General features: G+C 52.0%; 52 protein-coding genes and 1 tRNA gene (1 of these 53 running past the window's edge). 34 read left to right on the top strand and 19 right to left on the bottom strand.

Annotated elements, in window-relative coordinates; genetic code table 11:
* The 10 genes from ACFE8Q_RS26935 to ACFE8Q_RS26890 all read left to right on the top strand — a co-directional run.
* Positions 1-220: the 3' portion of a sialate O-acetylesterase gene (locus tag ACFE8Q_RS26935; protein WP_375448556.1), read on the top strand. It extends 635 nt beyond the left edge of the window; only the last 220 of its 855 coding nucleotides appear in the window; its start codon lies off the left edge, out of view; its stop codon occupies positions 218-220.
* A gap of 100 nt (positions 221-320) precedes the next feature.
* Complete coding sequence (locus ACFE8Q_RS26930) at positions 321-1,211, top strand: alpha/beta hydrolase (RefSeq protein ID WP_375448584.1); 891 nt, start codon at positions 321-323, stop codon at positions 1,209-1,211.
* Between the two features lie 78 nt (positions 1,212-1,289).
* A complete protein-coding gene (locus ACFE8Q_RS26925) occupies positions 1,290-1,670 on the top strand; it encodes an alpha/beta hydrolase (RefSeq protein WP_375448555.1) in 381 nt (126 codons plus the stop codon).
* A 42-nt stretch (positions 1,671-1,712) separates the two neighbouring features.
* Positions 1,713-1,982, top strand: a complete 270-nt coding sequence (locus tag ACFE8Q_RS26920) for a hypothetical protein (protein WP_375448554.1) — start codon at positions 1,713-1,715, stop codon at positions 1,980-1,982.
* Between the two features lie 31 nt (positions 1,983-2,013).
* Positions 2,014-3,129, top strand: a complete 1,116-nt coding sequence (locus tag ACFE8Q_RS26915) for an alpha/beta hydrolase-fold protein (RefSeq protein ID WP_375448553.1) — start codon at positions 2,014-2,016, stop codon at positions 3,127-3,129.
* A gap of 204 nt (positions 3,130-3,333) precedes the next feature.
* Positions 3,334-3,534: a hypothetical protein gene (locus ACFE8Q_RS26910; protein WP_375448552.1), complete on the top strand. Its 201-nt coding sequence runs from the start codon at positions 3,334-3,336 to the stop codon at positions 3,532-3,534.
* A 30-nt stretch (positions 3,535-3,564) separates the two neighbouring features.
* Positions 3,565-4,725, top strand: a complete 1,161-nt coding sequence (locus tag ACFE8Q_RS26905) for an alpha/beta hydrolase-fold protein (RefSeq protein WP_375448551.1) — start codon at positions 3,565-3,567, stop codon at positions 4,723-4,725.
* A gap of 80 nt (positions 4,726-4,805) precedes the next feature.
* Entirely contained in the window at positions 4,806-6,728 is a 1,923-nt protein-coding gene (locus ACFE8Q_RS26900) for an alpha/beta hydrolase-fold protein (RefSeq protein ID WP_375448550.1), read from the top strand.
* 28 nt (positions 6,729-6,756) lie between these two features.
* Positions 6,757-7,092, top strand: coding sequence for a hypothetical protein (locus tag ACFE8Q_RS26895; protein WP_375448549.1), 336 nt, complete (start codon positions 6,757-6,759; stop codon positions 7,090-7,092).
* 250 nt (positions 7,093-7,342) lie between these two features.
* Complete coding sequence (locus ACFE8Q_RS26890) at positions 7,343-8,443, top strand: endo-1,4-beta-xylanase (protein WP_375448548.1); 1,101 nt, start codon at positions 7,343-7,345, stop codon at positions 8,441-8,443.
* 194 nt (positions 8,444-8,637) lie between these two features.
* Here the strand turns inward: ACFE8Q_RS26890 and ACFE8Q_RS26885 are convergent, their stop codons facing one another.
* The 4 genes from ACFE8Q_RS26885 to ACFE8Q_RS26870 all read right to left on the bottom strand — a co-directional run bounded on the left by ACFE8Q_RS26885 (position 8,638) and on the right by ACFE8Q_RS26870 (position 12,338).
* On the bottom strand, positions 8,638-9,615 hold the full coding sequence (locus ACFE8Q_RS26885; protein ID WP_375448547.1) for an MvaI/BcnI family restriction endonuclease: 978 nt from the start codon (positions 9,613-9,615) through the stop codon (positions 8,638-8,640).
* Positions 9,616-10,031: 416 nt separating this feature from the next.
* Positions 10,032-10,811 carry an HNH endonuclease gene (locus ACFE8Q_RS26880; protein WP_375448546.1) on the bottom strand — a complete coding sequence of 260 codons (780 nt, stop codon included), beginning with the start codon at positions 10,809-10,811 and terminating at the stop codon, positions 10,032-10,034.
* 656 nt (positions 10,812-11,467) lie between these two features.
* Positions 11,468-11,539 (bottom strand) — tRNA-Arg (locus ACFE8Q_RS26875).
* A 130-nt stretch (positions 11,540-11,669) separates the two neighbouring features.
* Positions 11,670-12,338, bottom strand: a complete 669-nt coding sequence (locus ACFE8Q_RS26870) for an NUDIX hydrolase (RefSeq protein ID WP_375448545.1) — start codon at positions 12,336-12,338, stop codon at positions 11,670-11,672.
* 45 nt (positions 12,339-12,383) lie between these two features.
* Between ACFE8Q_RS26870 and ACFE8Q_RS26865 the strand changes: the two genes are divergently transcribed.
* From ACFE8Q_RS26865 to ACFE8Q_RS26850, 4 genes are all read left to right on the top strand, one after another.
* Positions 12,384-13,460, top strand: a complete 1,077-nt coding sequence (locus ACFE8Q_RS26865; RefSeq protein WP_375448544.1) for an MBL fold metallo-hydrolase — start codon at positions 12,384-12,386, stop codon at positions 13,458-13,460.
* An 87-nt stretch (positions 13,461-13,547) separates the two neighbouring features.
* Positions 13,548-14,435, top strand: a complete 888-nt coding sequence (locus ACFE8Q_RS26860) for an FKBP-type peptidyl-prolyl cis-trans isomerase (RefSeq protein WP_375448543.1) — start codon at positions 13,548-13,550, stop codon at positions 14,433-14,435.
* A 190-nt stretch (positions 14,436-14,625) separates the two neighbouring features.
* Positions 14,626-15,123: a DUF4126 domain-containing protein gene (locus ACFE8Q_RS26855; RefSeq protein ID WP_375448542.1), complete on the top strand. Its 498-nt coding sequence runs from the start codon at positions 14,626-14,628 to the stop codon at positions 15,121-15,123.
* Between the two features lie 44 nt (positions 15,124-15,167).
* On the top strand, positions 15,168-16,565 hold the full coding sequence (locus ACFE8Q_RS26850) for a mercuric reductase (RefSeq protein WP_375448541.1): 1,398 nt from the start codon (positions 15,168-15,170) through the stop codon (positions 16,563-16,565).
* 32 nt (positions 16,566-16,597) lie between these two features.
* Here the strand turns inward: ACFE8Q_RS26850 and accC are convergent, their stop codons facing one another.
* Together accC and ACFE8Q_RS26840 are read right to left on the bottom strand one after the other, a co-directional pair.
* The gene (accC, locus tag ACFE8Q_RS26845; protein ID WP_375448540.1) at positions 16,598-18,088 is read right to left on the bottom strand and encodes an acetyl-CoA carboxylase biotin carboxylase subunit; all 1,491 of its coding nucleotides are present in this window, start codon (positions 18,086-18,088) and stop codon (positions 16,598-16,600) included.
* Between the two features lie 315 nt (positions 18,089-18,403).
* Positions 18,404-18,904 carry a lipocalin family protein gene (locus tag ACFE8Q_RS26840; RefSeq protein ID WP_375448539.1) on the bottom strand — a complete coding sequence of 167 codons (501 nt, stop codon included), beginning with the start codon at positions 18,902-18,904 and terminating at the stop codon, positions 18,404-18,406.
* A gap of 135 nt (positions 18,905-19,039) precedes the next feature.
* Between ACFE8Q_RS26840 and ACFE8Q_RS26835 the strand changes: the two genes are divergently transcribed.
* The 4 genes from ACFE8Q_RS26835 (at position 19,040) to ACFE8Q_RS26820 (ending at position 24,911) form a co-directional block, all read left to right on the top strand.
* Positions 19,040-19,918: a tryptophan-rich sensory protein gene (locus tag ACFE8Q_RS26835; protein ID WP_375448538.1), complete on the top strand. Its 879-nt coding sequence runs from the start codon at positions 19,040-19,042 to the stop codon at positions 19,916-19,918.
* A gap of 229 nt (positions 19,919-20,147) precedes the next feature.
* A complete protein-coding gene (locus ACFE8Q_RS26830) occupies positions 20,148-20,366 on the top strand; it encodes a hypothetical protein (RefSeq protein WP_375448537.1) in 219 nt (72 codons plus the stop codon).
* A 262-nt stretch (positions 20,367-20,628) separates the two neighbouring features.
* Positions 20,629-22,905 (top strand): GH36-type glycosyl hydrolase domain-containing protein, encoded by a 2,277-nt coding sequence (locus ACFE8Q_RS26825; protein WP_375448536.1) that lies wholly within the window; start codon positions 20,629-20,631, stop codon positions 22,903-22,905.
* A gap of 254 nt (positions 22,906-23,159) precedes the next feature.
* Positions 23,160-24,911 carry a DUF885 family protein gene (locus tag ACFE8Q_RS26820; RefSeq protein ID WP_375448535.1) on the top strand — a complete coding sequence of 584 codons (1,752 nt, stop codon included), beginning with the start codon at positions 23,160-23,162 and terminating at the stop codon, positions 24,909-24,911.
* Between the two features lie 293 nt (positions 24,912-25,204).
* Here ACFE8Q_RS26820 and ACFE8Q_RS26815 read toward each other — a convergent pair whose 3' ends face one another.
* Positions 25,205-26,368, bottom strand: coding sequence for a pyridoxal phosphate-dependent aminotransferase (locus tag ACFE8Q_RS26815; protein WP_375448534.1), 1,164 nt, complete (start codon positions 26,366-26,368; stop codon positions 25,205-25,207).
* 447 nt (positions 26,369-26,815) lie between these two features.
* On the opposite strand from ACFE8Q_RS26815, the gene ACFE8Q_RS26810 reads away from it, so the two are divergent.
* Positions 26,816-27,331: a GNAT family N-acetyltransferase gene (locus ACFE8Q_RS26810; RefSeq protein WP_375448533.1), complete on the top strand. Its 516-nt coding sequence runs from the start codon at positions 26,816-26,818 to the stop codon at positions 27,329-27,331.
* On the opposite strand, the gene ACFE8Q_RS26805 is transcribed toward ACFE8Q_RS26810, so the two are convergent.
* On the bottom strand, positions 27,282-28,973 hold the full coding sequence (locus tag ACFE8Q_RS26805) for a NuoM family protein (protein WP_375448583.1): 1,692 nt from the start codon (positions 28,971-28,973) through the stop codon (positions 27,282-27,284). The genes ACFE8Q_RS26810 and ACFE8Q_RS26805 overlap by 50 nt on opposite strands.
* A gap of 13 nt (positions 28,974-28,986) precedes the next feature.
* On the bottom strand, positions 28,987-30,867 hold the full coding sequence (locus ACFE8Q_RS26800; RefSeq protein ID WP_375448532.1) for an NADH-quinone oxidoreductase subunit L: 1,881 nt from the start codon (positions 30,865-30,867) through the stop codon (positions 28,987-28,989).
* 170 nt (positions 30,868-31,037) lie between these two features.
* Between ACFE8Q_RS26800 and ACFE8Q_RS26795 the strand changes: the two genes are divergently transcribed.
* Positions 31,038-32,891, top strand: coding sequence for a family 43 glycosylhydrolase (locus ACFE8Q_RS26795; RefSeq protein WP_375448531.1), 1,854 nt, complete (start codon positions 31,038-31,040; stop codon positions 32,889-32,891).
* A gap of 65 nt (positions 32,892-32,956) precedes the next feature.
* On the top strand, positions 32,957-33,448 hold the full coding sequence (locus ACFE8Q_RS26790; RefSeq protein ID WP_375448530.1) for a GNAT family N-acetyltransferase: 492 nt from the start codon (positions 32,957-32,959) through the stop codon (positions 33,446-33,448).
* Here the strand turns inward: ACFE8Q_RS26790 and ACFE8Q_RS26785 are convergent.
* Together ACFE8Q_RS26785 and ACFE8Q_RS26780 are read right to left on the bottom strand one after the other, a co-directional pair.
* Complete coding sequence (locus ACFE8Q_RS26785; protein ID WP_375448529.1) at positions 33,430-34,584, bottom strand: mechanosensitive ion channel family protein; 1,155 nt, start codon at positions 34,582-34,584, stop codon at positions 33,430-33,432. The two genes, ACFE8Q_RS26790 and ACFE8Q_RS26785, sit on opposite strands and share 19 nt — an antisense overlap.
* A 105-nt stretch (positions 34,585-34,689) precedes the next feature.
* Positions 34,690-35,205: a nuclear transport factor 2 family protein gene (locus ACFE8Q_RS26780; RefSeq protein ID WP_375448528.1), complete on the bottom strand. Its 516-nt coding sequence runs from the start codon at positions 35,203-35,205 to the stop codon at positions 34,690-34,692.
* Between the two features lie 120 nt (positions 35,206-35,325).
* Here ACFE8Q_RS26780 and ACFE8Q_RS26775 point away from each other — a divergent pair, with 120 nt between their 5' ends.
* The 4 genes from ACFE8Q_RS26775 (at position 35,326) to ACFE8Q_RS26760 (ending at position 40,078) form a co-directional block, all read left to right on the top strand.
* Positions 35,326-36,336 (top strand): AraC family transcriptional regulator ligand-binding domain-containing protein, encoded by a 1,011-nt coding sequence (locus ACFE8Q_RS26775; RefSeq protein ID WP_375448527.1) that lies wholly within the window; start codon positions 35,326-35,328, stop codon positions 36,334-36,336.
* 112 nt (positions 36,337-36,448) lie between these two features.
* On the top strand, positions 36,449-37,435 hold the full coding sequence (locus ACFE8Q_RS26770) for a phytanoyl-CoA dioxygenase family protein (protein WP_375448526.1): 987 nt from the start codon (positions 36,449-36,451) through the stop codon (positions 37,433-37,435).
* Between the two features lie 143 nt (positions 37,436-37,578).
* Positions 37,579-38,823 carry an MFS transporter gene (locus ACFE8Q_RS26765; protein ID WP_375448525.1) on the top strand — a complete coding sequence of 415 codons (1,245 nt, stop codon included), beginning with the start codon at positions 37,579-37,581 and terminating at the stop codon, positions 38,821-38,823.
* A gap of 55 nt (positions 38,824-38,878) precedes the next feature.
* The gene (locus tag ACFE8Q_RS26760) at positions 38,879-40,078 is read left to right on the top strand and encodes an MFS transporter (RefSeq protein ID WP_375448524.1); all 1,200 of its coding nucleotides are present in this window, start codon (positions 38,879-38,881) and stop codon (positions 40,076-40,078) included.
* A gap of 263 nt (positions 40,079-40,341) precedes the next feature.
* Here ACFE8Q_RS26760 and ACFE8Q_RS26755 read toward each other — a convergent pair whose 3' ends face one another.
* From ACFE8Q_RS26755 to ACFE8Q_RS26745, 3 genes are all read right to left on the bottom strand, one after another.
* Entirely contained in the window at positions 40,342-40,656 is a 315-nt protein-coding gene (locus tag ACFE8Q_RS26755) for a hypothetical protein (RefSeq protein WP_375448523.1), read from the bottom strand.
* A gap of 516 nt (positions 40,657-41,172) precedes the next feature.
* Complete coding sequence (locus ACFE8Q_RS26750; RefSeq protein ID WP_375448522.1) at positions 41,173-41,676, bottom strand: hypothetical protein; 504 nt, start codon at positions 41,674-41,676, stop codon at positions 41,173-41,175.
* A gap of 295 nt (positions 41,677-41,971) precedes the next feature.
* On the bottom strand, positions 41,972-43,000 hold the full coding sequence (locus ACFE8Q_RS26745) for a hypothetical protein (protein WP_375448521.1): 1,029 nt from the start codon (positions 42,998-43,000) through the stop codon (positions 41,972-41,974).
* A 316-nt stretch (positions 43,001-43,316) separates the two neighbouring features.
* Between ACFE8Q_RS26745 and ACFE8Q_RS26740 the strand changes: the two genes are divergently transcribed.
* The 4 genes from ACFE8Q_RS26740 (at position 43,317) to ACFE8Q_RS26725 (ending at position 48,250) form a co-directional block, all read left to right on the top strand.
* Complete coding sequence (locus ACFE8Q_RS26740) at positions 43,317-45,311, top strand: ATP-binding protein (protein WP_375448520.1); 1,995 nt, start codon at positions 43,317-43,319, stop codon at positions 45,309-45,311.
* The gene (locus tag ACFE8Q_RS26735) at positions 45,268-45,900 is read left to right on the top strand and encodes a response regulator (protein WP_375448519.1); all 633 of its coding nucleotides are present in this window, start codon (positions 45,268-45,270) and stop codon (positions 45,898-45,900) included. Before ACFE8Q_RS26740 ends, ACFE8Q_RS26735 begins: the two co-directional genes overlap by 44 nt.
* Before the next feature lie 183 nt (positions 45,901-46,083).
* The gene (locus ACFE8Q_RS26730) at positions 46,084-47,127 is read left to right on the top strand and encodes an NAD(P)-dependent alcohol dehydrogenase (protein ID WP_375448518.1); all 1,044 of its coding nucleotides are present in this window, start codon (positions 46,084-46,086) and stop codon (positions 47,125-47,127) included.
* A 94-nt stretch (positions 47,128-47,221) separates the two neighbouring features.
* Positions 47,222-48,250 (top strand): MBL fold metallo-hydrolase, encoded by a 1,029-nt coding sequence (locus ACFE8Q_RS26725; RefSeq protein WP_375448517.1) that lies wholly within the window; start codon positions 47,222-47,224, stop codon positions 48,248-48,250.
* A gap of 1 nt (position 48,251) precedes the next feature.
* Here the strand turns inward: ACFE8Q_RS26725 and ACFE8Q_RS26720 are convergent, their stop codons facing one another.
* A complete protein-coding gene (locus tag ACFE8Q_RS26720) occupies positions 48,252-48,962 on the bottom strand; it encodes a ThuA domain-containing protein (protein ID WP_375448516.1) in 711 nt (236 codons plus the stop codon).
* 121 nt (positions 48,963-49,083) lie between these two features.
* Between ACFE8Q_RS26720 and ACFE8Q_RS26715 the strand changes: the two genes are divergently transcribed.
* Positions 49,084-49,524 carry an NUDIX hydrolase gene (locus ACFE8Q_RS26715; RefSeq protein WP_375448515.1) on the top strand — a complete coding sequence of 147 codons (441 nt, stop codon included), beginning with the start codon at positions 49,084-49,086 and terminating at the stop codon, positions 49,522-49,524.
* Here ACFE8Q_RS26715 and ACFE8Q_RS26710 read toward each other — a convergent pair.
* From ACFE8Q_RS26710 to ACFE8Q_RS26700, 3 genes are all read right to left on the bottom strand, one after another.
* Positions 49,515-50,909 carry a sodium:solute symporter family protein gene (locus tag ACFE8Q_RS26710; RefSeq protein ID WP_375448514.1) on the bottom strand — a complete coding sequence of 465 codons (1,395 nt, stop codon included), beginning with the start codon at positions 50,907-50,909 and terminating at the stop codon, positions 49,515-49,517. The genes ACFE8Q_RS26715 and ACFE8Q_RS26710 overlap by 10 nt on opposite strands.
* 3 nt (positions 50,910-50,912) lie before the next feature.
* Complete coding sequence (locus ACFE8Q_RS26705) at positions 50,913-51,824, bottom strand: ChaN family lipoprotein (RefSeq protein ID WP_375448513.1); 912 nt, start codon at positions 51,822-51,824, stop codon at positions 50,913-50,915.
* A 117-nt stretch (positions 51,825-51,941) separates the two neighbouring features.
* Positions 51,942-53,012: a branched-chain amino acid aminotransferase gene (locus tag ACFE8Q_RS26700; RefSeq protein WP_375448582.1), complete on the bottom strand. Its 1,071-nt coding sequence runs from the start codon at positions 53,010-53,012 to the stop codon at positions 51,942-51,944.
* Between the two features lie 266 nt (positions 53,013-53,278).
* Here ACFE8Q_RS26700 and ACFE8Q_RS26695 point away from each other — a divergent pair, with 266 nt between their 5' ends.
* Positions 53,279-53,692: a DoxX family protein gene (locus ACFE8Q_RS26695; RefSeq protein WP_375448512.1), complete on the top strand. Its 414-nt coding sequence runs from the start codon at positions 53,279-53,281 to the stop codon at positions 53,690-53,692.
* A gap of 23 nt (positions 53,693-53,715) precedes the next feature.
* On the opposite strand, the gene ACFE8Q_RS26690 is transcribed toward ACFE8Q_RS26695, so the two are convergent.
* The gene (locus ACFE8Q_RS26690) at positions 53,716-54,267 is read right to left on the bottom strand and encodes a cob(I)yrinic acid a,c-diamide adenosyltransferase (RefSeq protein ID WP_375448511.1); all 552 of its coding nucleotides are present in this window, start codon (positions 54,265-54,267) and stop codon (positions 53,716-53,718) included.
* 166 nt (positions 54,268-54,433) lie between these two features.
* Between ACFE8Q_RS26690 and ACFE8Q_RS26685 the strand changes: the two genes are divergently transcribed.
* The 3 genes from ACFE8Q_RS26685 to tyrS all read left to right on the top strand — a co-directional run bounded on the left by ACFE8Q_RS26685 (position 54,434) and on the right by tyrS (position 57,546).
* Positions 54,434-54,949, top strand: coding sequence for a hypothetical protein (locus ACFE8Q_RS26685; protein WP_375448510.1), 516 nt, complete (start codon positions 54,434-54,436; stop codon positions 54,947-54,949).
* Entirely contained in the window at positions 54,939-56,135 is a 1,197-nt protein-coding gene (locus ACFE8Q_RS26680; protein ID WP_375448509.1) for an S-adenosylmethionine:tRNA ribosyltransferase-isomerase, read from the top strand. The genes ACFE8Q_RS26685 and ACFE8Q_RS26680 overlap by 11 nt, the downstream gene beginning before the upstream one ends.
* A gap of 112 nt (positions 56,136-56,247) precedes the next feature.
* Positions 56,248-57,546: a tyrosine--tRNA ligase gene (tyrS, locus tag ACFE8Q_RS26675; RefSeq protein WP_375448508.1), complete on the top strand. Its 1,299-nt coding sequence runs from the start codon at positions 56,248-56,250 to the stop codon at positions 57,544-57,546.
* Positions 57,547-57,671 lie beyond the last annotated feature (125 nt).

Raw genomic sequence — 57,671 nt, 5'->3', positions numbered from 1 at the left:
AACTGTCAACGTGGATCAGGGCGGCATTTGTGCGAGCATGAATAAGATCATTGCCACGTTGCCTGAAACGATCAAAAACGCCCACGTGATTTCATCGGCGGGCTGCACCGATGCGGCTGATAACCTGCACTTTAATGCCGCTGGTTACCGGGAGTTAGGAAAGCGATACGCTACACAAATGCTGTCGTTGCTGGGGTATAAGCCGACGGCGACGAATTAGAGATAAGTGATTAGCGAGGCAATCAGTCAGAAAAACAGTTACCGGCTAAACTCTTAACAGCATGATAATCAGTTGTTTATTCACAGCAGGCAGCAGGCAAATGACCGTCACCGCGTTGGCTGGCTGTTTACTCGCTTTTGCCGCACAAGCGCAGGAATTCATCCCGCTTTATTCGGGGTCGGTTCCCAATTCAAAAGCAGCCGATGTGCAAGAAAGTGGGGCAGACAAAGGCGTGATCAGGGGCATCACCAAACCCACGCTGGAGTACTTCAAACCTGCGCCCGACAAGGCTTCCGGGGCGGCCGTGATCATCATTCCCGGTGGTGGCTATGGCGTGGTCGTGTACAACGGTGAGGGCGTCAATACCGCCAAAGCAATGGCCGAACAAGGCATCGCTGCGTTTGTGCTCAAGTATCGACTGCCCAGCGATGCCATCATGCCCGACAAAAAAATCGGACCGTTGCAGGATGCCCAGCAGGCTATTAAACTGGTGCGGGAGAATGCCAAAAAATGGGGCATCGACGCCAGCAAGGTGGGCATTATGGGTTTTTCGGCGGGCGGTCATCTGGCCTCCACAGCCGCCACGCACTTTGAAAAAGCGTATGTCGATAACACGAACAACACCAGTCTGCGGCCCGATTTTCAGATCCTGATCTACCCGGTCATCAGTATGCAGGACAGCCTGACGCATGGTGGCTCGCACGACAGTTTGCTGGGCAAAAACCCATCGAAGCAGGACATTGATCTTTTCTCGAACGAGCTGCAGGTACGTGCCAACACCCCCCCAACGTACCTGACCCACGCGGCCGACGATAAACTGGTCGATGTAGACAACAGCATCGTGTTTTTCGAGAAACTCAGACGCCGGAAAGTACCGGTCGAAATGCACATCTACCCCAAAGGCGATCACGGCTTCGTCTTCCGCCATCCTGGCTGGATGGACCCGCTGTTTGCCTGGATGAAGCTAAACAACTGGCTACTCAACAAGTAAACAGGCCTGATCTACAATACTAACCAGCAACTCTCCTAAACCTTAACTAGCTATGAACCAACAACTAATCAGTCGATTGTGGCTTTTCCTGGCCATATTTTGCCTGTACAACGGCGCAATGGCCCATCCGCCACGCGGCAACTGCTGGTGTACACCCCGCCAGGTTTCAACGCCAACGGCAAATACCCGGTGCTGTACCTGATTCACGGCGGCTCCGACACCGAAGAAACCTGGACGAAAGTAGGCCGCGCCCACCTGATTGCCGATAACCTGATTGCGCAGGGTAAAGCCAAACCGACGCTAATTGTGATGCCCTACGGCAACGTCCGCCCGGCTACGATGCCCGATTTCACCAAAGACATGGTCAACGACATTGTGCCGTTTGTGGAGGTCAATTACCCGGTCATCAAGGAAAGCAAAGGCCGGGCGATAGCCGGTTTTTCGGTGGGGGGCGGATAAACGCTGAACATCGGCCTCACCAATCCCTCCACATTCGCCTACGTGTGTTCACATGCACCGTATACGGCTACCGACGAGTTCAAGAAGAACTTCACGGACTGGTTGCCAAATGCGGAGCAGATGAATAAACAGTTGACTCCATTTACCATCAGCGTCGGCACGGAGGACTTTCTGTACGAGCCGGTGAAACAGAACATCGCGATGTTCAATGAGAAGAAAATAAACGTCAAGCCGCTCATCATGCCGGGTGGTCATACCTGGATGAACTGCAAACTGTATCTCGCCAACACGTTGTCGCAATTAGTTAAGTGATCTGTTTTTTCTAACACAAACCCATAACCAAATGACTATTAAAACGTTAGCTGCATTCGTGGTAGCCATGATGATCAGCATCAGCAGTTATTCGCAAACGGCCACGGCGGTTGCGGACGATTTCAAACCGTCTTCGCTGAATCAGCCGGGGCAGGAGTACCCACAGGTGAACTCGCAGGGATACGCCCGATTCCGCATTTATGCGCCTAAGGCCGACAGCGTCAAGGTGAGTCTGGGCCTCGGCGGACGGGGCGGTACCATCCTCAAAAAAGGAACCGATGGGTACTGGACCGCCACCACGGAAGGGCCGATGGACGAAGGGTTTCACTACTACAACGTGACCATCGATGGCGGGAAGTTCAACGATCCTGGTGCCAGGAACTACTATGGCTCCGTTCGGTGGGAAAGTGGCATTGAGATACCGGCGCACGATCAGGATTTCTACGCCCTGAAAGACGTACCCCACGGCAACGTACAGCAGATTCTGTTCCCTTCAAAAAGCACGGGTACACCACGCACGGCGTTTGTGTATACGCCACCGGGCTATGAGAAAGACAAGTCTAAAAAATACCCGGTGCTGTACCTGCAACACGGCTGGGGTGAAGACGAAACGGCCTGGAGTAATCAGGGACATGCCAATCTGATCATGGACAACCTGATTGCCGAAAACAAAACCAAGCCGTTCATTATCGTGATGACCTACGGTATGACCAATGAAGTGAAGTGGGGCAAAATGCGCGATTTCAAGATTGATGGCTTCCAGACGGTATTAACCGAGGAACTGATCCCCTACGTTGACGCCAACTTCCGCACGATGGCGAACCGCGACAACCGGGCAATGGCGGGGCTGTCGATGGGTGGTATGGAAACCAAAACCATCACCCTCAACAAGCCGGATGTGTTTGGCTATTACGGCCTGCTTAGCGGTGGCGTTTATGCACCAGAAGACTTGAAAGATAAAGCGAAACCGAAGCTTGTATTCATTAGCTGTGGTAGCAAAGAACGGCCCGATGGTGTGAAGAAGTCAGCCACCGACCTGAAAGCCGCCGGATACAATGCCGTTTCGTACGTGTCTGAAAACACGGCCCACGAATTCCTGACCTGGCGTCGCAGCCTCCACGAAATGGCACCGTTGCTGTTTAAGTAAGCTCCCAACTCTCTGAAGGGGGCTAATGCGCTGCCGTGGTACGCCTGCGTCAGCATTAGCCCCCTTCAGAGGGTTGGGGTTAAGCCGCATTGAGGGAGGCATGGTGGTGTTTGACATATATAAAAAGTGAAGAACATGAAATTGATAAACAACGCCTTGTTAAGACATCGTTGGCTACTCTCAATATTTACCGGCATTTGCCTGATGACGTCGAAACTGGCCGTAGCGCAGTCGACTAAAAAGGCCAGTAAAAACAGCCTCGATTTTGTGCATGCCCTGTGGAAGGCCAAACTGGACCCGTTCGAGGATGACTATTTCGATCCGTATTACGATGGGCTGCTGTATGTGTTCAACCTCATGCATTTAAGCGCCAAGTATCAGATGATTACGTCACAGGGAAAGTAACGTACCTGAACCACTTTCTAAACCTTCACCATGAAACGATTACTCTCATTACTCATCGGGGCAATGTCCCTGACGCTACCGGCCCTGGCTCAGACCACTGGCGTACCGGCCTCAACCAATATTCCGGGGCAGAAATACCCGCAGATACTGCCCGACAACCGCGTTGTGTTCCGGGTGAAAGCCCCGGATGCCCGCAGGTTGCAAATCGACTTGATGAAGAAGTACGACATGGTGAAAGATACCAGTGGCTTCTGGACGGTCACGACAGAGCCCGTCGGTGAAGGGTTTCATTATTACTCGCTCATTGCCGACGGTATCGCCATCTGCGATCCGGCGAGTCAGACGTTTTACGGAATGGGGCGTATGGCCAGCGGCATCGATATTCCGGATAAAGACATGGACTATTACCAGCCTAAAAATGTGCCGCATGGCCAGGTACGTTCGGTTAATTATTACTCAGACATGACCAAAGCCTGGCGTCGGGCCAACGTGTATACGCCCGCCGGGTACGACGAAAATCCGAAGAAGCGTTATCCCGTATTGTACCTACAGCACGGTTCGGGTGAAGACGAAACAGGCTGGCCGACGCAGGGTAAAATGGACATGATTCTCGACAACCTGATTGCCGAAGGCAAAGCCACACCGATGATCGTGGTGATGGAGCGCGGTTACGCCACCGACCCTACCAAACCTGTTAGCACAACCGGCGGCATGACCGCCAATGTATTTCCTGAGTTGCTGGTGAAAGAGGTGATCCCGATGATCGACAAGTCGTTTCGCACGTTGACCGACCGGGATAACCGGGCTATGGCGGGCCTGTCGATGGGCGGTTTCCAGACGTTCCAGACCACGATGACCAACCTTGATAAGTTTGCCTATATCGGTGGGTTCAGCGGAGCGGGGCGGTTGCAGCCGGGTGCTGACATCAAACAGGCATACGACGGTGCCTGGGCCGATCCCGACGCGTTCAACAAAAAGATGAAAGTGGTGTATGTGAGTGAGTATTGGTACCAAAGAACCGGAGCGAATGTATACCGGCGTGAAAGGCTTCCACGAAGCGCTGGACAAAGCGGGCATCAAACACGTGTATTACGAATCGCCGGGTACGTTGCACGAGTGGCAAACCTGGCGTCGGTCGCTGCGGCAGTACGCCAGTTTGATTTTCAAAAAGTAGGTCAAATTCCTACTTGATGTCAATTAGGAGTAGACAAAACCATGGCGAAGGCAATTTTAGTCATCATACCTTCCTCAATTATAACCGATATACACGAATGAAACGACTCCTGATACTAGCGACAGCGCTCGGTATTTTATGCGGTAGTAGTTACGCACAGCAAATTGAGAAAGAAGCTCCGAAAGGGTTCGATCAGGTACGTTCGGGCATTGCTACCGGCAAGCTTGACTCGGTTTCCTACCCGTCGAAAACCGTAGGTACGTCCCGCAAAGCGTTGATTTATACGCCACCGGGCTACAACAAAAAAACGAAATACCCCGTGCTGTATCTGTTGCACGGCATTGGAGGCGATGAGAAAGAATGGCTCAAAGGCGGTAATCCACAGGTCATTCTGGACAATCTGTACGCCGGGAATAAGCTTCAGCCGATGATCGTGGTGATGCCTAACGGACGGGCCATGAAAGACGACCGGGCCGTTGGCAATGTGTTCGGGAAAGATAAAGTCGAAGCCTTTGCTACGTTCGAGAAAGACCTTCTGAACGACCTGATTCCGTTTGTCGAGAAAAAATATCCGACGCTGACCGACCGCGAACACCGCGCCATTGCCGGTCTGTCGATGGGGGGCGGGCAGTCGCTGAATTTCGGGTTGGGCAATCTGGACAAGTTTGCGTGGGTGGGCGGTTTCTCGTCGGCCCCAAACACGAAAACCCCGCAGGAACTGGTGCCGAACCCCGCTGATGCCAGGCAGAAGCTGAAACTGCTGTGGATTTCGTGCGGTGACGCCGACGGGCTGATCACCTTCAGCAAACGTACCCACGACTACCTCTACCAGAACGGCGTGCCGCATATCTACTACGTGGAGCCGGGCGGCCACGATTTCAAGGTCTGGAAAAATGGTCTGTACATGTTTTCGCAGTTCCTGTTCAAGCCCGTCGATGTGCCGTCGCTGACGAAATATAGCGTGCTGGGAACACCCGCTTCGACCAACATCCGTAATGCCAAATACCCGCAGATTCTGCCCGATAATCGCGTCATATTTCGCGTTAAAGCGCCCGACGCCCAAAAAGTGCAGGTCGATCTGGGCAAGAAATACGACATGGTAAAAGATACGGCCGGTTTCTGGACCGCCACTACCGATTCCGTTAGTCGGGGCTTCCATTATTACTCACTGCTGATTGACGGGGTAGCCATTGCCGATCCGGCCAGCGAATCGTTTTACGGCATGAGCCGTATGGCCAGCGGTATTGAAATACCGGACAAAGACGGCGATTTTTATTCCATGAAGGACGTACCCCACGGCGACATTCGTATCAAACGTTACCTCTCTAAAGCCACCAATACCTGGCGCGAAATGTATGTGTACACCCCGCCGGGCTACGATCAATCGAGCAACAAATACCCGGTGCTGTACCTCTTGCACGGTGGGGGAGAAGATCAGCGCGGCTGGTCGACGCAGGGAAAAACAGATATGATCCTGGACAACCTCATCGCCGAGGGCAAAGCCAAACCGATGATTGTTGCCATGCTCGACGGGAACGTGAGCGCCGGCGGATTGGCTGGTTTCAACGAGAACGTACTGAAGGCGTTTGAAAATGAGTTAAAGCTGGCCGCTATTCCCTGCGTGGAAAGCAATTTCCGGGTTGAAACCGACGCTAAAAACCGGGCACTCGCGGGACTGTCGATGGGTGGGTTACAGACCCTGTATGCAGGTGTCAGGAACACGCCAATGTTCTCGTCGCTGGGGGTGTTCAGCTCGGGTTGGTTTGCCAACAATCCGGCACTGACCGACCCGCAGTATGCCTTTATGAAGACCAACGCGGCAGCCATCAATACCAATCTGAAACCGCTGTGGATCTCGATGGGCGGCAAAGAAGATATTGCCTACCAGAACTGCCAGCTCATGATGAAAAAATTCGATGAGATGGGCATCAAATACCAGTATAGTGAGTACGCCGGTGGGCATTCGTGGCCGGTCTGGAGGCACGATCTATTTAATTTTTCACAATTACTTTTCAAATAATCAGTTAACCAAAACCCCAATTTTTATAATGAAAAAGTTGCTTTTTTCTCTATTCTTGGCGCTTGTCACCGTAGTGGCATTTGCTCAGAGCCCAATTGATGGCAACTGGAAAGGTAGCCGTGAAACACCGAATGGTACTTTTGATGTAAACTACACCTTTAAGGTGGAAGGCAACAAATTAACAGGTACATGGAAAACTCAATTTGGCGAATCTCCAATACAGGAAGGCACAGTTGATGGCAAAAAAATTTCGTACAGTATCACATTTAACGACCGAAAAATGAGTTATACCGGCGAACTGGTGTCTGATAAAGAGATGGTTGTAAAAAGTGAGCGTGGTGAGATGAAACTTGCCAAGCAATGACAAATCTTGTCTTTTAATCGGACGTTTATTGCCCGATTAAAAGACATTTTTAGTCTTTTCGATAGTTTTTAGCAGGAAAATCGGAAATTTTATGGCAAGGTAAAGTCATAATTAAAAATTTCCATAAAGTGGCCGTCAACTATAAATGTAGTGAACACACGAGCAAACGCACTTAGCCCATTTTGCATCATGACCTGTTCGGGGCTTCGCAGTTGTAATTCACGTTAATCTACTAAAAAAGTACACGTCAATGATTTCAAAAAGAAACTTCGTGGCTGTAAGTACGGCCATTTTAATGATGGGGACCGTGGCTGGATTTGCTCAATCCATTCCATCATTAAAAGATACGTTTAAGCGGGACTTCGGCATCGGCACCTGCCTGAACAATGCCCAGATCGAAGAACGCGACCCGGCAACGACAGCCTTCATTGCGCGCCAGTTTAACATGGCCACGCCCGAAAATATCATGAAATCGGCACTGCTGCATCCGAAATGGGATACCTACGATTTCACAATGGGCGATAAGCTGATTGAATTCGGCAAAAAGCACAACATCAGGATCAACGGACACACGCTTGTCTGGCATAGTCAACTACCGTCGTTTATTCGGGGCATAAAAAGTGCCGATTCGATCCGACTGTTCTTTAATGATCACATCAAGACGGTGGCTGGTCACTACAGCGGCAAGGTGTACTCGTGGGATGTGGTAAACGAAGCCCTCAACGAAGACGGCACCATGCGCAAATCGGTTTTCCTACAGTATCTGGGCGATGATTTCGTGACTGAAGCGTTCCGGCTGGCGCAGCAGGCTTCTCCTAAAACGGAGCTGTATTATAACGATTACAACAACGAACAACCCAAAAAGCGGGCGGGCTGTATTGAACTCGTGAAAAAGATTAAGGCCGCCGGGGTACGTATCGACGGGGTGGGTATTCAGGGACACTGGCACGTGGGTAAAGTACCGTTCAACGACATCGAAGAAAGCATCATGCAGTATGCGGCCCTGGGTGTAAAAGTGATGTTTACCGAACTGGATATCGAAGTGCTGCCCCGCAACTTCCAGGGTGCCGACGTAGGGCAACGGATGACGGCAAACGCCCAGTCGAACCCCTACCCGGATGCCTTGCCCGACAGCGTGCAGACCCAACTGGCCGCCGACTACGAGAATTTATTCAAACTCTTCCTGAAGCACAAAGACAAGGTCACCCGCGTCACGTTCTGGGGCGTCAACGACGGCGATAGCTGGTTGAATGGCTGGCCAATTCGTGGTCGAACTAATTATCCGCTCCTGTTCGACCGGAAGAACCAGCCCAAGCCTGCCTTCGAGAAAGTAATTGCGCTAAAGAAGTAAGGGGGTGAGCCGTTTCTGGGCGATACGTACAGAAGCGCTTACGTAGTTTGAGTAAAGCCGTAGGGGTGATTCCTACAGCTTCTAAGGCCGGGTGGGTGACTCCCCCGACTTTTTTTTATGCCAGTCCAATCAGTTGCTGAGGCCTCAACCAGCCTGCCCGGTATGCTGGTAATGTTGGTATAGACCGGCCCCGCTCATAGAGGGAGTAGACCAACGTCTACCAACTCATTCTTCCTGTACAACGTACCTAAGAAAGAGGACTTCATACGGAACTGACTACGCCGTTTTACCTTTGGTTGGGATGATACGTTCTCCATCTTGATACCCGGATCGTAGTAGATGTTTCCAATGTACATCTGTTGCAGGAAAAGCTGAAAGTCGGTATCAACTCCCAGCGTAATCAGATTGCCATACCTGTATTGCTTTACGGGCTGGTTAACTGATAAAGATGGTACGTAGCAAGCCTGATTGTGTTTCCTGTTCCAATGCGTGAGCATAGAAGCAAACGACCATGCCGCGGCCTCGTTACCCTGCTCATCAACCAGCGCAATACGCCCCGTTGTACTTCTGATTTTACCGGCTGCTCCATCAAAGCCAATCAGTTCCAGTGTGAGGCGGGTACGATCATGTTTGGCTCCCGCTTTATGAATGCCGCCAAAGTTGAGGCGGTCAGGACGGCCGTTCTGGTCAGGATAACCATAGGTACGTATGAAGTAGTCAACACCCGCAGAGACGTAAAGCCCTGCTGTTGGCTCAGGGGTCATCAGCGTAATCGTTGCACCGCCTACACGGGCAAACGAGTCAACACCGTACTGTTTGACCTCCCAGCCTAAAAAGTCTGGTTCTGAGTAGCCGTTGGGGGTGATACCTAACTCTGCTTCCAGTGTATAACCTCCACAGTTTGGTGCATCGCAGGGCATTGGATTGCCCAACCGGTCGAGCCGCTTGGACGTTATCCAGTCAAGCTGATTGATGCGGGCTAACTCATGCAGTAAGATAGCGCGGTCGTCGAGGTTGTTTAACAGGAACGTTGCAAAAACGCCTTCCTGTATTACATCAACCGTCCTGAACTCTGTTGCTAACCGAGAATCTGGAAACGTAGCGTAGCTGACTATTTGCCCCGCTTCAGAAACAGACAGGAAAAGGAGACGACCATATAAAGGCGTATTCATAACGGCTGACGGGCCGTTACTACAACCTTTCAGAAAACCCGACAAACGTACTTCCGGGTATTTGGGATACAGAATCAGTTTTGCATTTGGGGCTGGAAACAGATTTCCATCTTCTCCAATCCATGACAAATTAACCGTAGCTATAAACCGTTCCCTTCCTTAAGACCTGTAAATCTCAGCTACGCCAAAGAATTATTATCTTCGTTGAAAGAAGAATCTATGGAAGTTTTTCGTGAGTTGCCTATATATATAATGAATGACCAACCCACATCTTGCCCTAAGTGCGGGTTGAGAACAGCTATCATCGCCGACTTCTCACATACAAATTTTAAGAGTTCACTTCATCGATGTGATCAGGATCAGTATATGTTTATAGAGCAAGAGGATGAAGATATATAGTTAGAATAATCAGTAAATCACCTAATAAATCGCTCTAGACGGTACTCTAAAAACTCCCTTTTGGGTAAGTACTCGACGGGTAACCGGATGGGTTTGTTTTCAAGTAGGCCAAAGTAACTTTGATAATATTCCTCTTTTGATTGTTCTTTTAAGTGGTTAGAAATCAGCAATTTGTAGTCTGTACTAATGCAAATTAAACCACGTTCGTAGGCTCGGTCGTATAAGTTAGATAAGCAAATTCCATTCTCTGGGTTCAGCCTCTCTTTTACGTTTTCAGACCAAGGGACAATGTGACCAGCCACGAGTAGTTCAGGTACGTTGATACCTGAGATAGCGCAGGTGCCTTTATATGTTTTCAAGATCATTTGTCTGAAAACGTTTTGATTTACTCGCGTTTTGACAAGCCGTTCGCGAACCTCGCCTTGCAGATTAGCCAAGTCAAATGTTAACTCTGGATGAAGTTCTTCAAGTGACTTATGTTGGAGACGAGCTAAAATACGCTCACTTTCAAAGACCAAGTCCTCTTGGTTATTGACGAACTCGTCCCAAATCGGCTTCACTTGTTTGTATCCACCATCCATGCCTTTTACGCCACGCTTCTGATGGTAGGGGTCAACGCTGGCAAAATTGGTTAGACGTATAGCAACGGAACTTGGCGAGCGCCTGTCACTGCCAAGCAGGTTTGATAAGTTTATCACCGCAGCGTTGCCCTTATGCATTTTCCCAAAAGGGAGCTTCAAATACAGATTGAAAGCCAATATCAACTCTTCTCTGGTCCACGGCGGGCTTTTAGCCATAAGTCAAAAGTTAACTATCTGTAGAATGACTAGGCTGCTTTTCGTGGAACCGTCAATTCACCAGTTAGACCGACAGTCCAAAGTAGCTGATTGAGTTGATGCACGTACTTGTCACGCCGAGCAGAAAACTCTTTTATAGAAAGCGTGTCAGGCTCAATGGCGGCCTGTCGCTGTGCGATAAGGTTATTTTAAATGCTCGATACGATCTAAAAGACCGGCAATGCGGTCGGCGCGTTCGTCAGTTGTTAATTGCGTATCCATTGTTAAAAGTGGATTTCTAAAAGTTCTTTTGGTTTGGGTTTTCGAACAATGGTTCGGCTCCCAGAAAGCACCGGTGCATAGGGGGGAAAAGCCGTGTTGATCAAATTCTAGTATTGGAAAAGTATTCAGGTACGTTGGTTGTACCGGTCTGGTAGGCGCGCAAAAAAAGCCCGTTGATGCCGTGCAAACAGCAGTATTCGGGCCGTTCATTCCTCAAAAATAACCTAAATCTTTAAGGAGAAGGTAGGTTTATTCGGGGGAGGTGGGGCATCATCTATCGCCATCAGGGCACCTAAACCGTGTTCTTTTCAATAAACCCTTATAAACAAAAAACGCTAACTCGTTGAAAGTTAGCGTTTTTGTGTGTTTTTGTATCAAGCTAGATACAGAAAAGGTGCTCCCGAAGGGATTCGAACCCCTATCGTCGGTACCGGAAACCGAAATTCTATCCATTGAACTACGGAAGCAGATACGTGCCCAAAAGGCCGGTTGGCCCTGTTTGGGAGTGCAAATATAGCGGTTCTGCCGGGCTTTGCGCAAGCCTGAGCCCTAAAAAGGTTGTAAGACACGCTTTGTCTTTACGGGCTGAAGCCCGTGTTACAGTAACTTCATGGTCTCGTAATCGCCCACTTTCTGTAGATATAGAAAGTGAATCAGTAGTCCATTTACGTTGTTCACCAGTTTGTGCGCCTCTGGAATGGTGGCGATAATCGACGTAATGCGCTCTAATTCAGAGTCACTATCCATCTTTTGAAGGTGAAAGCGCATGATCTCGTCACGCGGCATGGTCTTCTCCACAAAGTAATAATGCATAGCCTCGTCGCTGGTGCCAGTGCTGGGATACCACAAGCGCGGATTTAGCCTGGTCAACTCGTCGGGGGTAATACTAAGGCCAATTTCTTCGCCTACTTCGCGGGCCGCCGTGTCGGTTGGGTCATCGTCGGTATCAACCATACCGGCTGGGTGTTCGTAGGTTTGCGACCCGTCGGAAATGCGGCGTTGCCGAACCAGGACGACGAATTTCTCGCCTGTTTTGTCGTCGATCAGGCAAACGAGCACAGAGGCAGCATGCCCTTTCAAAAAACAGACGGGCGGAATCTTGTCGCCTTCCGGTGTATCGGCGTCGACGGTGAGCATCGCGAAGAGAACTTCGCCGTTATGGCGACGGCGGATGAAATGATCGCTAATTTTGTGGATGGTCAAGCCGTTGAGTTCGAGCTGCTTTTTCCAGAATTTGAATTTTGGGGCGTCGTGTAACTGTTCCATGTTGTTTTGTCAAAAGATGCCGTCGATGGCGTCTCTCCGTGCATTATGCTCTCAAAGATACTGCTTGGCCTGTTGGTCGTTCTGGTTGTGTTTGTACTGGTCGCCCTGCTGATCGGTTATTTGGTCTCGGCTCCCCGGTACAAAGGACCCGTTTCGGACCATTTCGATGGTAAAGCATTTTTTACGCCCGGCGCTGTACAGCCCCGCGGACTGGTCGATGTGATTAAGTGGCAGCTAAATCATGAACGAACCGAACCCTGGCCTGCTTTCCATAACGACCCTGTGGGCAACGTACCCACCGCGCGCGTCATGCCCGCCACTGATTCAACAACGCCCTCGCCGGTTCGCGTGACGTATGTGAACCACTCGACGATGCTCCTGCAATTCGATGGACTGAACGTGCTGACCGATCCTATCTACGAAAACCGGGTTAGCCCTTTTTCGTTTCTGGGGCCCGCCCGCAACTGCCCGCCCGGTATCCGGTTCGATGATCTGCCCAAAATCGATGTGCTGCTCCTGAGCCATAACCATTGGGATCACCTCGAAATTGGCACCCTGAAAAAACTCGCCGCCCGTGACAACCCACGCATTATCTGTCCGTTGGGCGTGAAGGCTTTTCTGGAACAGGAGGGAGTTGCCAATGTAACCGAAATGGACTGGCATCAGGCCGTGCCGGTCAATGACCAGACAACCATTCACTGTGTGCCCGCGCAACACTTCTCCGGCCGGGGTATGTTTGACCGGAACGCCACGCTCTGGGCTGGGTACGTAGTTGCAAACAAGGCGGTAGGCAATCTGTACTTTGTTGGTGACTCAGGCTACGGTCCTCATTTTAAGGCAATCGGGCAGCAGTTTGGCCCCATCAGGCTGGCTCTGATTCCAATCGGAGCTTATAAGCCCAACTGGTTTATGGCACCGGTACACGTCAATCCGACGGAAGCTGTACAGATTCATCAGGATGTGCAGGCGCAGCAAAGTGTGGCTATCCATTTCGGCACCTTCCCACTGGCCGATGATGGCGAAGGCGAGCCTGTTACTGATCTAAAGAAGGCGTTAACGGCTAAGAGCATCGATTTCGACCGTTTCCGGGCATTAAAAAACGGGCAAACCGTAAATTTTTAACCCGTATTCCAACGTTCCAGAAGAAAAGTGGGTACTTAGTATATAGTTAACATCGGATGTCGAACCTCAGACATCAACTCGAACCAAATGCGTAAACTGAGTCTGGCGTTGATCGCCGCCGCTGCAATAGCGATTTCCTTCTCCTCCTGCAAGGATACATACATTGATCCTACACAGGACATCTTTGTTAAAGATACCACGACTATCGGCGCTTACGCCAAAGCGCAGAAACTGGCCGTTACAACCATCGATTATGGTGTACGGTATGTAATTACCCAGGCAAACCCAACCGGTAAGTTGCCATCAGTAGCTGACGAGCTGGAGTTTATGTATACCATTTCCAAGCTCGACGGAACGGTGATTGACATTGCCGCCCGCGATACGGCCATTTATTTTCCTTACGGCCTGAACGCCATGCTACCTGGTTTGGAAGCTGGCTTTTCTAAAGTTCGGGAGGGTGAGAAGGCCATTTTCCTGATGCCCTCCTATGCCGCGTTTGGCACGTCAGACGCCGTGGGTGGCAAATTGCCCGCCAATACGCCCGTTCGGTTCGATGTAAAACTGAACAGATCCCGTTCAGAAGATCAGCAGATCGAAAACTTCATTGAGCGCAACAAATACACCGTAGCCGAAATGCAGCCAACTGGCCTCCGTGTCATCAAAACGCTGGCAGCGCCATCGGGGGCTACCCTGATTGATGGGCAAACGGTAACCGTAAAGTATTCGGGTTCGTTGCTGCGCGCTACCAAACCATTCGATACGGGCGGCACAATCGACGTTCCTCTGGGCCGTGGTAGCTACGTACCTGGCTTTGAAACAGGATTAAAATCCCTGAAGGTAGGCGAAAAAGGTGTGCTTGTTTTCCCATCGTCGCTGGGGTATGGGGCCAACATCCGGTATAATTCAAATGGTGATGTGGCTATTCCACCCTACTCACCGCTGGCGTTTACGGTTGAAATCGTTTCTGCCAAGTAAATGATAAGCTGCTTTTACGAAAGCCCGTTCAGCCATGCTGGACGGGCTTTCGTGCGTTGATCACCCCCTCACACTGTGCACTGGCCGCCTGAGAATCGCTCCCGGCAATGGCCTTTTCTAACCATTTGCCGGGCTACTGGTTGGGTAAGGGTATATCAACTCAACCCGTTACGAGCAGTTGCTCAACAGCATGATGAACAAATCATATCTCCGGTCTTTTCAACTGGGTTTTATTGCGGGCATGCGCGCTATGTCGGCACCCGCCCTGCTCAGTCACCGCCTGTCTCATACCATTCCAACGCAACACCCTAAAACGCTGCTGCATTATCTGGCGCAACCCACCACAGCGAAGGTGTTCAAAGCGCTGGCTGGGGGCGAAATCATTGGTGATAAACTGCCCAATACGCCGAACCGGACCACACCACCACAGTTTATTTCGCGGGTGGCCATTGGGTCGGCCTGCGGAGCGGTGGTGAGCGAGGCCGAAGGCCAGAAAATGCCCATCGGAGCCGTTCTGGGTGGCCTCGGCGCGGTGGCGGGCACGTTATTGTTCTTCAACCTGCGTCGCTGGCTCGACCACGATCTGGGTCTCCCCGACGCGGTGGGTGCCGTGACTGAAGATGCGCTGGTTGCCGGACTTGGCTGGGCCATCGTCAGCGATATCAAACCCACCACCCGACTGGCTTAAGCCTGAATGAACGTACCTGACAGCCTGACTTCTCAGAAGATACCATGAACACTAATTCTGTCGAGCATTTCGACGCGCTGATTATCGGGGCGGGGCAAGCCGGTAAACCGTTGTCGGCCGCCTTGGCTAAAAAAGGCTGGCGGACGGCTATGATCGAACGGAGTTACGTGGGTGGCACGTGTATCAACTACGGCTGTACACCCACCAAAACCCTGATCGCCTCGGCGCAAATGGCCTTCGATGCCCGCCGCGCGGCTGATTACGGCGTCGAGACGGGCAACGTTCAAGTCGATTTCAAAGCCGTCATTGCCCGGAAGAACCAGGTTGTCGAGCAGTTTCGGAAGGGCATCGAAGCGTCGTTTGCCAAGACAGAGAACCTGACGTTCATCGGTGGTGAAGCTCGATTTGTTGGAAGGAAGCAGGTCGCCGTGTCGCTGAACGACGGCGGCGAACGACTGCTAACTGCCGATCATATTTTCATCGACTGCGGCACGCATCCTAAAAAACCCGACCTGCCGGGTCTGGATACGGTGCCCTGGCTGACGTCTACAGCTCTGATGAACGTACCTGAGCTCCCAAAGCACCTGCTGATTCTGGGCGGCGGCTACATCGGCGTCGAGTTCAGCCAGCTATTCCGGCGCTTCGGTAGTGAGGTAACCATCATTGAGCGTGGCGATCAACTGCTGGCCCATGAAGATAAGGACATCGTTGACGAACTAACCAAAATCCTGACGGATGAAGGCGTTCAGGTGCTGACCAACACGACCGTTGAGCAGGTAAGCAAAACGGCCAATGGGGGCGTTGAGCTTTCGCTGGAAACGGAGCAGGGACCCAGGCAACTAACGGGATCGCACCTGCTGGTTGTTACCGGCACAACACCCAACACGCCCACGCTTGATCTGGAGACAACGGGCGTAACGACCGATGCGCACGGGTTCATTCATGTAGATAATAAACTGGAAACCAGCCAGCCCGGCATTTATGCGCTGGGCGACATTAAAGGTGGCCCGGCGTTTACCCACATTTCGTACGACGACTACCGGGTAATCAACCAGAACCTGCTGGAAGGCGGTAATGCCTCAATTGCTGATCGGTCTGTTCCCTACACAGTATTCACGGATCCGCAATTGGGTCGAATCGGCTTGAGCGAGCAGGAAGCCCGAAAGGCGGGAAGATCAATAAAAGTAGCCACAATGTCCATGACCAGCGTAGCCCGCGCCATTGAAACAGACCGCACCAATGGCCTCATGAAAGTGATCATCGACGCGGATACCGACCAGCTTATCGGCGCGGCCATTCTGGGTATGGAAGGTGGCGAAATTATGTCGATGCTCCAGATTGCGATGATGGGAAACGTAACGTACCCACGCCTCCGCGACGCCATCTTCGCACACCCCACCCTGGCCGAATCGCTGAATAACCTGTTCAGTAAGGTAGCGTAAAACGGACTGGGCGTCCCCGACTAAAGTCCGTGTTACCGCCGTTCCCGCCAGCGGCTTTTCGAGGGTGTCATTGTGCTTTGTAAGGTGGTAGCTTTCGGCTTCTGCGTATCCAGCAGGTAGGCGGCCAGTACTGCCGCCAGTTCAGTTTCCTGCGCGTCGGCTTCAGTCTTTAGCACCTCCGGCGTAAAGTAGTTGGCCACGAAACCGGTGTCGAATTTCCCCGAGCGGAAAGCGTCGTGCTCCATCACGAATTTGCAGAACGGCAACGTGGTTTGTACGCCCGTGATCTGGTACTCGTCAATGGCGCGGATCATCTTCTGAATGGCCGCCCCGCGGTCGTTTCCGTAGGTGATGAGCTTGGCAATCATGGGATCGTAATAGATCGGAATGGCCATGCCCTGCTCGAACCCATCGTCGACGCGCACACCGTTGCCCTGCGGGCGAACGTAAGTTTCCAACGTACCTACGTCGGGGAGGAAGTTGTTGGCGGGGTCTTCGGCGTACACACGTACCTCCACGGCATGACCCTTGATTTTCAAGTCTCCCTGCTTGATCGTCAGTGCTTTGCCTTCGGCGATGTAGATCATCTGCTCCACCAGATCCACGCCCGTAATGAGTTCTGAGACAGGGTGTTCCACCTGTAGGCGGGTATTCATTTCGAGGAAATAGAAGTTCAGATCGGCATCCACGATGAACTCGACCGTACCGGCTCCGTAGTAGCCACAGGCGCGGGCTACATCGACCGCTGCCTGTCCCATCGCTTCCCGAATTTCGGGCGTTAGAACAGCCGAGGGGGCTTCTTCCACCACTTTCTGATGCCGCCGCTGCACCGAGCATTCGCGCTCGAAGAGGTGAATAAGGTTACCATGCTGATCGCCCAATACCTGAATTTCGACGTGCCGGGGCGAGGTGACATACTTCTCAATGAAGACCGACCCGTCGCCGAACGACGAAATGGCTTCACTCACGGCGCGGTCCATCTGCTCATCAAAATCGGCGTCTTTTTCCACCACCCGCATCCCTTTTCCTCCACCACCGGCGCTGGCTTTGATCAGAATGGGGTAGCCGATTTTGGCCGAAATGAGTTTCGCTTCTTCCCGGTCGTCGATGGCATCGGGGGTGCCGGGAACCATCGGAATATTGTAGCCAGATACGGCCGCTTTAGCAGCTAACTTACTACCCATCACCTCAATACTTTCGGGGGAAGGACCGATAAAAATCAGGCCTGCTTCACGTACCTGACGCGCAAAATTGGCATTCTCCGATAAAAAACCGTAGCCCGGATGAATGGCGTCGACGCCAAACTTGCGGCACACGTCAATGATGGCGTCGCCCCGCAGATACGATTGGGCCGATGGTGGTGGCCCCACGCAAACCGCCTCGTCGGCATAACGAACGTGCAGTGCATTCCGATCAGCTTCGGAGTAGATAGCCACGGTTTTAATGCCCATTTCGCGGGCGGTACGCATGACACGAAGGGCAATTTCGCCGCGATTGGCAACGAGTAATTTGTTGATTTTCATGAAGGTTTAGTATCAGTTGTACGCGGGCTACTGGTACACGGATTTCGCGAATGAACCGGATTCCCGCGGATTTTTGATTTAAGTTGATTCGTAGAGGTCATCATAAAGCAGAGCAAATCCGGTTTAAATCCAAAAATCCGCGTAAATCCGGTTCATTCGCGAAATCTGCGTACTATATGTTTATAACTGCAACTTTAACCATTAAACGAATAAAATTGGCTCTCTGAGAGGTAACTTTAAGAAAGTAACTTTGCGCTGTGTCTACCTACAAACACATTGACAAGAACGGTTTCGGCTCTTTTTTACAGCTAAAAACTACTGCCGTACCAACTCCATTTTGTAGGTGACGATAATGGGCTTGCCCGTGTTTACGTCCACCGAGTTTAGCGTACGGGAGAGCAAAAGCGTCGTAGCCGAACCCGTTGCCACCCATTGCTGCCGGCTCGCTACCGGTGTAAGTACTACATCCTGGTAGTTGATAGTGAGCGTATTATCTGCCACCGACCAGGTAGCGTTGCCGTATGATTTGGTCAGATCAGGGAACAAGACTGCTTTGTTGCAGGCAGGTACGTTGGCTGTCGTGAGCGTGCCATTGTCGCGGAACGTCAGCGTGAGGTCGGTGAAGCAGGTGTTCTTTTCGTCTCTTGCCAACTGAATATAATCGTAAGTCGCTCCATCATTGCCCGTGAATTGCGTCACTTTATACGTACCTGGGATGGTCAGCGCGGCGGTGGTGGGGTCGGTGGTAGTGGTCTGTTTGCAACTAATGGCAAGTGCGAAGCCGAACAGCAGGGTAATGAAGCGGGTGTGAAGCATGCCACAAACATAAAGCGACCTATCAACTTGTCAATCAGGCAACCAAATGGGTGCCCTATCCGCAGGTCAATAAAAAAGTAACAAACAAGCGCGTGATCGAGCAGGTTTTAGAGATAAACCGCTCAATCACCGTTTATGGAAAACACAAAAATCAGTCGCCTGGCCACGGCCGCACTAGTCATCGGCAGTATCGTAGGTACGTACTTCTTCGCGGGCCCGCGAAATAAAAAGCGTCGGACCGACGTGGTTCCCGAGTATCAGGACGAGCTGGAGACTAACCTGATTACCCCAGTTGGTGGAACATTCGCCGCTGTTTGGCCGGTGATTTACACAGGTACGTTGGGACTGGCCGTGCACCAGGCGTTACCGTCGCAGGTGAATAATCCTCGCTACGACAAAGCGGCTCCCTGGCTGGTGGTCAACTACCTGCTCAATGGCCTGTTTGGCGTTTTCTTTTCGCGGGGCGAGAAAAAGGCGCGGGTGGCGGCCAATGCAATCACCGTCACCACGTTGCCAACGGTGCTGGCCCTTCACCAGGCGTTAGGCGTTGGACAAACGCCCGATGTGTTGCAACCTGAAAAGACGTTCCATCGGGCAGCGGGTATTTACGCGGGCTGGATCACTGTCGCAACCGGCGTAGCAACGACCAACCTGCTCATCGAAGCAGGATACCGGGTGAGTCGCGAACGGGCCGTACCGTTTGCTGTTGGCTTACTTGGTGTGCTGGGTGCCATTGGCATAGCCGTTTCGAAGAAATTGAACGATCCGTATTATCTGTTGCCCTTCGTGGCTGGCTTCACTGGGGTTGCCGCTAAACAGGCTGGCCGAAACGAGGCCGTAGCGGCCGTTGCAGGTACATTGGCGCTGATCAGCGCAGGTGTATTCGTACAACGAATTCAGGAAGGGCAAGCAGCTAATGCTACTCTCCCCGAGCCAGAACAAACTCAGTTCGACGCTGCCGAAGAAGCCCGCGAAGAGATGGACCACGAGCCGTATTATATTGATCTGGATTAGCAGGGCTTTCTCGTAAAACACGGCCCTTCGAAATTACTTAACGAATAGTATCCCGGCGGCTTATTTCTGCCTGAATGTTCTTCAGTTTTTTTGAATACCCCACGCTGGCCGTTATGTTACCGAAAGAGCCAGCTATATCACAATTATAAACAGTTTTACTGGCTGATACTACTGTCAGTACGCGCCAGACAGCGACAGCGGCGGTAGTGGCCAATCTAAAAACAGCCCATTGGCGAGCACTACGCCGCCCGGCAGTGGGGGTGAACTGGGCGGCGCAGGCGGGTCTGATGGGGCCGGTTCAAATGCCAGTGGTCCGGCCAATCTCAACGACGACTTGGGCGTCGCCAACCTGGAATCATCGGCAACAGGGCAGAGCGGCCCCATCGATCCTGCTCCATTGCCTGATGAAAATACTGATGCTGCATCAGTCGGTGAGGCTGTTTCCTGATTATGAATAAGTAGCTGATAGTAAACCGATAAGGTTCTTTTCCAGACACTATCGGTTTATGTTGAAAGACGAACCATCTGCAACCGCAGCGTACCAATTGATGAGTGCACATCAGTCGGAAGTCAAACTCGATTCAGTATCGATCAAGCGATAGGTACGTTATAGGTTGAGCCTGGTTGACGTACCTGGGCGTAAATAAAAAAAAGGACTAAATAGGGATTAGCCACTTTTTGCCTGTTTAACAAGCAAAACCGCTTTCCCTATGAAGTCAACTCTGACGCTCATCAGTGCCTGTTTACTATACGTTATAACGCAGCAATCCTACGGGCAGAAAATCGGCGACTGGACTTTGTCGGCTAGTCAACTGCCTGTTTATCAATACACCGGTCGGTTGCCGTTTATGGCGAATGACCCAAACGGTAAGGACGCTAACCTGCCTGAAGACCCCTATTTTTTGCTGGGCAACTACCGCATGGGCCTGTTGACGCATGTGAGTGGCACTTACCAGTTCTTAACGGCTGAGCGAGCCTGGGCCAGACTGAATGCGTCTACACAAACTAATTACGGCTGGAACGATGCCAGTATCGTGTTTAAAAACGGTGGGTCACTCAAAAAAGTAGACCTGATCGGTATCAACTCGCTGGCTGCCGATCCGGCCGCGGCCCAGAGAATCTTTGGTGTTGGCTTTGCCCGGTATACTTATCAATTGGCCGATCAGATAACCTGCACCCGCGTTATTTCCGTCAAACCGTCCTCCAGAATCAACACGGGCAATCCGTCTTTTATCGTTACGGTTTCGCTGAAAAATACCGGTAGCAAAACCCAGGAGCTGGCCTACACTGAGCGGATGCTGGTCAACTTCGTCCTGAACGGCACGCAATACACCCAAAAGGCAAAACGCCCCTTCGCCTACAGTGCTTCGACGAGCGTTGATGCAGGTCAACAAATTGCTATTGCCGATCTGTCGTATAAACCGAATACGTTCCTGGTTGAAGCGGCTCCCATAGAGCGCTACCCTTATGATGTAGATCCGCCGTCGGTGTTTATGTATGCCAAAAAGAAGGGTGATAGCTACAGCGCGGCCGTGACAGCCACCAACGATACGCTGGGCACTACGGTTACGACTTCGCTGAAACCGGGGCAATTGGTCACGTTCAACCTGGTTATCGGGCTGACGACCGGCAATCAGTTTCGCGATGTGGAGACGCAGGTGGCCGATCTGTTTACCGGTGCGCAGCTAAACGATCCGTCGGAGGGGCTTTTTGTGCAGCAATGGAAAAGCAAACTGCCCGATTTGTCGGCGGAGAAAAACCCGGTGTTCAAGCGCGAGATGCTCTGGAACGCTCATATGGTTGAAGCGTCGGCCAAGTACAGCGCGTATTACAAAGAGACGTTCATTCCGCAGGGCACGGTCTACAGCTATTACTTTGGCGATAACATCTCGAACCGGGATCATTTACAGGCTGCCCTGGCCGCCTGCTATACCAACCCCGAGCTGGCAAAATCGTGCCTCAGGTACGTTATCAAACATTCGGAAGAAGACGGCGAAATCAAGCGGGGCAATTCGGGTTTCGGCTATAGTGCCGCGTCGATCTACAAAGAAAGCGACGAGCAGCTATTCTTCTTCTACGTTCTCTCCGAATATCTGTCGATCACGAAAGACTATCGGTTCCTCAGTGAGCAGGTAGCTTATTACCCCGCCGAAGCTGGAAAGAAAGACGCCGTACTGACGATTGTGAAAAAGTACTTCGTTTACCTGCGCGACGAAATTGGCCTGGGCCAACATGGGTTGGTGAAGATGCTGAACTCCGATTGGAGTGATAGTTTCTTCCACGATTATTCGCCCAACGTCTACAGCGGGTCTGCCGAGTCGCATCTGAACTCGGCGGTCGTGCTGGCCGTTTTTCCAAAGCTGATTGCGGAATTGACCCAATCGAAAAACGTGCAGGCGGCTCCCCTCACTACTGCCCTGGAAACCTACCGTGCTGCACTGGAGCAAAGCTACATGCGTGATCTGGGCGACCGGAAATTTTCGGCCCGGGCCTATCTCAGCCCAAAACTGAAATTTGGCGTCGATAACGTTTGTGTTGAAGCCCAGGGCTATTTATTGCAGATTCCGGGCTTGTCCACCGAGCGCAAAAAAGAGATTTACGAGTACGTGAAAAGCAAAGTGTCGACCCCCGAGAAAATTGGCATACGAACCAGAGAAAGGTCGTTATGGGGTCGTAATCCGGATGGGGAAGATGGGGGTATCTGGTTTTCGCTGGAATACCCCATGTTGTTGGGCGTAGCCACCTTCGATAAGGAAGAAGCCTGGTCGCTGCTGATGAAATTCTCCTTTCACAACTACGCGCTCCAGTACCCTAACTACTGGGTCGGCCAATGGACGGCGGCCGACGAGGTAAACTCGACCCTGTATCGAGAGGGACTGTATGCCTTCTGGGTGCCTTCGCCCGATCGCAAAAGGGCCTTTCAGGGCTACTGTTCACACCCCCACACCTGGCCGTTATTCTGCTATTTCAAGCTGAAAGAGAAGTGAATTGCTTCGCGAGTTAGGTTGCTGACGCCAGGTCCCGCAGCGGCGGACCGTTTCGCCTCTGCTCAGGGTGACAAGCCCACTCAAGCAGGTAAATGACGACCTTGAGTGGGCTATAACTTTTAGCTGGGTACGTTGGTAAGAACGCCGCGATCCTTCCTGACGTCAGGGTGACTAAATCAGGAAATAAATAGGTATGTTGCGGTAAGGACTGTAGATGAGCGAAAAGCGGGTTTGCAGCCTGCTACACTATGTCTATGGCCACTTTCTACACTCGATTCGTTGTTTATCTGCTAGCTCTCTCAGCTACCTGTTGCGCCTACGCTCAGCCCGCGCCGATTAACGACTTGTACCGCCAAACCAGCGAGGTGCATCATCTGATGACGCAGTACAACGCCGATCGGGGAAGCCTGAACCGGTTTTACGTCATTGCCAACTCGCCCGAACGGCGCGAACGGCTGCAACGCCACACCAACGAAACACTACAGCAGCTTCAGAAACTGGATTTCGATCGGCTGCCGGTCGATAGTCAGGTCGATTACCTGCTGTTTCGGCGGAGCCTGGAGGTCGACCTGCGGGAGTTGCAGACCGAAGCGGCTGAAGTGGCCAAAACGCAGGCGTGGTTCCCGTTTGCCGAGCCAATCTACGCGCTTGAGAAAGTCAGGCGGCGGGGCGCGTCGATGAACGGCGAGGTGGTGGCAACCGACTTTGCGCGTCTCAGTCGCGAGGTGGCGCAGGCATTGAAGACCATGCAGGCGTTGCCGGCGGTTGACCCGGTGCTGGCGGGGCGGGCCGAAGACACGGCCAATGGGCTGAAATCAGCGCTGAAAAGCGTGTTCGAGTTCTACAACGACTACGACCCGCTCTTTACCTGGTGGGTGCCCGAACCCTACCGGAAACTGGATGCCCAACTGACCGAGTACGCCGCCTTTTTCGGCAAGAAAGCCAAAGCCGCCCAGCCCGCCGTAGACGAAAGCGGCATTGCGGGCGTGGCCGTCGGGCGCGATGAACTGGTGCGACAGCTTCAGTTCGAGATGATCGCCTACACGCCCGAAGAACTGATCGACATTGCCAACCGTGAGTTTGCCTGGTGCGACCGCGAACTGCTTAAAGCCTCGCGCGAGATGGGTTTCGGCGACAACTGGAAAGCGGCGCAAGAGAAAGTGAAGAACAGCACGGTGCCCGTAGGCAAGCAGCCCGAGCTGATTCTCCGCCTCTACAACGAGTCGGTGGCGTTCCTGAAAGAGAAAGACCTGATCACTATTCCGCCCATTGCCGAAGAAACCTGGCGCATGACCATGATGTCGGCCGAGCGGCAGAAGATGAGCCCGTTCTTTCTGGGTGGCGAAACTATCCTGATTTCGTACCCCACGTCGGGCATGTCGCAGGACGACAAGCTGATGAGCATGCGGGGAAATAATCCGCATTTTTCGCGGGCAACGGTCCATCACGAGCTCATTGCCGGGCACCATTTGCAGGGGTTCATGAACAACCGCTACAAAACGTACCGCCGCTTCCGCACGCCGTTCTGGACCGAGGGGTGGTCGCTCTACTGGGAAATGATTCTGTGGGATATGAACTTCCCGCAGTCGCCCGAAGACCGCATCGGGATGTTGTTCTGGCGGATGCACCGTTGCGCCCGTATCATTTTCTCGCTCAACTACCACCTCGGCAAGTGGAAACCCCAGCAGTGCATCGACTTCCTGGTGGATCGCGTCGGGCACGAGCGGGCCAACGCCGAGGGCGAGGTACGTCGGTCGTTTGTGGGTGGCTACGAACCGCTCTATCAACTGGCCTACATGACGGGTGGTTTCCAGTTCTACGCCCTGAAAAAAGAGCTCGTCGACAGTGGCAGGATGACCTACAAGCAGTTTCACGACACCATCATGCAGGAAAACGCCATGCCCGTCGATATGGTCCGCGCCATTCTGACCAACCAGAAACTCACCCGCGAGTACAAATCCACGTGGCGGTTTTACGCGCCCCTAATGGCGGCGGCTGGGAAGTAGAGGCTGGGTACGTTGGTGGTGATTGGCTTGGCGAGCTAGGTTGCTTTCGCGCTGTAGGTTGCTGACGCTGGGCCCTTCGACAGGCTCAGGGTGACAAGCTCACCCAAGGTCATCATTCACCTGCTGGATGTGAATTGTCACCCTGAGCCGGTCGAAGGGCCTAGAGCAAAAAGCCTCTCCATGTAAAAGCTATTTATAGCCTGAGACCACCCACCTACACCGCTAAAAAACAAAAAAGAGCCGCTCCAAACGTACCTGGGAGCGGCTCTTAGCGTGTGGGAAACGTACCTGAATTAGCCGACTACTTTCTTGAAGCTGTCGACAAACATACCCATTTCTTCCATAGTGCCGATACTGACCCGGCAGAACGGTTGCCCGTCGATGTCGCGGGTTTGGATACCGATGCCCTGCGCCATCATCTGCTCGCTGAAGGCTTTGGTTTTCATGCGAATCGGGAACAGCATGAAGTTGGCGTACGAAGGAATAACCTCGTAACCCATCTCGGTCAGGGCTTTTACCGTAAAGTCGCGGGCTTTGGCATTTTCGGCGCGGCAATAGTCCTGCCAGGCCTGATCCTGATAACTGGCAGTACCGGCCATCAACGTAGTAATGCTCACGTCATGTTCGGCGCCGATATACTGGTGCATGGCTTCCAGCATAGCAGGTTGCGCAATGGCGTAGCCCAGGCGGAGGCCAGCGAAACCGTGAATTTTAGAGAACGTCCGGGCCTGAATGATGTTGAGCCCTTCGGCAACCAGTTTACCCAGCATAGGCCGGTCGGCAGGCGACAGGAAGTCGATGTAGGCTTCGTCGATGAAGACAGGCACTTTAGGCGCTACTGCGCGGCAAAATGCCTCAAGTTCAGCGGGCGACAGGATGGTGCCCGTTGGGTTGTTCGGGTTCACGATATACACCAACTTCACGTCGGGCGTCAGGGCGGCCTGAATAGCGGGTAAATCGAACTTGTACTCTTTGGTGAGTGGCAGCGCCTTGACTGAACCGCCAAACAGCGTCGATTTTTTGAGCAGGTCTTCGTACGTTGGGCGACACGTCAGGATGGTGCCGCCACCTTTGGCGAAGTGTTCAGCCGCCGCCAGGAGCATGTCTGACGAGCCGGGCGACATCATGATGTGTTCTGGCTTGATACCTTCTTTGTCGGCGATAAGTTTTTTCAGCGGACCGAACTCCGACCAGGCATACCGGTTTCCCGAACTAGCCGATTCGATGATCGCCTTTTTCGCACTTGGCGCAATGCCCAATGGGTTCTCATTTGCCAGCAACCGCGCCCTTAGTTTAGGGGTAGAGGGCGGCATGACCATATGCTCTTTCGTGAAGGCGTCGGCAGCCAAAGCTTGGGCTGGCTTTGCTGTTGCCTGCGAGGTAGTCCAGCGGCTTAAACCGAGCGTAGCGGTAAACAGGCTGCTGGCTTTGAGCCAGTTGCGACGTGATAAACTCATTGACTTAGTTTGTTAGGTTGTAGAAGCTGAACAGATAGACAGGAACTGATAAATAAGGTATATACTGTTGGGTATGATCAAATTTTCAAACTATAATTCTTATTTCAAATACTTATTGCAAATATTGTTTTGCTTAATTGATATAGTACAAAATATTAGTTGATATCGTCAATTTCGGTGTCTTATTGGCGATCAAAAGGGATACGGCTGGCTGGTAACGAGTTCGTTACCAGTAAGATGATTAGTGAAGCAACCAGTTTGTCAAGTCTTAAAAGGTGAGTTGTTGTCTTGTGTTGAGCTAACTGGAAATTGGTTAGCAGTAATCATGGTTCAGGGCGAAGGCATGACCGGCATAGCTTCGACCTAATCATATTCGGCTTTCATTGCGTATGTATGTGAAAAGAGCCTACTTGCACGTCTATTCACCGACCGCATTTTAGTCATTTTATGGAATCAGTAAGCGTTATTCCGTTTTCCCCTGAGCATCAGCCAGCCTTCAAACAGATCAATGTCGAATGGATCAGTGATTTATTCACGGTGGAGCCACACGATCTGGAACAGCTCGATCATCCCGAACTATATATTTTGCCCGATGGCGGAGAAATTCTGCTGGCTCAGCGCGGCGACACCATCATTGGTACAGTAGCCATCATTCGTACCGGACCTGATGAATTTGAACTGGCTAAGATGGGCATGCGGAAAGAAGCCCGTGGCCTGGGCATTGGTCGGTTACTTTGCGAAGCGGCCGTGGACTATGCCCGGAAGATGGGCGCCAAACGGGTTTGGCTTGAATCAAACAAAATGGCTACAGTAGCCGTGAAGCTGTACGAAAGCATTGGGTTTGTGCATATTCCGCTCAGAGACAGCCCGTACACCCGCGCCAACGTGCATATGGAATTACTGCTCGAACCCGTTACTCTACCGCAAACGCCAGCAGCCAGCGGGCTACAGTCGAATTCGTAAGGTTGAAAATCAGGTTAGGGAACAGCCCAATTCCCAGTGCCAGTAAGGCCAATGGAATGAGCATGAGCTGTTCGCGAGCGGTGAGGTCGGCTAATGCGTCAATGGGCGTCGGGCTTTGTGTGGTCGTCTGTGAACGTACCCAGGTAGGGCCGAAAAACATTCGTTGCAACGTCCAGAGGAAATAGGCGGCGGCCAGAATAATGCCCAGCGTTGAAACGGCGGTGATCCAGCCGGGGAGGTAGACAGATTGGTAGCTCCCCATCAGTGTGAACAGTTCGCCAATGAATCCGGGGAAGCCGGGCAGGCCCAGCGAGGCAAAAAAGGCAATGGCTGTGAGGGTGGCGTACTGTGGCATGGGCGTCATCAGGCCGCGATACGAATCGATGCGGCGGTCGTGGGTACGGTCGTAGAGTACGCCCGTCAGCAGGAATAGCATGGCCGATAAGATGCCGTGGCTTACCATCTGATAAACGGCCCCGTTGACCCCCTCGGCGGTAATAGACGCCACGCCCAGCAGCACAAAACCCATGTGCGATACCGACGAGTAGGCAATCATTTTCTTCAGGTCATACTGCGCCAGCGCATTGAGTCCGCCGTAGACGATGGTTAACGTACCCAGCCCGGCCAGCGTGGTGGCGTATTCGGCCCCGGCGTCGGGGAACAGGCCCCAGGCAACCCGGATAAAGCCGTAGCCGCCAATTTTCAGCAACACACCCGCCAGCACCACCGACACCGGTGTGGGCGCTTCTACGTGCGCATCGGGTAGCCAGGTGTGAACAGGCACGATGGGTAGCTTGATGGCAAAGCCCAGAAATACGGCCCAGAAAGCCAGCATCCGGCTGGGCATACCGCCAATCATGACTTCGCCGGTAGCGCTCAGAAACGAACCCGGCAAATAGTTACCGCCATCGGCCATATACCGCCAGTCGAACGTGTGCACGATTAGGGCGGGGTTGAGCTGGCCGGTGGCTAGCTGCGACTGAAGCAAGGCCCGAATGTCGGGCGTCAGATCGGCAGCGCTACCGATCAGGCCCGCATTGATCGCCGTGCCGACGGGGTCCATAACAGATAGGTACAGGCCGATCATCACCAGTAGAATCAATACCGAACCGGCCAGCGTATACAGAAAAAACTTGATAGATGCGTATTCGCGACGAGGCCCGCCCCAGAGCCCGATGAGGAAATACATGGGCAGGAGCATGAATTCAAAAAAGAGGAAGAACAGAAAGAAATCGAGCGCCAGAAAGCAGCCCATTATCGTTCCGGTCAGAAGCAGGTAGAGCGAGAAATAGGCTTTTGTACGTTTCGTAATGGTCCACGAAGAGACAACGCCCACCAGCATGACCACCGCCGACAGCATGACCAAGGGAAGGCTAATGCCATCAACGCCAACCAGATAATCGATAGACGCAACGCCCAGGCTACCGAGTGGCAACGTGATCCAGTCGGCTTGTTCGAGTAGCTGATAGTCGGGGTTGCTGGGTACGTACTGTAGATAAGCCAACGCACTGATTATTAGCTCAATTACCGCCACTGTAAGGGCGATCCCGCGAAATAGGGCAGGACGTTCTCCCGGCAGTAGCGCCACCACTAAAGCCCCAACAAGGGGAAGGAAAATAAGGAGCGAAAGGAGGTTCAAAATGGTGTAACGGTTGTCAAAGAATTAACCAAAGTACTAAAACGACTACGGCAATGGCTGTGGCGATGTAGGTCTGTATGCGGCCACCCTGTACAGAGCGGGTAAGCTGCCCTACGCCAATAGCTACTTTACCGGCTCCATTCACCACGCCGTCGACGCCGAAACGGTCGATAAAGCGGATAAGGTGCGCCAGCATAACGGTGCCCAGCCCAACCCCATCGACCACCCCATCGACCACGCGCTGATCGGTCCGGTTGACAAGCGAGGCCAGCCAGAGCGCCGGTCCGGTTACCAGGTGCCGGTAAAGTTCGTCGAGGTAGCCATAATGCCGGGAAGCCAGCGCCAACGGGCTGCCTATCGCCGGTTCGCGAAGGCGGAAGCCAAGCCAGCCGCCCAGCACAACCAGCAAAATCGACGCTGGAGCCAGCCACACCGGACCATCTTCAGGCAGCGATTGCCCAATTGCGGCTATTACCCAACTGTGATGAGCCGACAGCGGATTCAACGAAAACCAGAAGCCAATCGACAGAATGGTAAGTAGCCAGACCGGGCCGCGCATCAGCCAGTCGGGTTCGTGGGGAGCCATTACGCTGGCTGGTTCAGGTTGGCCAAAAAAGATCAATCGGACCTGGCGGGCCATATAAACGGCCGTTAGCCCCGATGAAAGTAACAACAGAACGGGTATAAGTTGAGCCGCCCCACCGCGTGCGTCGGCCCAGTTGAATGCCCCGCCCAGAATAGCTTCTTTGGACAGAAAACCCGATAGCAACGGAACGCCCGACAGGGCCGCTGCACAGATCAGGTACGTCAGGTACGTGTGCGGGAGGCTTTTCCGCAGGCCACCCATCTGGTGCATATCCTGGGTATGAACGGCGTGAATGACGCTGCCTGCCGCCAGGAACAGACCGGCCTTGAAGAAGGCATGCGTTAACAAATGAAAGAGCGCGCCGCCCACATTACCCGTTCCCATTGCCGCCACCATAAGCCCCAGTTGTGAGATTGTGGAGAACGCCAGCACCCGCTTGATGTCGGTTTGAAACAGGGCCGAAAAGCCGCCCCAGACAGTGGTTAACGTACCTGCCAGCGTCACCACCAGCAGCGCATCGGGCGAAAGCATGGGGTGAATCCGGGCCAGCAGAAAGATACCGGCGGCAACCATGGTGGCCGCGTGCAGCAACGCCGAAACGGGGGTTGGCCCTTCCATCGCGTCGGGCAGCCAGGTCAGTAATGGAAACTGAGCCGATTTGGCGACGCAGCCCATAAACAGGCAGATACCGGCAATAGTCGGTAGCGGAGCCGTGCCAAATTCGAATGAGCCGGTGTGCAGGTACGTCATCAGAATCCCCAGCAGAAAGGCGGCGTCGCCAATGCGGTTCATCAAAAACGCTTTTTTAGCCGCCGCCGCTGCCGCAGGCCGGTCATACCAAAAGCCGATCAGGAGCAGCGACGCCAGGCCGACCAACTCCCAGAATGCATACAGAATCACCAGGTTGCCCGCCAGAATAATACCGAGCATGGCACCGATAAAAAGCTGTAGGTAAGCAAAGTATCGTCCCTTGCGGGCGTCGTCGCGCATGTAGCTGATCGAATAAAGCTGCACCAGCAGGGCAATACCATGAACCAGTACAAGCATCAGCCTGCCAATCGGATCGAGCCGGAATTGAAGGGGAATGATCAGGTGCTGGAACTGAATCCAGTTGGTTGCCCAAACTTGGGCGACCGTCCCCGTAGAGGCGGCGTACAGGCTTATGCCTAAGCCTAGCACCGTAATGAAAACGGCCAGCCATCCCGATGCCGACCGGTTACCTGCGCTGAACAGCAGCCCGAATGCCCCAAAAGGGAGGGCCAGCAGGGCAATCAGCAGCGGAATAGGTAGACTATCGGGCACAGTGGGCAACAGGATGATTAATTGGCTGCAAATATCCGGCCCGTGGCAACGGGAAGCAAACAGAGTTATGGTTGATGTGAGTTGCGTCGGCTTTCTGAACTGTTCAGAAAGCCGACGTAGGTAAAGCCGAAGTAAAGCCTAAATCGTTCTGCCTTTTACCCGCAAACACCATACGGATTATGCGTATCACCACTATCATTCTTACTCTGCTTCTAGTCTGTGTGTTTGCCGGTATGGCCCAGCCCCGGCAGCAACCCCGCCCCGGCAGGCCAAGCTCTACTTACTGTAACCCGATGGACATTAGCTATCGGTATAATTTCGAGCAGTTGAATGAGAAGATCTCATACCGGTCCGGGGCCGATCCGGTGCTCATCAACCATAAGAAAGAGTACTATCTCTTCGTGACCATTCAGGGCGGGTGGTGGCATTCCAAAGACCTGATCAACTGGGAGTACATTGTGCCCGACAAGTGGCCGATGGAAGACATGTGTGCGCCGGCGGCACTGTCGGTGCGCGACACGCTGTATCTGTTCCAGAGCACGTTCGAGCAACGACCCATCTTCTATTCGACGGAGCCGGAAAAAGGGAAACTAAAATTCCTGAATCGCTGGATGCCCCGCCTGCCGAAGGATATCGGCCCCTGGGACCCCGCGCTTTTCCACGACGACGATACCGACAAGTGGTACATGTATTGGGGATCGTCGAATGTGTATCCGATTTTCGGGGCCGAACTCGATAAAAGCCGCAACCTGACCTATGCGGGCACCAATCCGGCGGAGGCGTACAAGGCGATGTTCTGGCTCGACCCGTATAAGCATGGCTGGGAGCGTTTCGGCCCGAACCATTCCGACCCGTTCAAGCCATTTACGGAAGGAGCCTGGATGACCAAAGACAAGGGCACCTATTACCTGCAATATGGTGCGCCGGGTACCGAATACAACGTGTATGGCAACGGTACCTACGTTGGCAAAAGTCCGCTGGGGCCGTGGGAGTATGCGCCCTACAACCCGGTAGCCTACAAACCGGGTGGTTTTGCCACAGGCTGCGGGCATGGGAATACGTTCCAGGATAATTTCGGCAACTACTGGAATACCGGCACCACCTGGATTGGCTACAACTGGGGTATGGAACGCCGCATTGTGATGAATCCGGCAGGCTTCGACAAAGACGGACAGATGAACGCCAACACCCGCTTTGGCGATTATCCCCACTTTCTGCCGACAAGGCTGCTGCAACATCGGGACGAGCTATTTACAGGCTGGATGCTGCTCAACTATAAAAAACCCGTCATCGCCTCATCAACGCTGGCCACCGCCCCAACCGACACCGTTACCGCCGACCGGGTAGCCGATGAAAATCCGCGCACGTTCTGGGTGGCCGCACAAAACAGACCCGGTGAAACACTCACCACCGATCTGGGCGCTGAACGAGATATCCGGGCGGTGCAGGTCGACTATATCGATTACAAACAAACCATCTTCGACTCCGACTCGACGGTGTATACCCAGTTCAAAATCCTGACGTCTGTCGACGGAAAGAAATTTGACCTGGTTGCCGATCTGACGAAGGAGCCTAAAAAAGACCATGCCTGCGCCTACGTGGAGCTACCCGTTCGGGCCGATGGCAAGCCTGTGCGTGCCAGGTACGTTCGCTACGAGCATGTGTACGTGGCTGGGCCTACGTTGGCCATCAACGCGTTTCGGGTGTTTGGCAACGGCGCTGGTAACGTACCTGCCACGCCAACCATGACCGCAGTGCGGCAGAACGACCAGCGTAATGCCGACTTAAGCTGGAGTAGCCCCGCTATGGCAGGGCAAGCTGTAGCTGGGCGGTCTGGTGAGCCGGCAACGGGGTATAACATTCGGTGGGGAATTGCGCCCGACAAGCTCTATCAGACCTATCAGTTCTGGGCCGATCAGCCAAACAAGTTTGAGCTGCGTGCGCTCAATGTGGGCGTGCCGTATTACTTTGCCATCGAAGCCTTCAACGAAAACGGCGTATCTGCGCTCAGTAATGTAGTGAGCGTGAAATAGGCTTTCTGTGGTATCCCGACGCAGGAAAGAGCAACCGGTAAAAACGGCTAACTGGATAATGAGCAATGACCTATACCTTTCGCAACGACACACCCGACGAGTTTCTACGCATTGTCCAGGAGGTGGGCCAGTGGCTGATCGACAGTGGGCAGATGATGTGGGGGCCAGGTACGTTAACGGCCGATAACCTCATCGACGACTACACGCGCAACAATTGCTACGTGATGTATGCCGACGGTGAGCCCGCGTCGACGTTTATTCTGCAATGGGAAGACCCGCTTTATTATCCCGAAGTGCCCGCCAATACCGTAGGTTTGATTCATAAAGTGGCTATTCGGCGGTCATTTGCAGGGCAGAATCTGTTTCAGCCCATGCTCGATTTCTGCAAAAGAGAATGCCTGAAACGGGGTATCCACGACATTCAACTGGAAACAGACGCTACCCGCCCGGCGCTCATGCGCTTCTACGAGCGAAACGGATTTTTGCCAACCTACCAGAAAACAATCGAGGAGTTCGGGCAATCGTTTCTGTGCCAGTACTACGAATTAAGATTCTGACTGATAGGTGATTGTAGAACTGGAGGTTGACCGGCCGGTTCCTGATGGGTCCCCTGCACGATGATCCGGGTTTGAGGCAAACTTTCGGGGTATTCGTCGCGCAGGAAAGCGATGATGGCTTCGCGAAGGTGGCAGCGCAGGTCAAAAGCCGAAGGCGCATCGTTGGCCGATACCAGAATGCGGACGGCAATGCTGGTGGGCATGGTATCGGTCACTTGTACCACAAAAACCTGCTGGTTCCAGAGCGGGTCTGCTTCGGCCAGGGCTTTAGCTTTGGTGCGGATGGCGTCGATGGGGGCGTTATAGTCGAGGTACAACAAGATAGCGCCTGTGATGGTGGCGTCGGAACGGGTCCAGTTCTGGAAAGGCGTTTCCACAAAATAGGTGATGGGCAGAATCAATCGTCGCCGGTCCCAGAGCCGCACCACCACGTTGGTCAGGTTGATTTCTTCGATCCGGCCCCATTCGTTTTCAACCACAACGGCATCGTCGAGGCGGATTTGCTGCGAAAAGGCGATTTGAATTCCCGCCAGCAGATTGCCCAGTGATTTCTGCGCCGCAAAACCGACCAGTACCGACACGATACCCGCCGACGTGAGCACGCTAACCCCCACTTTGCGGCTTCCCTGAAAACTAAGCAGTACCAACGAAAAACTGATCAGCAGGATCAGCGTCGACAGCAGGCGGCGGAAAAACTGCACCTGCGTCACAAATTTCCGACCCGACAGGTTGGCGTCGCTGCTGATGTCGTAACTACGAACAAGCAATAGCTCGCCGACCTTCAACAGGCGCAGGGCCAGCCAGGTACTGCTCAGCAGAAAAAGAACTTCGGCCGATTTGTCGGCTATCGGATGCCGTCTGATAAACCGTTCGCTTTGAATGTTGGTCCCGATCAGGAAGAACAGCGAAGGAAGCCAAAAGTAGAAGGCTATGCGCAGGTACGTTCGTAACAACGACAAAGCGGGTTCGTAGTGCTTCCGCAGAAGGAGTCGGGTAATCTGTACCAGGAAAAACGTGATCGCTACACCAGCGATCACGGAAATGATCAATAAAATCCAGCCCGACAGGTCACGGTTGGGTACGTAGCCAAACCAACGGACGAGGGCGCGAATCCAGGAATCGAGTTGCTGCTGCATGGGGCAAAAGTAGCCGCTATTCTAACGGAAAATAGCAGTTCCCCGTTTTCTGAGTGTTTGACCCAATCCGCAACCTGGACCAGGCGTCCCCGACTCAAGTCCGGGTTACCGGGGCCAGAACGTGTCTTCCTGCTGAATATCGGCCGAGAAGATAGTGACCTCGGTGATCTGCCCATTCCTGACCGTATATGTATCGATGTTATCGACTGATAAGCGCCCGCCTGCTTCCTGCACGGCCTGCCAATGCACCACACAGGCCACCTGATTGCCGTTTACCGCTACTCGATCGAAGCTCTTGAGCGTCAATGTGTTGGCGGTATGTTGAAACATGCCTCCGATCATCTGGACAAGCTCATCGCGCGAGTGTTTATGACCAGCAAACTGGTGATTGCCGGGCTGGTGCCAGCTTACTTGCGGGTGTAAAAGAGGAATCGCTTTGTCTAACTGACCCTGTTGTACTGCTGTTAAAAAATCGCGGACGATCTGTTCGGGTTGCTGTTGCATAACCGGTTTGTTTGGTGAAAATTGGTGAAACGAATAACCTCGCTGGCCCGTCGGATAAGCCGGGTTAGAGCCTTGACTGAGCAGCGAAGCGATGAGGAATAAGCCAACTGTGTTCATCGTTTTTTTTTGACAAACCTACGGCTGGCCGGCAGGGGGCTACTTACCCGTACCCGCCAACTGATTACCACTTTGCGCCACCAGTTGACTGGCCCGTTTTTGATTGAGTATGTTTGCGTTATGCAGGATCCACAACGACTACTGGTACTCGCACTGCTCGACTATGTTGACCGGAAAAATGCCTCTGCCAGCCAGCTATGCGACCTCATTGGTCTTGAGCAGAACCGGTTGAAACAGCATGATCTGCTGGGATTGACGGCTAAACAAACCGACGACCTGTGGGTAAATGCCGCCCAGTTGACGCACGACCCGTTGTTTGGTCTGCACTTTGGCGAGTCGATGCAATTGACGGCGCTGGGTGTAGTGGGTGGGCTCATACAAACCAGCCGAACCATTGGCGAAGCCCTGACTCAGGCCGCTGCGTTTGCCAGTCTGATAACCGACATGGTCGGAATGACCAGCAGGCGCACCAGCGATCGGATCATCGTTGATTTTCAGCCAAACGAAGCCCGTCGAGAGTTGGCTCCGGCGGCGTTTCGGCACCAGATGGATATGTTCATGGCGTTTACCATTCGTGAAATAGACGGCCTGGTGCTGCGCCGTGTGTCGCCCAGTCAGGTAACTTACCCGGCAGACCCGGCGTATCAGGCGGAATATGAACGGGTATTGCGCGGCCCGATTCGGCAGTCGGTTGGTGATTGTAACTACCAACTTGTCCTCGACGGTTCTTACTGGGATGAGCCGATCATCACGGCCAACTATGACATGCAACGGCTATGGCTGAAACAGGCAACAGAACGTACCCAGGCCATTCGTGACGCCAAAACAATGAGCGTACGGATCCGCCAGCAACTGCTGGCTACGGCGTATCTGGGTATACCTTCGCTGGATGATGTCGCTGCCAACCTGAATGTGAGTTCGCGGAGTCTGCAACGAAAACTACAGGAAGAAGGCGTTACCTACCAGCAACTGGCCGATTCGATCAGAAAATCACTGGCTATCCACTACCTCGACACGAGAAAATACTCCATCAAGGAGATCGCTTACCTATTAGGATACAATGAGTTAAGTGCATTTACGCGCGCTTTCAAGCGATGGACAGGAGCGTCGCCTATCCACTACCGGCCCTAAGTGCCTCGCCGTATTCCAGAGTTAGTTGGGTCTGATTGAGGTATACATCGCAGGGAATTTGCTAGATTGCAACTATACTAGCTTTTCGTTAATTTTCAGAAAGTCAGCCGCAATGAACACGACTATACCCACTGAATATACCGTCAATCTTCCCTGGACGGAGTCGCCTTTTTTTGAGGCTGATTTTAGTAAAGCAAACCTTGACGAGGCTACGGCCAGTCAGGTGCGCCATTTTGCTGAACAGGGCTATCTGATTTTTGACCCGCAAATTCCGATGTCGGTCATTGATGAAGCCCGCGAGCAGGCCGAACCCCTGATCCCATCGACGCATGCCAACTCCCGAATACAGGATGCCTGGAAAACAGTGTCGGCGGTGCAGAAAATTGCGGCTGCCCCCCGTATTATGGATATACTTCGCGTGCTCTACCGGCGCGAGCCCATTCCCTTTCAGACGCTGAATTTTGCGGTGGGCACCCAGCAACGTACCCACAGTGATTCTATCCATTTCAACTCTATTCCGCAGCGGTTTATGTGCGGGGTGTGGGTAGCTCTGGAAGATGTACGTAATGATAATGGTCCGTTACATTACTTCCCGGGTAGCCATAAACTGCCCTTTTATGACCTTGTGGATATGGGTATGAAAGGCACCGTGGCTAAAACGACCGAAGAGGTATACGGTAAACTATACCCACGTTACGAAGATTTTATTGCCGCGATGATCGAGGCGAACGGGTTGAAAAAGACAGTTTTGAACATGAAGAAAGGGCAGGCGCTTATCTGGTCGGCCAATTTGCTACATGGCGGCGAGCCGATTCAAACGCCGGGTTCAACGCGGCATAGTCAGGTGACCCACTATTACTTCAAAGACTGCATTTATTACACGCCGCTCCGGTCCGATTCGGTGCCGGATCGGCTTTATATCCGGCAAATTACCAACATCGCCAACGGGGAGGTGATCAAGAATAAGTACTTCGATGAAGAACTGAGCCAGACAAACGAAGGCTATTCGTCGCGGATGAACATCCCGCCGATTTTGCTGCGAATAGGGGGGCTCATTCCTGCTTCTCTACGGGCTAAACTGAAGAAGTTTCGAGGATAATACTGGCCGATAGCCCAGCCGTTGGTGGCCAAATGCCGGTTACTTATTCAGTGGTTCAGGCATTTTGCTGTTACATACGTTACTACAAAAGGCGGCTCGTCAACATGACGGGCCGCTTTTGTATCCAACGTTACGCTGTCAGCATGTTTAAAAACCCACGGCTGGGACTTATCTATTCCATCACGCTCATCGACGGTATTGTGGCCGGGGGCCTGGGGCCATTGTTCAACAAATACACACAGGCAATGCCCGCCAAGCAGGTTTGGGTAATGGCAGGGTCGGCACTTCTTTTAGGATTACAGTTAGTAGTGGCACCCGTGCTAGGTACGTTATCCGATAAAATTGGCCGTCGCCCTGTGCTGATAGGTACGTCTATTGGGTCGCTGCTGGCGTCGCTACTATTGTTTCCGGTGAATGTATGGGCTTATCTGGGCAACCGGGCCGTTGAAGGAACAACCAATGGTATGGCTTCGGTGTTACGCTCGGCGGTGGTCGATACGGCCGAAGATCATGACGTTACCCAGCAGACCAGTATTCAGGGCAACATCACAGCCCTGGGTGCCATATTTGGCCCAGCCGTGGGTGGTTTGCTCATTATTGCCCTCCCTCAGGCCCGCTTCGATCCCATTCCACTTGTGATCATGGGCATTATACTGGCGGTGCTCAATATCATTCTGACGTTCATTTTCAAGGAAACGAACCAGAAAGAGAAGCAGCCGGTCGACGTACAGGAGTTGAAAAATAAGTCGATCAACGCCTTAAAAATAAAGACGTTATGGAGCCAATTGGATGAGGTCGACAAGAAGTTGAAGGGCTTTAAAGCCTTGTATATTCTACAATTACTTTCATTGCTGGCACTGGGTTACTACAACTATTTCATCGCCTATCTGATTGTGGGAGATCTGGGGCTTACACCTCATCAGGCTGCTTACTTCTTTATTTATTACGGCTTTATTACGGTGGTGGCCAACCTGATCTTTTTTCAATTGATTGCCAAACGTATCAACCAGAAAAAGATGCTGGTTGTGGTGGCCATTTCGGGCATTGGCGTTATGGCTCTTTACGCCTTTGCAGGTAGCAGTGTCTCCATGCTCTACATAGCTGGTGCCGCCGATTCGCTGACGACCGGTTTGTTGGCGGGCCTTATTGCGGGTATCACCTCGCAATTGGCCGCAAAAGGTGAAGGGCAGGGGAGTGTATTCGGCGATACACAGGCGCTGGGTGGCGTGGCTAGTTTTATGGCCGCAGTGGCCACTACATTACTCACCGCGATCGATTCAAAAGCGCCCTTTGCTTTCTATGCGTTGGCACTGGCGGTGCTGGCCTACCGGGCGGCTACGCTCCCGGAAGAGTCCGCGAAAGAAACCGAGGCTGCCAATCAAAAATAAGAAGCGTGGTTGTTACGGCTTATGGGTTATTTATTCCTTACGATTAACTTCCCGCATGTTTAAAGACCGCCACCTGCTACACATCTATACCATTATCTTTATTGATGTTGTAGTAGGGTCTATTATTGGGCCGGTGTTGCCTCAGTTTGTGCGGGGGCATCAGCAACCGCAGCTCTGGCTGGCGCTGGGTACGTCGCTTTTCCTGGGCGTGCAACTTATCTCCGCCCCGTTGCTCGGAAAGCTCTCCGACGGCTACGGACGGAAACCAATCTTCCGGCTGTCGTCGGTAGGTACGTTCATCGCCGACTGTATGCTACTACCAGTGCGGATGGGCTGGCAGTTGGCTAATCGGTTCAGCGACGGGCTGACCAATGGCCTATATGCCACCGTCCGTTCGGCCATCACGGACATTTCGCCCAAAGAAGCGCTGTTTCGTAATCTGGGCATCGAAGGGGCCATCATCTCGCTCGGCTTTGTGATTGGTCCGGCCATTGCGGGTCTGCTGATTACCACCCTCGATTTGACCAACCCTGTTGAGCAGGCCAGGTACGTTGTTGCTATGGCGGTGGGGCTGTCGGCCCTGAATGTATTGCTTAGTTTTCTGCTGCGCGAAACGCATGCAAACGCTGGTGGCGTCTCGCGCGGGGAATTAAAGACCGAGCTGGTGCGGTCGCTCAATGTGGGGAGTATGCTGGCGCGACTTAGGCAGAAAGACCATGAACATCCGGGGTTGCTGCAACTCGTGCTCATGCAGGTAGCCCTGACCGGTGCGGTTGGCTACTACAACTATTTTGTGGCCTACGCCAGTCTCGGGGAATTGAAGATGGATGCCAAAGACATTTCGTACTTTTTCATGTACTTCGGCGGCCTGAGCGTGGCCATCAGCTACGGCTTCTACGGATTTATGGCCGATCGGATCAATCAGCGGCGGGCTATCTTTTGGTTCGCGCTCGTGGGGGTGCCCGTGCTGGCCTCCTACGGGCTGGTGGGTACGTCGAAGCTTTGGCTGTATATCATCATCACCATTGACTGCCTCACGTATTCACTCATTCAGGGATTGATTGAGGGCTTGATGGCGCAAAAAACAACCGATATTGACCGTGGCGAAATCTTCGGCCTGAATCAGGCCATGCAAGGGCTGGCCAGTTTTGGCACTACGCTTGTTTTCGGCCTTCTTTCTATCATTGACCTTCGGTTGCCTTTCGCCTGGTTTGGAGCTTGCCTGGCCGTGGTTGCCTGGATGGCCCGGAAGTAATGTCCTTCATTCTGTTTATACACTACTATAAGCGGTGCACAACACCTACAGGGGCTGGTGGTGAAAGCGAGTTAAGCCAAATTCAGGTGCGTGACAACCTTTACACCCTCTGCTCGTTGGGCTGTTCACTGGCTTAACCGAGTGCTTCCTGTCAGCGGGGACACTGCCCACGCGGAGCGGACAAAAACGCACGTTCTGAACCTTTTCAAAGCCGTTCTAACTCACAAATACGCGCTGTCAGTCGAGATCTGCCAAATGACATATTATTTGTGTAATTGTTGCTCAATAGCAGCTAATTCAAGTTGCGCTGATTTCTTTTTTCTTGCCGATGAAGTAAGAAGAAAACTGCCTCCAAGAGATAAAAAGATTCCGATAAGTGAATTATTAGATTTTGGCAGAGTCTCAACACGCCAAGTAACAGCTACGTGATAGACAAGAAATAATATAGAAAAGCCTATCATAATTGCTCCCACAATAACTCCCATCAAATATTGATCAATCTTTTTTTTGAGGTTTCTTCTCACATTTTCAAGAGCTAAATTCTCTTCTGGTAACTCTTCATGGTGTAGCATTTTCATTGAATTATTGGTTTGTCATTTTACATAAACTCTGCCTTTTAGTCGAACCCTGTCTATCGAGCCTTGTCAAAATCTGACTGTAGTGGCGTTCGTCTTGTCGCTCGAACTCTGTAAATAGAAGTTTAAACTTACCTGTCACCGGGTTGCACATTGTCACCCGGACGCTGGAATGTCGGCCACAATTGACTCTTCACCCAACACCTACAGGGGCTGGTGGTGAAAGCGAGTTAAGCCAAGTTCAGGTGCGTGACAACCTTTACACCCTCTGCTCGTTGGGCTGTTCACTGGCTTAACCAAGTGCTTCCTGTCAGCGGGGACCCACCCAAGCAGATCTAACTAACAATGCACACACACAGCCCAACCAGCCGCGAGAGCCTTTGCTGATTGGGCTGAAGATCTCTCCTAACCGGCGAACGTACTCTCAGCGGAAGCCTGCTTACGCGAAGCTGAACGCGACGTTAATTGATTAAATCGAGACAGACCTATACCGCGAGCTTAATGTCGCAGATATTCTGACTATTGCATATGCCAGAATATCTCATAGTTCCAGCCTTGTTTAAAAGTATATTTTTGTGCGCCATCAGCTGATGCAAAAAAAGAGCCACCCGACTGGTCTTCAGCCTTGCTACAAACATCTGCTTCGTCATCGTCCAGATAACATGTAAAAGTAATTTTGTCTTTTTCTTTTATACCAGTTAAAGACTTATTCAACTCTATTGTTATACCATCTCCTTCATATTCTTTATCAGGCTCATGAAACAAAGTTTGTTGCTCCTTTTTCCCAGAAAAAGTCATGCACATTAGCCACGTACCAGATTGGGGGGTTTGTGAAACAACAATCTTATCAATTACGAGAACCGAAAGAGTAGCCAGTTCGGAAGTTGTCGGAATCTTTACACCATCGTTAGCCGTGATGGGCGTTTTGTTGTTAGGAACAACCCCTGTTCTTTTTAGTAAAAAATAGCCAAGTATGAGTCCAAGAACTATAGCAATAATACGTACTACATTTTTCGTTTCCATGTTTTTAGGGAGTTCAAAAATTAATTTTTCATACTAAAATTTGTACCGAGCCTTATAGAGCCTGACCTGTCGAGATGTGCGCCCTGTCTCCGGGATACTCTCCCACAAACCAAAACTTGATCTTCGGTTGCCCTTCGCCTGGTTTGGAGCTTGTCTGGCCGTGGTTGCCTGGATGGCCCGGAAACCGTCTCTTCTGCAAGAGTAACGAAGAGGTTTGGAGGGCTACCAAAAAATGCTGCGGGTGTAACAGCCAGACGGTGAGCCTGATTATCACACCCGCAGTGTAAATCCCTACCTAATACGACAGATTATCAACGGCCAGAATTGTAGATAGACGGGTATCTGAGACGTCGGTGGCGGTGAAAACAACAAAGGCAGGAGAGCCTACATCGTTGAATGTGTATTTTTTAGATAGCCAGCCTGTGGCACCCACATACGAGTCGCCTCCATCGGGCATTCCCGGAAAGGTAACCTTATTGTTGTTTTTGGCGATTGTATTGACACTATTGACGAAGGTCGAATAAGCGCCCTTTGGTCCATATACCGTGAACATGGCGGTGTCGTCGAACTGAGTGCCAACGTAATCATTGAATTCAGCAGAAATGAAATTATAGTTGAACGAGAGGGAGGTCAGGCTCGTATTTATTGGGCCTAAAATCATTGTGCTTGACGCATCGCCGGCCGCCGTACTGGTCGATACCAACCGGCTACCTGATGTTATAGCCCCAAACCGATTGCCACTTTGCGGACTGATGGACCCTACCGTTCCTGTCAGTACGCCACCATCGCCCACAAATACAACTCCGGTAGAACCAGACTCAAACCCCTTGTTGGTATCGAAACTGTCTACCGCTCCTGCGCTTGTATTATAGGTCAGGACAAAGTCGGTGTAGAACCCATTTCCGCCATCATCCTGCATGCCATCCTTGAGCGTCACTTCAATTGTTTGGCCACCCTTAAATGGAACTTTCGGCGAGAAGGTCAGGATAGCGAATCCATTGGCAGCTTCGTTGACAGAAATTGTACCACCGACAATTACTCCGTCTACTTTCACCACAAAATTGTTCTGAATAGACGTGAGATATACTTTATCGTCTAGAAAGAATAGCAAAGGCATATTAGCTGGGTACGTTGCTCCTGAAACGGAAGGTACTGCCTGAGCCATATCCAGCGCAGTTTTGTCTTTTGTATCAGTAATAGTCGTGACGCCACCATTTCCATTGTTAACAATGGTGTAGGTTGGTTCTGGATCAACTTTTTGTTTACAACTTGCTACTAAAACAAGTATGAGTAGCGAGAAACGGATAAACAGTTGTTTTTTCATAAATGAAGAAGATATAAAAGTGGACAGACAGTAGCAAAGGTCGCCTGACGAGTGAAGTGCGTCAATACCCTTTTCAGGGTAATTTTTGCGTGTTCGTCCTTCTTTATTAAATTCATTTGATGACTGATACACAACCAGTTCGATGAGATTTGCAGAAATACTACTATTGGTACTTATACTACTGCCCGAATGTGCTTCCCGCTGCTACGCACAACTTCCGGCATTGCCAAAAATAACTGTTGACCGGCGCGCCGACTTCGTGTATATGGATAGCCTGAGCAGGGCACTCAAAGGACATTATAAACAGGTAACTGCCATGCCCCGTACACCGAAAACCGATACGTTGCGGCTTGAATCCTTGTATCTGTTAGGGCGCACACACGGACTATGGCAGTCTCGCCGGGATAGTATGCTGTATTATGGATATGAACTGGCCAGGCAAGCTCATACACTTAGAAACATTGAATTTGAAGTGAAGGGCATTCTGTTGCGAGAGCAGTATTTCCACACCTTGAAGATCGACTACCCCACCGCCATGCAGATCAATTTTGAGGCAATAGCGGTGCTGGAAAAAGCCCGCACGCTACCGCCCAGTGCCTGGCGGGTAGACATGAATCTTGGTGAACTGTATAGCCTGTCTGGCGATGATGACAATGCACTCCGCCTGCTGACGCGGGCCAAGCATCGGTTGCTGACGAATGGCCGGCTTGATACCATACTGACGACTAGCCACCAAATGACGATCGAGCAGAAGATTGGCCTATTGTTTAACCGCCAGCACAATTTTAAGGAGAGTGAAAAGCATTACCTGGCTGCTGCCGCCCTGTTGTCGGATAAACAGCCAAAACTGAATGCGGCCTATATCTACGGGGACCTGGCCGAATTATACCTTAAGTATGAACTGTACGACAAAGCGCTCACCTATGCTCGGAAAGCTGAAAAAACCTGGAAAGAGCTAGAACCTACCGGAAAGCCCAATGGGAGTAATCTGTCTATGCTGGCACATGCTTATGCGGCGCTGGGGCAGAATGAGCAGGCCGAACAATACGCATTGGCCCTGTTATCGCTTCCTAAGCCTTTATCTACGGCGCGGCGACGAGCCTATTTTGCGCTGTATCAAGTTTATTCCGATCAGCAAAAGTGGGCGGCTAGCCTCCACTACTACAAGCGGTATGTCGTCCTGCACGATTCAGCCGCCAATGATTTACAAAGCCGGGATCTGGCACTCCTGCGAAACCGGTACGACATAGAACGTATAGAAGCGCAAAACATGCAGGTGCAGCAGTTACAGGCTCAGAAACTGCTGACTATCGAAAAACAAGCCGAACTCAACCGACTGCGGGCTACCAGCCAGGCACGTGTGTTGCTACAAAAAGCACAGTTGAGCGAGCAGCAACGCAGACTCGAGAATGAACGGGCACAAAGTGCCCTGGCTCGGCAGCGAATTGCCCAACGGCTACAGGAACAGGTATTTGCCCAGCAGACACTGGCGCATGAAAACCGCACCCAACAGAACTGGATTTTCTATATTACCAGTTCAGCCCTGCTTTTATTGGGAATACTCGTGCTACTCCTTTACTCGGTGCAATTACGAAAACGAAAAGCAGAAGCCGATCTTCGACTGGCCAATGAACGCAAAGAAGCCGATGCCCGGATTATCGAGACTCAGGATGCTGAAAGGCAACGCATTGCGGTTGATTTGCACGACGATCTGGGTGGTACGCTGGCTACCATCCGGCAGCGAATATCCAGCTTACAGGAACATACAAATGATGCAGCAACTCGCCAGGCTTTTGTTGACCTTGAACCACTGATTCAGAAAAGCGGCCATGACCTGCGACGAATTGCCCACAACCTGATGCCGCCCGAACTAACCCGAATTGGGTTACATGGAGCGGTTGAACAGCTAATTCGGGCATTACCCGTTCAACCCACCCGATTTGAGTTTCTGGTGGCAGGCGTAGAGCGGCGATTTCCTACCGATGTGGAGTTGACCATATACCGAATTATAGCCGAACTGGTGCAGAATGTGGTGAAACACGCCCACGCAAAGAGGGCTTCGGTCCAATTGTTCTACCATGATACGTACCTGGCCGTGCAGGTCGAAGATGACGGCGTGGGTATAGACCCTGATAAGTTAATGCGTTCGCAGGGAATGGGCCTAAAAAGCAGTAAGTTGCGTGTCGACCGCCTGGGTGCAACGTTGCGTCGGGAAACTGGATCCGGGGGCACATTTATACAGTTGGAAACCCCTTATTCAACGCCTGATGCCCTGCAAAATTCTTATCGTCGACGATCATCTGCTGTTTAGCAATGGATTGAGATTGGTGCTTGAGCGAAACCAGGATTGGGTAGTTTGTGGCCAGATTCCTACGGCCGACCAGGTAACTACGGCCGTTCATACCCTCTCGCCCGACCTCGTTATACTTGATGTGAACCTGAACGGCACGAATGGAATAGATCTAGGACGTAAACTGATCGCCAATTTTAAACGGGTTAAAGTGCTCATTCTGACCATGTACGATCAGGTTAGGCTTCTGGACGAAACTCGCCGGGCCGGGTTGCATGGGTATATTTTGAAAGACACTACTCCAGCCAAACTAACGGCGGGTATTCAGGCCATTTTGGATGGGGGAACTACCTTCGACGGTTGGGTTACACAGCCAGTCAACGACACTGGTGATCCGTTCGGTGATGATTTTGCCCGTCGATTAAATCTAACTTTTCGCGAGGTCGAAATCATCAGGCTTATCCGTGAGGGTCTAACCAGCGAACAAATTGCGAACCGGCTTAACATTAGCTTTTTCACCGTGAAAAGCCACCGAAAAAACATTCATTCTAAGTTGGACCTGACCAATGTGGCAGACGTTATTCAATTTGCCAATAAGTATGGACTATGAGCACTTTGCGAAGTTGACGGAGAAACTATTTATGAGCCCACCGGCAGACATGGTGCCCCTTTTCTTGTTACCTAACAGAAAGCAGTCGACAGCCAGTGCCAGCCGGGAACAACCGATGAGTCGACCAGACCGGTAGCCGGGTAAGTGAACTGATCTCTTCAGCCATTAAACCAATATAGTATTATGATTGCAGCGAAAGGATACGCAGCACAAAATGCCAAAGCACCTCTGGCACCTTTTCAATTCGAACGGCGGGACTTGAAACCCCACGATGTTCAGTTCGATATTCATTTTTGCGGCGTTTGCCACTCCGATATTCACCAGGTACGTGATGAGTGGGGCGGATCGATTTACCCGATGGTGCCTGGGCACGAAATTGTTGGTCGGGTAACGGCCGTTGGCGATCACGTTACCAAATTCAAGGTAGGTGATCTGGCGGGGGTAGGGTGCATTGTCGATTCGTGTCGGCATTGCGAAAGCTGCGAGCAGGGTCTGGAGCAGTACTGTCTGAACGGTAATTCGCAGACGTACAATGGCCGCGAGCAGGATAAAAAAACGCCGACATACGGGGGATATTCCAACCTGATCATCACCCACGAAGACTTTGTCTTTCACATTCCCGAGTCGCTCGACCTGGCGGCTGTTGCCCCGCTGTTGTGCGCGGGAATAACCACCTATTCGCCCCTGAAATACTGGAAAGTTGGGCCGGGGCATAAAGTGGCCGTGCTGGGTCTGGGCGGTTTGGGCCACATGGCGGTTAAGTTTGCCGTGGCTTTTGGAGCCGAAGTGACCATGCTGAGCACGTCTGCTTCCAAAGAAGAAGACGCTAAACGGCTGGGCGCACACAAGTTTGTGCTTACAAAAGACGCCGATCAGGTGAAAGCCGTGAAGGGTTATTTCGATTTTATCATCGATACCGTTTCGGCTCCGCATGATTATAATATGTACCTGGGCTTGCTGAAGGTGAATGGGGTACATATCTGCGTAGGTGCGCCGCCAACACCCGCCGAGATCGGTGTGTTCAACCTACTCGGCTCGCGGAAGAGCCTTGTTGGCTCAAACACGGGCGGTATGCCTGAAACTCAAGAAATGCTGAATTATTGCGGCGAGCACAACATCGTTTCCGACATTGAACTGATTCCGATGAGCGAGATTGATACTGCTTATGAGCGAATGCTGAAAGGCGACGTCCGGTATCGGTTCGTTATCGATATGAGTACGTTATAAGGGTAAAGTTTGCTAGTAAATTGCTGACACGCGTAGAGACGCAAGATTTTGCGTCTCTACATTCCATACCTAACAGCCACCTACCATCTATTGCATGAAGCATACCTACCTGCTGACTCTGCTCTTTTTGGCTGCCTGCGCACCCCGCTATAAAGGACCCGTAACCGATCATTTCAACGGTAAGAAATTTGCCAACACTGGTCCGGCTGTTGACCGAAAAGGAGGGCTACTCAAATGGTTGTTCAATCGAGACAAAGGGCCCTGGCTCGATGCGCCAGATGCGCAGCCGGGGCCTAAACCACAAACACGGGTTTTCGGTGATAGCCTGATCGTCACGTTCGTTGGGCATTCCAGCTTCCTGCTTCAGGTCGACGGGTTAAACATTCTGACAGATCCTGTTTGGTCACAGAAGATTGGGCCTACAAAATGGCTGGGCATTAAACGCCGTCGTCCGCCGGGAATTCGTTACGAAGACCTGCCGCCCATCGACGCCGTGCTACTAAGCCACTGCCACTACGACCATCTTGACCTAGGTACGTTGCAACGGCTGGCCCGGGACTTCAATCCCCCAATGGTAACGCCATTGGGTGTGTCGTATCTACCCAAAAAAGCAGGCGGTAATACAACTAAGGAAATGGACTGGAATGATAAGCTGGTTCTGTCTGATAAACTCACGATTACCTGCACGGAGGCCCGGCATTTCAGCAATCGGGGCATGGGTGATCGTAACCGCACGCTTTGGGCGGGTTATCTGCTGCACACCCGGTTTGGTACCATTTACTTCGCGGGCGATACGGGCTACGGCGATCTGTTTCCGAAGGTTGTTCGCCAGGCAGAACTGAGCGAAACGGGCCCAGTCAAGTTCGCTATGCTGCCTATCGGTTCCTACCGCCCAACCTGGTTCATGGCCCCCGTTCACATGTCGCCTATCGATGCGGTGAAGGCGTTCAATGACTTGGGTCAGCCGCAGAGCGTTGGTATTCATTTCGGTACGTTCCAGCAGGGAGACGATGGCCTCTTTGAACCGCGCGATGATCTGACGAAGGAACTTCTGAAACAAAAAATTCCCCTCCAGCGGTTTGTTGTGCCTGTGGAGGGGAAAGCAATGGTGTTTAAGCGGTAATTTATTTCGCTTTGCCCATCGTCCAGCGGAGGCCGCCTAGGAGGTGTTCTACGAAAAGTGGCTCCACATAGGCCGCATCGGTGTGGCCCATGCCGGTGTAGAATGCCCGGCCTCCGTCGAATTTACGGTACCAGGCAATGGGGTGATTATCGCCGTTGGCCCCGCCCGTATACGTTTTCTCATCGAGTTTAGCCAACACGGTTGGGCCGTCAACGATCTTCTTGTAGCTATACCATTCGTCGAACCGTTTCCAGCGGTCGGGCAATCCTTTCGTAGATGGGTGCTTTTTGTCGATTACCTCTACTTCAGCATCCTGCTGTTTAGGGTGACTCAGGAAATAAGCTCCGCAAAGCTGATTGTACCAGGGCCAGTCATACTCCGTATCGGCTGCTGCGTGAATACCCATGTATCCACCGCCTTTCTTGATGTATTGCTCGAAAGCCTGTTGCTGAACCGTGTCGAGTACGTTACCCGTTGTGCTCAGAAAGACAACGGCTTTATATTTTTTGAGGTTATCGTAGGTAAACGCATTCGCGTCTTCGGTGGTGTCGACCCGGAATTTATTTTCCTGGCCCATCTTCATGATCGCCACTTTACCCGCCCCAATGGAAGCGTGTCGGTATCCTTTTGTTCGGGAAAAAACCAGCACCGCATCCTGGGCGTAGGTGGTATAGGTCAGGCTGACAAGCAGCGCAATGGCGAAGAATTTCATAATGAAATCGGAGTTTATTTATCTATAAAGGCGCAGAATTGATTAATTTAATGGTGCCACGCCGTTTAATCGTCTATTATCTTGCCAGAACCGATTGCCTGCCTATATCAACCAAAGTTCAATGACCGTTCGCCCCGCTGTTGTTCTCCTTCGTAATGATGCCGTCTTGCTAATGCAGTATCGCTATGGTGATACTGACGTTTTTGCCCTGCCCGGCGGCAATCCCGATCCCGGCGAAGATCTGGAGGCGACGCTCGAACGCGAACTGATGGAAGAGCTAGGTGTAGAGATTCAGGTCTTCAACATGCTGTTCTGCGGCGTTGTTACCCGCCCGAATCAGAAGGAAGATGTGCTACACTGCGTTTTCTTCGGCGAGATTTTCGGTGGCGAGCCAACACTGAACCCGGTTCACACTACGGCTCAAAGTATCGTCTGGAAACCCATCGATGAATTAGCTGGTCTGGCGATGTACCCCAGCGTGGCTACGGCTATTCAGGAACACCACACGGCCATGTTGCCGACAACGTACCTGGGCTACATCGAGCAGCCATTTTACGGTTGAGGATCCTTGACATGATTAGCGAGACTCCCGCCAATCATGCCCACTGTGCTGGCGATGAGGCCCCAAAGCATGGGCGGAAAGGATGTTTCCAGCCAGAGGCAAAGGAGCCAGGCACCGAAGCCAAGCACGATTGACCAGAGGCAACCCTGGTTGGTGGCCCGGTTCCAGTAGATACCGGCGGTGAGGGGGACGAACAGCGACACCAGGCTGAAGGCCGACGATTCGCCCACGAGATCGAAAATGCTGGTGGTACGCTGTAAGGTCATAGCTACGCAAATGACCGAGATCACAACAATGGCCCAGCGAATCGCTTTCAGGAGTTGGCTATCCGTAAGATTGGGTCGGAAAAACTTCAGAATATTCTCCCCAAAAACGGTGGCCGGTGCCAGAATGGCTCCACTCGATACGCTTAAAATGGCTGAGGTAAGTGCCCCAAAAAACAGGATCTGGAGTGGCAGGCTTCCGTGCCGCATCACCATATTGGGAATAATTAACTGACGGCTCTGCTCGTCTACACCAGCCAAGTCTGGATGCAACAGCCGCGCTGCCAGCGCAATGAATAAGGGCAGGGCGGCCACCGACAGGTACAGGCCCGATGCCAGATACGACGCCTGCACCGATACCCGCGCCGACTTGGCCGACATCACCCGCTGAAAGATATCCTGTTGCGGAATGCTACCCAGGCCGATCGTCATCCAGGCTGCCAGGTACGTTGCCCAGCCGTTGAGACTGGCTGGCGGTAGGAATTGAAAGAAATTGTCGGGCATTCGGGCTGTTACGCCTGAGATGCCGCCAACCTGCGGATAGAGTATAAAAGCCAATACCAGCAGGGCCAGAATGATGATGAGGTTGTGCAGAAAGTCGGTGATCGAAATGGACCACATGCCGCCCAGTAATGTGTAGATCATCACGATGGTGGCACTGGCAATGATACCCCAGGCCATCGGGATGCCCATCACTACGTTCAGCACAATGCCGATGGCAATGTATTGCGCGGCGATCCAACTGAAGTAGGAGGGAATCATGATTACGGCGCTCACCAGCTCGGCTGATCGGCCAAACCGGAGGCGGAAGTAATCGGAAAACGTAGTGATGTTTTGTTCGTAAAGCGGCCGGGCGAAGAAAGCGCCGACCAAAAACAGGCAAAGGGCTGAGCCAAACGGCTCTTCGATGATGCTCAGTACGCCACCTTCTACAAATTTGGCGGGCGCACCCATGATGCTTTCCGACCCAAACCAGGTGGCGAAGGTGACCGACGTAGCCAGCGCCAGTGATAAGCCCCGTCCGGCCAGCACAAAATCCTGCGAGGTAGTAACCCGCCGCGCTGCCCACGCCCCAATTGCGATGTTCGACAGCAAATAAAGCGTAATGCAGGTTATGAGCATACGTTAATAAGTCTTCGTCATATCGCCGGGAATAGCCAGTATGTACGTCGCCAGCCCTTTCCAGTCGGCTTGCGGTTTCGAGATGTCCTCGGCATCGACCGATGAGACCGTTACAATCTTCAAGTTTGGCTGTTGCTGACGGAGATACCAAACAATGCCTTCGAAATTCTTGGAATGGTAATCGCCGTTAAAATGAAGCACTGTCCGGCCAGGTTTTGCACCGCTGAACTGGCCGTTCTCCAGAATGAACCGGGCCATCGTAGCGTCTTTCAGGGCCTGCGCCCGGGCAAAATTTTCGGCGGGGCTACCACTGGTCTGCTGACCACCGCTCGGTGTTGATCCGCCATGAGCGCCCATCATGTCGAGCATGCCTTTGTAGCCGGGAAGCGTAAGATCAACAATCAGAGGGAGCCTGGCCATTTGCTGTTTGCCTGTCGCCGAAACGGTATCGAGAGCCGCCAACCCCTGCCGGGCTACCAGGCTGGCATACCGCCTGGGTACGTTGGTAGCGGTAAACGTCAGCTTTTTGTCCCGTGCCAGATCCACGATGGGGCGGTAATCGGTGGCGTAATTTGGCCACAATCGGGCTTCTTTGGCAAATTCTTTATCTGAGGTCTGCCCACTAACGTACCTGGTCAGTGCTGGCTGGTTGTCGGCTTCGAACATTTCGGCTCCCAGTACCAGGTTTGGACCTAATTGGGCGGCCAGGTCTTTTGCCAGTTGAAGTTCGAACCAGTGGCAGATGGGGTTGTTGTGTAGCTCGCCGAACAGCACCACATCAGCCCCAGCCGCTTCTTTCAGCAACTTTTCGTAGGAAGTAGCTTTGCCCGTTTGGGTGTAGAATAAATAGGCCGGTTTGTCGCTACGAAAGGAAAGAAGCGTTAGTAAGCTCAACGCCAAAGAGATAGATTGCATAGTCATATAACAAAAATAGCCGCCAGTTTTGCAACTGCGGCTATTTTTACGAGTTAATCGTTCTCAGGTAAGCTACTTCGTTAACTGGCAGCGCAACTGAAAACGGAAGACAGTAAACTAAACTTTATACGTCCAGCCGAACGAGTCTTCTATCTTACCCGTGCGGAGGTCGTTCATATAGTCTTTTACGCGGGCCGCAAACGAGTCGGTGGGAGCGCGTTCTGGTAGCATGTAGTCTTTGCCTTCGAAGCCAATAACCTGGAAAGGCGACACTACCACGGCCGTCCCGGCACCAAATGCTTCGGTCAGGGAGCCATTCTCGATGCCATCGATCACTTCGCGGATCGAGACTTTTCGCTCTTCAACGGGTATTCCCCAGCTTTTGGCAATGGCTACGATGCTGCGGCGGGTTACTCCGTCAAGAATGGAATCAGACAGGGCGGGCGTTACCAGTTTGCCATCAATCACAAACATCACGTTCATTGTGCCCGACTCTTCAAAGTACTGGTGCTCAGTGGCATCTGTCCAGAGCAGTTGATCGTAGCCAGCCTGTTGCGCTTGCAGGGTTGGGTATAGCGAACCGGCGTAGTTGCCCGCACACTTCGCTGCTCCCACACCACCCGGTGCCGATCGGATGTAGCTCATCTCCACTTTTACTTTCAGTGGCTTGGAATAATACACGCCTACCGGGCAAGTGAAAATGCAGAAACGGTATGTTTTTGATGCCGCTACGCCCAGATACACGTCGGTAGCAAACATATACGGACGGATATAGAGCGAGCTGCCGGGCTGGTTTGGTACCCAGTCGGCATCGGTACGGAGCAACGCTTCCAGACCACCCATGAACACCTCTTCAGGAATTGTCGCCATGCACATGCGCTTGGCCGATTCGTTCATGCGCGCCCAGTTGTCGAGCGGGCGGAACATCAGTACCTCACCAGCTTCATTCTTATAGGCTTTCATGCCCTCAAAAATCGACTGTCCGTAATGCAGTGATGACAGCGCCGGATTGAACGAAAAATCACCAAACGGCACCACCCGCAGATCGGTCCACTGGCCGTCGGCGTAGTCGGCTACAAACATGTGATCGGCAAAGTGCTTACCGAAGGGCAGATTGTTGAAGTCAACTTCCTTGATGCGGCTCTGCGTAGCCTTCTGCATCTCGATTTGAAGCAAGTCAGTGGTCATGGTTTTTGGATATGTCATTACGCTACGCTGTCATTAAGTGGTCATTTGCCTTCGGCGTCATTGTTTGCTTTCACGGCGAATGACGCCGAAGGCAAATGACCACTTAATGACAGTGTAGCGTAATGACATATCAATTAGTTGCTTTGACAACAAATGTATAAAAATCAGGCACTCATTCTCATGAGGTTAGCCGAAAACTAAACAAATTCTGTACCGAATGGGCTAAAGATGCCTTCCCGACGTTCTACCCTAAAGTGTATTGACGTATGAAAATGTCTGATCAGTTCCTGGCCTACCTCTTATTACGGCTGACAATGGGTGTAAATTTCACCTTCCACGCTATTCCCCGGTTCATCAAAGGTGCTGGTGGATTCCGTGATAAAATGGTTGCTGATTTCAGCCAGACCCCTATTCCTCCATTTTTCGTTTACGCCTTCGGAACAGTGCTCAGCTATGTTGAGCTAATTATTGGCATCCTGCTTACCATCGGCATGTTTACGCGTTACGCCCTCGTATCGGCCAGCCTGCTGATGATGGCGTTGATGGTAGGTACGTCGTTTCAGCAGAAATGGGATGTTGTCGCCTCACAATTAATCTACTCAGTCATCTTCTTCATCCTCGTCTGGACACAGCAATCCAACTTCTACTCCGTCGACCGGATCATGCTGGGGAGGGAGTGAAGCACAGTTTACCGTTTGCTGTTTCACACTCTCGGCTCCCAGGCTACTTCTTCTACAACGAGCTCCTGCGCCATCTTCCGGCTCAAGACGAAAAGATAGTCTGAGAGGCGGTTCAGGTACGTTACCACGAGCGGATCAACCGGTGACTCATTGTTGAGCGCGATTGCAAGTCGTTCGGCGCGGCGGCACACCGTGCGGGCCAGATGCGCGAACGAAACAGACGCATGGCCACCCGGAAGAACGAATTTCCGAAGTTCGGGGAGTTCCGTGTCCATCGCGTCCATATTGTCTTCGAGGCGGGTAATATCGGCTTCAATAATGGCTGGAATGGCCTGACGAGGCGGCTTCTCCGGGTCAGTGGCTAATTCGGCCCCTACCGTAAAGAGCCGATCCTGGATTTCCTTCAGGAGTGGCCGGCGATTTGCGTTGACGGGCTGGTCGCGCAGGAGGCCGATCCACGAGTTCAACTCATCGACGGTGCCGTAGGTATCAATTCGCAGGTCGGCTTTACTAACGCGCCGCCCACCAATGAGTGATGTCTGCCCAGCGTCGCCGGTTCTTGTATATATTTTCATGAAAATGAATGCCTGTTAAACGTCTATTGTTTAGTGGTTAAAGGTACACGTCTATATGGGTACGCAGCATAAGGGCAGAGCAACTTTGACCTGTAAACGTTAGAGTTTGGACTAACTTCCCCCGTACCTTTGCGGCCCAATAACAACACGTCGTTAGACCGTATTTATGCGCGCTGGTTCTTTTTTCGTTCGCACCTGGCGAATTCTGTCCATCCTTGGCTTTGTCGGCCTGTTGATGAGCAGCTATATTTCGTATCCGGGTGAAGTAGCTTTCCGGTTCAATGAGGGCGGTCAGGCGGTTCAATACCTGAGTCGGGAGGTCATTTTCTACGTTAGCATTGGCATCTTTATTTCAGTTTATGTCATAACCAATGCCGTTACCCGCCTGTTTCCGAAAATACCCGCCGATAAGATTCCAAATCCAAATCCAGTCGCGTGGGAAGGGCAGCGGAAGAAGCTGATTGATATATATGTGAATTGGTTTTATGCCTTGTCGGCGGCTTTCAACACCATACTGGCGTTGGGCCTGATGGTGCTCTCCTTTCTGAATCGCAGTAATGTCAGCGCCGATTCAAACGACTACGGCTGGTTGTTACCTGTCAGCACGGCCATTCTGGGTATTGTCATTATATCATTGCCCATTCGGTTGATGATGAAACCACCCGTTGACCATGTTCCCTGACCTGCGCCTCGACCAGTTTCAATACGACCTGCCCGACGAGCGCATTGCCCGGTTCCCGTTGCCCAAACGCGACCAGTCGAAACTGCTGGTTTATAAGGAAGGGCAGATCAGCCATCATCGGTTCTATGAACTACCCGATTTGCTGCCCGCCGACAGCTTTCTGGTGTTCAATAACACAAAGGTGATTCCGGCGCGGCTGCTCTTTACCAAATCCACGGGCGCAACCATCGAGCTATTCCTGCTTAGTCCCGCGCCTGCCGACAGACCTATTGGCGAGGCAATGCTCGATACAGGCAGCGCTGTTTGGCAATGCATGATTGGCAATCGCAAAAAATGGCGTGAAGGTGAAACGCTATTACTTACTTTCGGCGAGGTAGTATTGATTGCCGAGTGGGAAGATGCCGAGAAGAGCTTAATTCGATTTACCTGGCAACCCGATGATGAAACCTTTGCCGAGTTGATCGAGCAAGCTGGTCAGATGCCGTTGCCGCCGTATCTGAAACGGGAACCCGTTGCCGCTGATAATACCACTTACCAGACCGTGTATGCTAAGAAGGAAGGAGCAGTTGCTGCCCCCACTGCCGGCCTACATATGACTAAAGAGGTGCTGGGTACGTTGGCTGAACGTGGCATTGGCCATGATGCGCTGACGCTACATGTTGGCGCAGGTACGTTCCAGCCTATCAAGGCAGATGATCCCCGACAGCATACAATGCATTCAGAACAAGTTATCTACACGCGGGAAAACATAACGAACGTTCTGAAACACATTGATTGTCTAATTCCGGTTGGCACTACGTCGATGCGCTCACTCGAAAGCTTGTATTGGTTTGGCGTTCGGTTACTCAATGACCACCCCGATCCGTTTCATCTGGATCAGGAATATGCCTATAACGTACCTGCGGAGAAGCAGCCATCTGCAAAGGAAGCCGTTGACGCAGTACGTCTATATATGGAACAGCATAAACAGCCATTGTTGACGGCCCATACAGCTATTTATATAACACCGGGCTACCAGATGAAAATGTGTCGGGGTATTGTTACCAATTTTCACCAACCGGGCTCCACACTCATCTTGCTGATTGCTGCTTTAGTCGGCGACGCCTGGCGTACTATATATACAGAAGCGCTTAGCACCGACTACCGTTTTCTCAGCTACGGCGATTCGTCACTACTATTACCTTGAAACATTAATTGGAAGAGTGGAAGAGTAAAAGAGTGGCTAACCATCAAATCTATACCAGTCATTAACATTGGAATAGTCACTCTTTCACCCTTTCGCTCTTTAATTCTCTCTCATGAATTTCATTGAAGAACTCCGCTGGCGGGGCATGCTTAACGACATGACCCCCGGTACCGAAGCCCAACTTAGTAAAGAAATGACCGCCGGATACATTGGTTTTGACCCAACGGCGGCGTCACTGCATATTGGAAACCTGGCTACGATCATGCTGTTGGTTCATTTCCAGCGGGCCGGGCATAAGCCATTCGCCTTAATTGGTGGCGCTACCGGCATGATTGGTGACCCGTCTGGCAAAGCAGCAGAACGCGATTTTCTGTCGGAAGAAACATTACGACTCAATCAGGAAGGCATCAGGAAGCAGTTAGAGAAGTTTCTAGCCTTCAACGATGCGCCCAACTCGGCCGAAATGGTCAACAACTACGACTGGTTCAAGGAGTTTTCGTTTCTGGGTTTTCTGCGCGAAGCGGGCAAACACCTTACCGTTAATTACATGATGGCGAAGGATTCAGTGAAGAAGCGCCTCGAAACGGGCATTTCTTTTACCGAGTTTTCGTACCAACTGCTGCAGGGATACGATTATTACTGGCTCTACAAGAATAAAGGCGTCCGTTTACAAATGGGCGGCTCCGACCAGTGGGGAAACATTACCACTGGCACTGAGCTCATCCGACGTAAGGAAGAGCGCGGTACCGAGGCCGAAGATGACCGGGCCTTTGCCTTGACAACACCGCTGGTGACGAAGGCCGATGGGACCAAGTTTGGTAAGTCGGAAAGCGGGAACGTTTGGCTCGATCCAAAACTGACATCGCCTTACCAGTTTTACCAGTTTTGGCTCAACACTACCGATAATGACTGTTCTCGTCTTATTCGTGTATTTACGTTGCTTTCACAGGAAGAGATACTACGTCTGGAAGCCGAACATGTAGAAGCGCCACACCTACGGTTATTGCAGAAAGCTATAGCCCAGGAAGTGACTACGCGTGTACACGGTCAGGAAGGATATGACCTGGCGGTAAAAGCATCAGAAGTACTATTTGGTAAGGCAACAATTGATACGTTACGATCTATCGCTGTCGATGAGTTCGACGTAATCTTTGAAGGAGTACCCCAAACGGAGGTTTCTGCTGATGATTTAGCAAGTTGCAAAGACATTACTGACCTGTTATCAGTGGCGTCGAAGGGGGAAATTTATGCGTCCAAGGGCGAAGCCAGGCGCGCGATCAGCCAAAATGCGGTCAGTTTGAACAAAGCAAAAGTCAACGATCCGGCTGCTTCACTGGCCTTGGAATGGCTTCAAGACCGCTATTTGCTGGTTTCGAAAGGCAAGAAGAATCACTTGCTGAAAAAAGTTTAACTTTTTTTCGAGGCTTAACTAGCTGAAAGAAAGTGGTTAACAGGTGAAGTCGAAAAAGGTTAATTACTTTCTTTTAACAGGGTCTTGACATGGGGGTAAAGTTGCCCTACTTTTGCAGTCCCAAT

Origin of the sequence: uncultured Fibrella sp., from assembly GCF_964250085.1 — a bacterium.
GTDB lineage: Bacteria > Bacteroidota > Bacteroidia > Cytophagales > Spirosomataceae > Fibrella.
The sequence above is the reverse complement of the archived record's forward strand: the minus strand, read 5'-3'. Positions and strand labels throughout refer to the sequence as shown.

Coding starts and splice junctions, on each gene's coding strand:
- ACFE8Q_RS26930 (WP_375448584.1), top strand. CDS start 321: ATGACCGTCACCGCGTTGGCTGGCTGTTTACTCGCTTTTGCCGCACAA.
- ACFE8Q_RS26915 (WP_375448553.1), top strand. CDS start 2,014: ATGACTATTAAAACGTTAGCTGCATTCGTGGTAGCCATGATGATCAGC.
- ACFE8Q_RS26910 (WP_375448552.1), top strand. CDS start 3,334: ATGACGTCGAAACTGGCCGTAGCGCAGTCGACTAAAAAGGCCAGTAAA.
- ACFE8Q_RS26905 (WP_375448551.1), top strand. CDS start 3,565: ATGAAACGATTACTCTCATTACTCATCGGGGCAATGTCCCTGACGCTA.
- ACFE8Q_RS26900 (WP_375448550.1), top strand. CDS start 4,806: ATGAAACGACTCCTGATACTAGCGACAGCGCTCGGTATTTTATGCGGT.
- ACFE8Q_RS26895 (WP_375448549.1), top strand. CDS start 6,757: ATGAAAAAGTTGCTTTTTTCTCTATTCTTGGCGCTTGTCACCGTAGTG.
- ACFE8Q_RS26890 (WP_375448548.1), top strand. CDS start 7,343: ATGATTTCAAAAAGAAACTTCGTGGCTGTAAGTACGGCCATTTTAATG.
- ACFE8Q_RS26885 (WP_375448547.1), bottom strand. CDS start 9,615: ATGAATACGCCTTTATATGGTCGTCTCCTTTTCCTGTCTGTTTCTGAA.
- ACFE8Q_RS26880 (WP_375448546.1), bottom strand. CDS start 10,811: ATGGCTAAAAGCCCGCCGTGGACCAGAGAAGAGTTGATATTGGCTTTC.
- ACFE8Q_RS26870 (WP_375448545.1), bottom strand. CDS start 12,338: ATGGAACAGTTACACGACGCCCCAAAATTCAAATTCTGGAAAAAGCAG.
- ACFE8Q_RS26865 (WP_375448544.1), top strand. CDS start 12,384: ATGCTCTCAAAGATACTGCTTGGCCTGTTGGTCGTTCTGGTTGTGTTT.
- ACFE8Q_RS26860 (WP_375448543.1), top strand. CDS start 13,548: ATGCGTAAACTGAGTCTGGCGTTGATCGCCGCCGCTGCAATAGCGATT.
- ACFE8Q_RS26855 (WP_375448542.1), top strand. CDS start 14,626: ATGATGAACAAATCATATCTCCGGTCTTTTCAACTGGGTTTTATTGCG.
- ACFE8Q_RS26850 (WP_375448541.1), top strand. CDS start 15,168: ATGAACACTAATTCTGTCGAGCATTTCGACGCGCTGATTATCGGGGCG.
- accC (WP_375448540.1), bottom strand. CDS start 18,088: ATGAAAATCAACAAATTACTCGTTGCCAATCGCGGCGAAATTGCCCTT.
- ACFE8Q_RS26840 (WP_375448539.1), bottom strand. CDS start 18,904: ATGCTTCACACCCGCTTCATTACCCTGCTGTTCGGCTTCGCACTTGCC.
- ACFE8Q_RS26835 (WP_375448538.1), top strand. CDS start 19,040: ATGGAAAACACAAAAATCAGTCGCCTGGCCACGGCCGCACTAGTCATC.
- ACFE8Q_RS26825 (WP_375448536.1), top strand. CDS start 20,629: ATGAAGTCAACTCTGACGCTCATCAGTGCCTGTTTACTATACGTTATA.
- ACFE8Q_RS26820 (WP_375448535.1), top strand. CDS start 23,160: ATGGCCACTTTCTACACTCGATTCGTTGTTTATCTGCTAGCTCTCTCA.
- ACFE8Q_RS26815 (WP_375448534.1), bottom strand. CDS start 26,368: ATGAGTTTATCACGTCGCAACTGGCTCAAAGCCAGCAGCCTGTTTACC.
- ACFE8Q_RS26810 (WP_375448533.1), top strand. CDS start 26,816: ATGGAATCAGTAAGCGTTATTCCGTTTTCCCCTGAGCATCAGCCAGCC.
- ACFE8Q_RS26795 (WP_375448531.1), top strand. CDS start 31,038: ATGCGTATCACCACTATCATTCTTACTCTGCTTCTAGTCTGTGTGTTT.
- ACFE8Q_RS26790 (WP_375448530.1), top strand. CDS start 32,957: ATGACCTATACCTTTCGCAACGACACACCCGACGAGTTTCTACGCATT.
- ACFE8Q_RS26785 (WP_375448529.1), bottom strand. CDS start 34,584: ATGCAGCAGCAACTCGATTCCTGGATTCGCGCCCTCGTCCGTTGGTTT.
- ACFE8Q_RS26780 (WP_375448528.1), bottom strand. CDS start 35,205: ATGAACACAGTTGGCTTATTCCTCATCGCTTCGCTGCTCAGTCAAGGC.
- ACFE8Q_RS26775 (WP_375448527.1), top strand. CDS start 35,326: ATGCAGGATCCACAACGACTACTGGTACTCGCACTGCTCGACTATGTT.
- ACFE8Q_RS26770 (WP_375448526.1), top strand. CDS start 36,449: ATGAACACGACTATACCCACTGAATATACCGTCAATCTTCCCTGGACG.
- ACFE8Q_RS26765 (WP_375448525.1), top strand. CDS start 37,579: ATGTTTAAAAACCCACGGCTGGGACTTATCTATTCCATCACGCTCATC.
- ACFE8Q_RS26760 (WP_375448524.1), top strand. CDS start 38,879: ATGTTTAAAGACCGCCACCTGCTACACATCTATACCATTATCTTTATT.
- ACFE8Q_RS26755 (WP_375448523.1), bottom strand. CDS start 40,656: ATGAAAATGCTACACCATGAAGAGTTACCAGAAGAGAATTTAGCTCTT.
- ACFE8Q_RS26750 (WP_375448522.1), bottom strand. CDS start 41,676: ATGGAAACGAAAAATGTAGTACGTATTATTGCTATAGTTCTTGGACTC.
- ACFE8Q_RS26745 (WP_375448521.1), bottom strand. CDS start 43,000: ATGAAAAAACAACTGTTTATCCGTTTCTCGCTACTCATACTTGTTTTA.
- ACFE8Q_RS26740 (WP_375448520.1), top strand. CDS start 43,317: ATGCCCCGTACACCGAAAACCGATACGTTGCGGCTTGAATCCTTGTAT.
- ACFE8Q_RS26735 (WP_375448519.1), top strand. CDS start 45,268: ATGCCCTGCAAAATTCTTATCGTCGACGATCATCTGCTGTTTAGCAAT.
- ACFE8Q_RS26730 (WP_375448518.1), top strand. CDS start 46,084: ATGATTGCAGCGAAAGGATACGCAGCACAAAATGCCAAAGCACCTCTG.
- ACFE8Q_RS26725 (WP_375448517.1), top strand. CDS start 47,222: ATGAAGCATACCTACCTGCTGACTCTGCTCTTTTTGGCTGCCTGCGCA.
- ACFE8Q_RS26720 (WP_375448516.1), bottom strand. CDS start 48,962: ATGAAATTCTTCGCCATTGCGCTGCTTGTCAGCCTGACCTATACCACC.
- ACFE8Q_RS26715 (WP_375448515.1), top strand. CDS start 49,084: ATGACCGTTCGCCCCGCTGTTGTTCTCCTTCGTAATGATGCCGTCTTG.
- ACFE8Q_RS26710 (WP_375448514.1), bottom strand. CDS start 50,909: ATGCTCATAACCTGCATTACGCTTTATTTGCTGTCGAACATCGCAATT.
- ACFE8Q_RS26705 (WP_375448513.1), bottom strand. CDS start 51,824: ATGCAATCTATCTCTTTGGCGTTGAGCTTACTAACGCTTCTTTCCTTT.
- ACFE8Q_RS26700 (WP_375448582.1), bottom strand. CDS start 53,012: ATGACCACTGACTTGCTTCAAATCGAGATGCAGAAGGCTACGCAGAGC.
- ACFE8Q_RS26695 (WP_375448512.1), top strand. CDS start 53,279: ATGAAAATGTCTGATCAGTTCCTGGCCTACCTCTTATTACGGCTGACA.
- ACFE8Q_RS26690 (WP_375448511.1), bottom strand. CDS start 54,267: ATGAAAATATATACAAGAACCGGCGACGCTGGGCAGACATCACTCATT.
- ACFE8Q_RS26685 (WP_375448510.1), top strand. CDS start 54,434: ATGCGCGCTGGTTCTTTTTTCGTTCGCACCTGGCGAATTCTGTCCATC.
- ACFE8Q_RS26680 (WP_375448509.1), top strand. CDS start 54,939: ATGTTCCCTGACCTGCGCCTCGACCAGTTTCAATACGACCTGCCCGAC.
- tyrS (WP_375448508.1), top strand. CDS start 56,248: ATGAATTTCATTGAAGAACTCCGCTGGCGGGGCATGCTTAACGACATG.